The sequence below is a fragment of the Chitinophaga ginsengisoli genome (assembly GCF_003014595.1).
GTDB classification, from domain to species: Bacteria; Bacteroidota; Bacteroidia; order Chitinophagales; family Chitinophagaceae; genus Chitinophaga; species Chitinophaga ginsengisoli.
The window spans coordinates 807400-864723 of the sequence record NZ_PYGK01000001.1 but is presented as its reverse complement, the minus strand read 5'-3'; the positions used below and the strand labels follow the sequence as shown (position 1 = coordinate 864723).

The window sequence follows — 57324 nt, the reverse complement described above, 5'->3', positions numbered from 1 at the left end:
GGAATAATAACAACCCGACACGGGATTTATCCACAACGGAATCATTCGCAGCAATAGGACTCCGCTAGGAGTCCCATTGTTTGTAGCGCGGGGTGCAACCCCGGGGACGGAATAATAACGACCCGACACGGGATTTATCCACAACGGAATCATTCGCGGCAATAGGACTCCGTCAGGAGTCCCATTGTTTGTAGCGCGGGGTGACAACCCCGGGGACGGGATGACAACCCCGGGGGACGGGGCCAATAACGCGAGGAATCATACCGATATTATTTTAACACAATCCCCCGGTCGAACAGTGTTCGAACAAGCGACGAATTAGCGTCGAATTAGCGTCGAAGAAGCACAAGGGTTAATCCGCTATAAAACATACCTAAACAGGAACACCTCTGATGTTATTTTAACCAAAAAGCGTGAGAGAACAAGCAGAGGTTTAGCAGAGAAGACGGAGAGAAGACGCAGAGGTGAAGACCACCAGAAATATACCACCGGTACCAGATTATGGTCAATGCCTTAAAATATCGTACCTTCGCAGCTTACTACCGACTGCCGTAAGGCAGACATTATCTCATTTAAAGGTCAGGAATGAAATCGGGCAAAACAAATATCCGGCACCTCAGCTTGCCGGAATTACAGGAATACTTTGGGTCAATAGAGGAAAAACCCTTCCGCGCCAAACAGGTGTATGAGTGGTTGTGGCTGAAACACGCCGGCAGCTTTGACGCTATGACCAACATTTCCAAAGACTTACGCAACAAATTAGAACAGCACTTTACACTTCCCGCCATTACGGTGGACACTACCCAGCACAGCAATGACGGTACCATCAAGAGCCGCTTCCGCCTGCATGACGGGCACCTTGTGGAAGGCGTGCTGATCCCTACAGATACCAGGCAGACTGCCTGTGTCTCCTCCCAGGTAGGCTGCAGCCTGAGCTGCAAGTTCTGTGCTACGGGCTATATGGACCGTAAACGTAACCTGGATTACGACGAAATATACGACGAAGTGGCCCTGCTGAACCAGCAGGCAATGGAAGCCTATGGCAAGAAACTCAGTAATATCGTGTACATGGGTATGGGTGAACCCCTCCTCAACTACAAGAACGTATTACAGTCCATTGAACGCATCACGGCTCCTGATGGCCTGGGCATGTCCCCAAGGCGTATCACGGTATCTACCGCAGGGGTGGCCAAAATGATCCGCCAGCTGGGAGATGATAAGGTGAAATTCAACCTGGCGCTGTCCCTGCACGCTGCTAACGACGAGAAACGCAGCCAGATCATGCCTATCAACGATACCAACAACCTGAAGGCATTGATTGAAGCCCTCAACTATTTCTATAAAGCTACACAGAACCAGATATCATTTGAATATATCCTCTTTAAGGACTTTAACGACTCCTTCAAGGATGCCGATGAACTGATCCGTATATACCGCCAGGTACCAGCAGATCTGGTCAACGTTATTGAATATAATCCGATCTCCAACGCCCGCTTTATGAAACCGGATGAGGACGTTGCCGAAGCGTTCATGGAATACCTGACTAAACACAGGGTGAATGCACGCCTGAGGCGCAGCCGCGGTAAAGACATTGACGCCGCCTGCGGACAATTGGCCAATAAAGGTTGATCAGCTACCTGCAAACAATTACAAAATTTAACAGATGAGAAAAAATACACCTGCTAAGAAAGGATTTTCCCCTTTCAAGGAAAATAAGAACAGCAGTTCCAATAAATCTACCCCGCGTACGAACGCTTCAGATCGTAAGCGTGGCAATGACGACAATGCCCGCCCTGGTCGCGGCGATGCCAGGAAATCAGAACGTCCTTTCGGGACCGACCGCAAACGTGATAACGACGAAAATGCCCGCCCTGGTCGCGGCGATGCCAGGAAATCAGAACGTCCTTTCGGGACCGACCGCAAACGTGATAACGACGAAAATACCCGCCCTGGCCGCAGTGATGCCAGGAAATCGGAACGCCCTTTCGGGACCGACCGCAAACGTGATAACGACGAAAATACCCGCCCTGGCCGCAGTGATGCCAGGAAATCGGAACGCCCTTTCGGGACCGACCGCAAACGTGATAACGACGAAAATACCCGCCCTGGCCGCAGTGATGCCAGGAAATCGGAACGCCCTTTCGGGACCGACCGCAAACGTGATAACGACGAAAATACCCGCCCTGGCCGCAGTGATGCCAGGAAATCGGAACGCCCTTTCGGGACCGACCGTGGTGACCGTAAACGTAATAATGACGACAGCGGCCGGCCGTCAAAAAGAACGGAAGGCAGACCCGAACGTTCCTTTTCCTCCGACCGTAAGCCAAAAGACGATAGCAGTTTCCATCCCGGTAAAACAACAGAAGGTAAACCTGAACGTACCCGTAGCGCTAATGCATCCGAAATTCCGGGCACCAAACGCTCTGAAAGGGATAAGACATCCCGCAGGCCACGTATAGAGCCCGCTCGCAAGACCGCCAATGGCAGAACGCCTTTCAAACCACGCCCTCAGGGCGATGACAGTGCCTTCCACGGTCCATCAGAACGTAAGGCAGGTAAACGTGGCAGTTCCCGCGAGGAACGTCCTACGCCTAGTGGCTTTAACCGGAAAAAATATTTTGACTCTGCCAATGAGCGGTTCGCCGATAAACAGGACCGTAAATCTGCAGTGAGAAAAGCCCGCCATAGCGATGACAGCGCTCCATTCAGCAAAAGGTCTTCTAAAAAAGAAGAAAGCAGCAATAATAACGGCGAAATGCCGCTGAATAAATATATCGCCCACTCCGGACTTTGCTCCCGCAGAAAGGCGGTGGATTTTGTGAAAGAAGGGAAAGTGACCGTAAATGGTACGCTGGTAACCGAACCAGCCTTTAAAGTCACCGCTAAAGACGATGTGGCGATCAGCAATAAACGTATCTCCATCCAGAAAAACCTGGTATACATCCTGCTCAACAAACCCAAAGGATACATCACCACCACCGATGATCCTGAAGGCCGTAAAACAGTGATGGAACTGATCGAAGACGCCGTGACAGAAGACCAGCGTGTATATCCTGTAGGTCGCCTGGACCGCAATACTTCCGGCTTGCTGCTGCTGACCAACGATGGCGAACTGGCTCAGAAACTGGCGCATCCGAAGCATAATATCAAGAAAATATACCATGTAGGCCTGAACAAGCCCTTAACCAAAGCGGATTTCGAAAAGATCCTGCAGGGTGTGACACTGGAAGATGGAATAGCAAACGTAGATGCCCTCGGTTATGTGGAAGCTGGCGATAAAACCCAGGTTGGTATTGAGATCCATAGCGGTAAGAACCGCATCGTTCGCCGTATTTTCGAACATCTTGAATACGACGTGGAAAAGCTGGACCGCGTTACTTATGCCGGTCTTACCAAGAAGAATATCAATCGTGGTAAATGGCGTTTCCTGACAGAAAAAGAAATCATTTTGCTGAAGCACTTTAAGTAATCTATGCGTATTAACGACATCATCATAAAAGAAACGCCTGATTTTGTTATCCTGAACAAACCGGCGGGCCTGCTCACTATTCCCGACAGGCACGACAACCAGTTGCAATCCCTTCAGGGACTGCTGAGGAAGCATTACGGCGAGATTTTCACCGTACACCGTCTGGATAAAGAGACCAGTGGCATCATCCTGTTCGCAAAGAATGAGGCCGCCCATAAGTACTATTCCCAGTTATTCGAAGGCCGTAATGTGAAGAAATTCTACCAGGGCCTGGTAAACGGACAGCTGATCCCTGCTACCGGCAGCTTAGATGAACCTATCATGGAACATCCCGTTGTAAAAGGGAAGATGGTAACGAATAAGAAGGGGAAAAACGCCCTGACCGACTATGAGGTAGTGGAAAGCTTCGGGCTGTACAGTCTTGTAAAATTGCAGATCCATACCGGCCGTACCCACCAGATCCGTGTACATATGAAGCACCTGGGGCATCCTATTGCCGTAGATGAGCTGTATGGCACGAATGCGCCGATATTCCTGTCTGCCATCAAGAAAAATTACAAGCTGGGTAAAAGGACTGAAGAAGAGCGCCCTCTGCTGAGCAGACTGGCATTACATGCCTGGCAGCTGCATTTTAAGGACCAGCAGGGAGAAGAGCATGTTATTGAAGCGCCTTTGCCGAAAGATATACAGGCAGTGGTGACCCAATTGAGGAAGAATAGTGGTCAGAGTTCAGAGCTGGTATTATAGCATATTACAAATCAATATATTGAAGGGCGATTTCCGGAAGGGGATCGCTTTTTCATTTCATACCATTCCTGTGGTCCTTACCCACCGGGCATAAAAAAAACGGGGAGAAATCCCCGTTTCGTAAAAATCAAAAACCAACCATTAAAAACTCTTATGAATAAAAACCTGACACACAATCGGTGCAGGTTCTAAACGAACATCTTATTTGACTCACTTATAAACAGTGTCCCGCCTTATTTGTTCGGCTGAGGCGTTGTTCTTAAGTAAGGCTTGATGATTTTGTGACCTTTCGGGAAGCGCTTAGGAATATCCTCAGTTGGCACTGCCATTGTCACGATTACATCTTCTCCATCTTTCCAGTCAGCCGGTGTAGCAACGCTGTAGTTTGCTGTCAGCTGCAGGGAATCTATTACACGCAGTACTTCTACGAAGTTCCTGCCTGTAGAAGCTGGATAGGTGATCATCAGTTTTACCTTCTTATCCGGTCCGATGATGAACAGGGACCTTACAGTAGCGGTCTCTGATGCGTTCGGATGGATCATATCGTAAAGATCGGAAACTTTCCTGTCCTGGTCTGCGATAATCGGAAAATCTACGTTAGCGTTCTGCGTTTCGTTTATATCGCTGATCCAGGCAGTGTGTTTATCCAGTGGATCTACACTCAATGCCAATACTTTTACGTTACGTTTTGCAAATTCTTCTTTTAACTGTGCCGTTCTACCTAATTCGGTAGTACAAACCGGCGTAAAGTCTGCCGGATGTGAAAAAAGAACTCCCCAGCCATTGCCCAGGTACTCATAAAAATCGATATCTCCCTGTGATGTCTTTGCCTGGAAGTTCGGTGCGATGTCTCCTAATCTTAAGCTCATAAGGTCGCTTTTTTTTTAGAGTATTCAAAAATAGGATTTTCCTACAAATACTATAGACTTTTCACTTATTTTTTGAAAAAATTAATTCCCCGCCTGTAGATCAGGCGGGGCGGAGCTTAAACAAACAACTGGATGCAAATGGTATAAGGGATAACGCTTACGAAGCGCAACACAACACCGTAGGGGTTACCGGGTCGTTTTCGGGGTCATCAGGGGCAATTCAGGGGTTCATGAGGATAGTATTGGGAATAACATTACAATGTCCGTTCTTTCCATGCGTAATATGCCAGGGTATACTTAAGGTCGTCTGCCAGGTCAGCTTTTTTGCGTGCTGCGTCTTCTTCAAAGTCAAGCTCTATATACCCCAGGTAAAGTTCATAGCTTTTGTGCAGCATGTCCATACAGTGGTCTATTTGCCTGACAAATTGGGGCACTTTTGCTGATGGTAATGGGGTTACCTGTTCTATATAGTAACATTCTCCATCTGTATATTCTACCCAGTTCCCGTCTTCCCTATGTCCGGGGCGAGTCAGGCGAAAATACATGTTATCAAATACGACAGCTTTTCCCAGCTCCAGTTCCAGATCTATCATGTCCGGGATCTGTTCCATGTTTTCCAGCTTCTGCACAATGGTCATCTGCACAGCATCACTTCTGTCCTGTACATAACGTAACATCGTGTTAAGTACTTCGTAGGTAGTGATAAAGTCACAACGTTGCCAGGTATCGTCCTTCCGGATATGTCCCCAGAAGGTCAGATAATTGGTATCATCCAGGATGATCTGGCCAACTGAGATGGCCTGCGAGCTGGTTACTGTAGCGGTATTTGTCTGTTTCATAACCGATTCGTTGTTGATAACAATACAAAGGTAGCCGGCCAAAACGCAGAGAATTTGCGTAGCGAATTTTAACTACTTTTATCCTCTAAATATTTTTCTGCATGCCTAAGAACAAGGATGCTGTTTCGCGTTACCGCTGGATAGACGAGCGTTTACGCAACAAGCGTTTGAGAAAACCCACCCTGGAAGATCTTATTGAGTTTGTATCCGCGAAAATGGGGGCTACCATTTCCGTACGTACTATTCAGAAAGATATCCAGGATATGCGTCATGACCCCGAATTGAATTACCAGGCTCCCATCCTGTACGATCGCAGTACAGGTACCTATCGTTATGAAGATGACACTTATTCCATCAATAGCCTGCCGATAGATGAAGCTGACCTGCAGGGACTTGAGATCGCTATCGGTATATTAGAACAATTCCGCAGCCTGCCTGTCATCGTACAGTTTGAGGATGCTATCCTGAAAATAGCCGCCAGCCTGAAAAAGAACAGGGAAGTGCTGGAACACAAAGGATTGATCAAATTTGCCCGCGCCACGCAATATAAAGGCGCCGCACATATACCTTTCATCGTAGATGCTATTAAGGGCCGGGAGGTGATACGTATTGCATACCAGAGCTTTGACAGGAATGAGCCTAAGGAACACTGGGTGGAACCCTATCACCTGCGTGAATACCAGTACCGCTTTTACCTGATCGGTAAAAGCCAGAAAGCTAAAGGTGGCACCCTGCTTACCTTTGCACTGGACAGGATAGTGGACCTCTGGCCTACCAACAAAACATTTGATGAGAAGAACTTTGATGACGCCAGTTATTACCAACACGCCATTGGTGTAACGGTGCCGCAGGGCGCACCCGAAAAGGTGATACTTGCCTTTACACCCTTACAGGGGAAATATATCAAGTCGCAGCCGATCCATCCTTCCCAGCAGATTGAAAAGGACAACGATAAAGAATGCCGGATCTCGCTCAATGTGGTGATCAATCATGAATTACAGATGTTACTGCTTAGTTATGGGGCCAATGTAAAAATATTACAGCCTGTACACCTGGCAGAAAAGATGGCAGCAGAAGCGAAAGCGATGTTGCAGCATTATTCATCATAAACACGCGCTTACATGACAAACTCATTCCGGATCTCCGGCAATCTGATAGATATCTTACAGCAAAAGATATATCCTGCCACCGTTACCGTTGAAAACGGCGTCATAACCCGTATTACGGAAGATGCGACCACCTATGAGCAATACCTGCTGCCGGGGTTTATTGATGCACACGTGCACGTGGAAAGCTCTATGCTGACGCCTTCACAATTCGCCCGGCTGGCGGTGGTACATGGTACTGTTGCAACCGTATCTGATCCACATGAGATTGCGAATGTGCTGGGTGTGAAAGGCGTGGAATATATGCTGGAAAACGGTAAGAGCGTGCCCTTTAAATTCTGCTTTGGCGCGCCCTCCTGTGTACCTGCAACCATCTTTGAAACTGCCGGTGCAGAGGTCACTGTAGCTGATGTGGAAAATCTCTTGCAAAAGCCTGAAGTACTGTACCTCACCGAGATGATGAACTTTCCCGGTGTACTGCATGAGCAACCGGATGTAATGGCGAAGATTGCTGCCGCAAAACGTATCGGTAAGCCTATAGACGGCCACGCACCGGGCCTCCGGGGAGAAGATGCAAAGAAGTACATCGCTGCCGGTATCAGTACCGATCATGAATGTTTTACAGCTGAAGAAGCGTTGGATAAATTACATTACGGCATGCACATCCTCATCCGTGAAGGAAGTGCGGCACGTAACTTCGATGCATTGATCCATCTGCTCCACGATTATCCGGAGAAGATCATGTTCTGCAGTGATGATAAACATCCTGACAACCTGGTGGAAGGTCATATCAACATATTGGTGAAAAGAGCGCTGGCACTGAAGATCGATCTCTTTAAGGTATTGCGCGCCGCTTGTGTGAATCCTGTACTTCATTACAAGATACCTGCAGGACTATTGCGTGTCGGCGATCCTGCGGATTTTATTGTTGCAGATAATCTTGACAGCTTTAATATCGTCGCTACTTATATCGACGGCAGGGCCGTAGCACAACATGGTGAAACCCGCATACCTTCAGTTATTGCGCCTGTCATCAACAACTTTGATTGTGCGCCAAAATCAAGCAGTGACTTTCATATTACCACCAGTGGTGTTACAGCGAATGTAAAAGTGATTGAAGCATTGGACGGTCAGCTGATCACCAACAGCTTTACGGAAACACTACCTGTTGTGGATGGTCAGTTATTCTCTTCCACAGAAAAAGATATCCTGAAACTGGCTGTTGTAAATAGGTATCATGCTGCTCCTGTTGCCCTGGGCTTCATCAGGAACTTTGGTTTCAAACAGGGCGCTATCGCATCTTCTGTGGCACATGATAGTCACAATATCATCGTGGTAGGTGTGGATGATGAGAGTATTGCACAGGCAGTAAATGCAGTGATCGCGCATAAAGGCGGTGTAAGCGTAGTGGATAACAATGAAGCGTCTGTACTGCCCTTGCCTGTTGCAGGTTTGATGAGTAACCTTGATGGTTATGAAGTAGCTGCGCGATACAGTGAATTAGATAAAGCAGCGAAGGCACTGGGAAGTAAACTGGATGCACCTTTCATGACCTTATCGTTCATGGCTTTGTTGGTGATCCCTCATCTGAAGTTGAGTGATAAAGGATTGTTTGATGGAGACACGTTCAGCTTTACAGCTGCGGTGTTGTAGTATTTCTCCCTCTTAAATTATTTGATTGCAGGAGTGTGACACTCCTGCAATCTTTATTTTATATGCGTTTATACGGCCCAAAGTGCGCCACCCACACTGTCTTTCTCAGCACCCGTTACAGACGACAAAGCGTTCGGTTCCTGTCTCCAGCGTAATGCGCCCAGTAAGGCGATCATTAATGCATTGCGGAAAGGCTCCTGTTGAACGGTCACTGTGATATTCAACGGCTGCAAAGCTTCTTCTATCACTTTTACCAGGTAAGCATTTGCCGTACCTCCACCGGTAAGCAATAAACTGTTTGATCCCCCTTCTCCTTCCTGTGACTGCAAATCTTTTACTACTTTCTCAATCTGTGCAGCAATATGATGGGTATAAGTATTCAGCTTACCCTGTGTTGACAACTGATGTTGCTGGATCATTGGCATTACGGTACCTGTGCCAAACTTCGATGCCAGGGTTCTTGGATACTTTTCACTATAGAATGCCAATCCGTTCAGTGCATCCAGCAATGGCTGATCTGTGATACCACCTGCCGCCAGTTTTCCTTCATCGTCAAAGCCGCGACCCAGTGTTCCTGCCAGGGCATCCAGCACATAGTTACAGGGGCAGATATCAAATGCCAGGAACTGACCATCCTGTTGAACGGCCATCGTGGCACTCTCTCCCAGATTGATGCGGTAGCGGTGATCCGGGAACAACAGCTGTTCTGCTATCGGAAGAAGAGGTGCGCCCTTTCCTCCCAGTGCAATATCCATAGCGCGCAGGTCGCTGATAACAGGCAAGCCGGTTACAGCTCCAATGGCGGCGCCATCTCCCAGCTGGGCGGTCATTTTCTGCGCCGGTACATGAAATACAGTATGACCATGCGCCACGATGAAATGTACCTGGTGATCCAGCTGGTGCTGCGATATGAATTGATTTACAGCATGTCCTATGTAATGACCATACTCACTGTTCAGCAGAAGATAATCCCTGGCCGGCAGGTTGGCTGCGCCTCCCAGTTTTTCCTCCCATTCCGGGGTATATGCCAGGCGTTCCGCCGCCTTTATCTCATACGTCCATTTCCCCCTTACTTCTGTCAACGCAACAAAAACAACATCCAGTCCAGCCAGCGAAGTACCTGACGTTACACCTATTACATTATAAACCATGCACTAAAATTTGTGCAAAAGTAAATAATGTGATGCTTCCATGCTTTTTTTTCAGGTTTTATGGAATTGGGTAGATGTACTGCATCTTATTAGCAGACTAAAAACTTGTGCTATGCGAAAATATCTCGTCTTGCTGCTGACAACATTCATCATCCTCAGTATATCTACTCCCGGATGGGCGCAATCCCAACATAAAATAGAAGGAACTGTTACCTCCTACAATACCAAAAGACCACTGGCAGGCGCCATCGTCCGACTGGTTACCCCGGCTATCAGCCAGGCAAAAGTCACTACCGATAAAAAAGGTCAGTTCACTCTTTCTTTTGATGGAAAACAAGCTATTCTTTATATCTCACTGACAGGTTACAAAACAGATACACTGCTTGTCCCTTTTAACCAAAAAGGCACACTCAATATCCGCTTAAAACCAGTCCCCGCTACTGCTGATGATATTAAGCTTAAAGATCTCGAACATCGGGTAGTCATGGAGAAACCAGCACCAGCGCCAGTAATGAATGAAGTGGTGGTAAAAGGTTATGGAGCGCAAAAACAAGTGAAGAGAATGAGCACCGCCGACGTTACAGCTATTTATGGCTCCAGCGCAATGAATTATACCCCATCTGTGGTTGCCTACGATCATCAGACGGAAGACTACAGCCCTGTCAATGAGAACATCTTCCATGCAGTTACAGATCAACCGCTAAGCACTTTCTCTATTGATGTAGACCGCGCTTCCTATTCCAATATCAGGCGTTTCCTGAACAATGGCGATATGCCTCCTGCTGATGCAGTAAGAGTGGAAGAAATGATCAATTATTTCGATTATAAATACGGCAATCCCACCGGCGATGCACCTGTAGCCATCCATACAGATATGGCTGTTTGTCCCTGGAATACAGCACATCAACTAGTGCGTATTGCCCTGAAAGGTAAGGATGTTGCTAAAGAGAACCTCCCTCCTTCCAACCTCGTTTTCCTGATAGACGTATCCGGCTCTATGTCAGGCCCACAGCGTTTGCCACTGGTAAAGCAGGCCTTCAAAGCATTGACCGCACAGTTAAGACCCGTTGACAAAGTGGCGATAGTGGTATATGCAGGCGCCGCCGGACTGGTACTGCCTTCTACTTCCGGAGAAAACAAAACTGCCATTCTCGATGCCCTCGATAAACTGGAAGCGGGTGGCTCTACTGCCGGCGGAGAAGGTATCCAGCTGGCATACAAAACAGCTGCAGAGAACCTGTTGCAGAACGGTAATAACCGCGTGATCATCGCTACTGATGGCGACTTTAACGTAGGCCCTTCCAGCGATGGAGAACTGCAACGCATTATCGAGAAGGAACGTGAAAAAGGAATTTTCCTGTCTGTACTGGGTTTTGGAATGGGCAACTATAAAGACAATAAACTGGAACTACTGGCGGATAAGGGAAATGGCAACTATGCTTACATTGATAATTTCGAAGAGGCACGTCGTACATTCGTTACCGAATTTGGCGGTACACTGTTCACCATTGCAAAAGACGTGAAGCTGCAGATAGAATTCAATCCCAAATACGTACAGTCGTACAGGCTGGTAGGTTATGAAAACAGGATGCTGCAGAATGAGGATTTTAACAACGATAAAAAAGACGCCGGAGATATGGGCGCCGGGCATACGGTAACAGCCCTGTACGAGATCGTACCCGTAGGTAAAAGCACCGAACAGCCGCTGGCGGTAGATCCACTGAAATATCAGCTGGCCAAACAGCCCAACGGAAACAGTTCAGAAGTACTCACTGTCAAACTGCGTTACAAAGAGCCTAAAGCCAGCACCAGTCAGCTGATCACACAGGTATTACATTGGAAACAACAGGATATAACGGCAGCACCTGAAGATTTCCGTATGGCCACTGCTGTTGCAGACTTCGGACTGTTGCTGCGCAATTCAGAACATAAGGGGAATGCCTCCTGGGAACAGGTGCTGAAACTAGCTGGAAATGCCCGTGGTACGGACGAAGAAGGCTATCGTGCAGAGTTCATTCAATTGGTAAAAAAAGCTCAGCTAATCAGTAACAATCATGGTACAAAATAGTTCTCTGTAACCGGTCTTAATTCATTGTTTGTGTCAGACCGGTCATGGGTTTCAGGCCCATGACCGGTCTTTTCGTTACTTTATTGTTATTTACACTTCCAGGCTCTGAAAATTTTGGTATTTTGCGTACATGATAGTGAATCTAAGTAGCACCAATTCGTTAGTAGGAAACTGGCTAAGCGAGATCAGAAGCATGGAAGTACAGACAGACCGGATGCGCTTCAGGCGTAATATGGAAAGACTCGGAGAAGTAGCCGCTTACGAGATCAGTAAAACATTGGAATACGAAGAGAAGGAAGTACAGACCCCGCTGGGCATTGCCAGTTGCCGGGTGTTGAAAGATCAACCCGTTCTGGCCACCATCCTGAGAGCAGGACTGGCGCTCCACCAGGGTTTGCTTCACTACTTTGATAAAGCTGATCATGCCTTTATTTCAGCTTACCGCAAGCACAAACACGACGGCACCTTCGATATCAGCCTGGAATACGTGTCCAGCCCCTCCATTGATGGCCAGGTAGTCATACTATCAGACCCCATGCTGGCAACAGGCGCGTCCCTGGTGAAAACCATCGAACACCTGCAAAGCCTGGGTAAACCTAAACATATTCACCTCGTAGTTGCTATTGCCTGTACTGTGGGAATAGAGTATGTTCAGAGACATGCCGATAGTAACCTGAGCATTTGGGCAGGTGATATTGACGATGAACTGACAGCCAAAGGATACATTGTCCCAGGGCTAGGAGATGCCGGAGACCTCGCATTTGGAAACAAACTACAGCAGTAAGAGCCAGAATACGATAGATAGGATCGTCTTTAGAGAAAATGAGTAGTCAACCAAAGAAAAACTATTTCGTTTAGTCATTCATTCATAACACTTTAGGGCTTTCTCATCAGCAATGTTATATATTTTTAATTTGAAATATGAGCAGCATTGTGTACCTTCACATGGAACCATGAGAAAACCCTATACTATTAAGTATTGTTTTATGAAAAAAGTGTTGCTGTTTTTCACGATTGCCCTTTATCTGATGAACCCGGCCAGGGCGCAAGACCCGCATTTTTCGCAGTTCTTCGCCTCCCCACTCACACTTAATCCGGCATTTACAGGCCTGTTTTCAGGCGACTTTCGTGTTTCAGGGAACTATCGTTCACAGTGGAGAAGTATCTCGACTCCGTTTACCACCGGTACTGCAGCAGTAGACTTTGGCATTCTGAAGAATGTACTGTCTTACACGGATATCTGGGGTGTAGGGGTTATGGCTATGTACGACAGGACCGGCGGCGGTGCACTGACGTCCACCTATCTCAGCTTTAGTACTGCTTACCATAAAGGTCTGGATCCGGAAGGTAATCACACCCTGGCAGTAGGCTTACAGGCAACATACGTACAAAAAAGACTCGATCAGACCAAACTGGTATTTGAGAACCAGATAGATAATAACGGTTACAACCCTGCCATTCCAAGTGGTGAAACTTTTGTAAATCCAAAAATCACCTATCTCGATCCTAATATCGGTATCCTCTATAACGGTCTGGTGGGTGAATCATCCAATATCTACGCGGGTGTTTCCTATTATCACATCACTCAGCCTACAGAGACATTCATGGCGCAGAACAATAACCGCCTGACTGCCCGTTGGACAGCTCACGGTGGTGGTTCCGTACCGGTAAATGGTAGCAACCGTCTCCACTTCAGCGCCCTCTATATGAAACAAAGTACGGCTTCTGAATTCTCTTTCGGCGGTGCTTACGGTTTCAACCTGAATGGCGATGACGAAAACCCTACTACCTTCTATCTGGGGAGCTGGGTCCGTCTGAAAGATGCGATCAACCCATATGTAGGTCTGGAGATCAATGGTTTCACTATCGGTGCTTCTTACGATACGAACATATCTACGCTGAAACCTGCGTCTAACTACCGTGGTGGTATGGAGCTTTCCATCATCTACATACACAGACGCAATGAAGGTAATAAGTACAGAACCTTGTGTCCAAGATTCTGATCTGATAAATCGTTTCAAAAAGACCTGCCAGTTGCATAAGCTGGCAGGTTTTTTATTGCCGCTCTATATTTTTTACCATTGTTCCACTGATTTTTAGTTATTTACAACCGGATCAATGCTTATAGCGATAACTAATCACTAAAATTCCAGGATTTTGTTTTCATTCAGAGAAGTGCTCGCCGCTATTCAGGCCTACGGGAAAGCACATCAGTTTATTATGCAGCACAAGTTATGGAAGTGGATACTTGTACCCGGCATTCTGTACTGCATATTGTTCATGACAGGAAGTTATTTCGTCTGGGGATATTCCGGAGATTTTGTCGAATACCTGTTTAACCTGTTGCCATTGAAGATATGGATCCAGGATCTGGAAAGCAGCTGGGTCAGCTTCTTCTTTATCCTGCTGGCGTTTTCCATCAGGATCATGATCTTACTACTGTACTTTTCCTATTACAAATACCTTTTCCTCATTCTGGGCTCTCCCCTGTTTGCCTATCTCTCAGAGAAAACAGAGGCTATTCTGGAGCGCCGGGAATTCCCCTTCAGTATGCAGCAGTTCCTCAAAGATATGGTCAGAGGCGTGTCTATTTCGCTGCGTAATATGCTCTATCAGACCATTGCCGTCATATTGCTGATCGTATTGTCATTCATACCGGTAGTCGGCTGGATCACGCCGCTGTTTGCCTTCTTCATTGAATGCTATTTCTATGGTTTTTCCATGGTAGACTACAGCTGTGAGCGCCATCAGATGAGCACCAGGCAGAGTATCCGGTTTATCAAGGAACACAGGGGCATCGCATTAGGCAATGGCATCGTGTTTTATATCCTGATGTTCATCCCGGTTCTCGGATGGGTAATGGCGCCTTCCTATGCGGTAATCGCTGCTACCATTCATTTATCAGATAAAAGATTATTGCATGGCGCAACCTGGTAAAGTATACCTGATCCCTACTGTACTCAGCCCGGATACCCTCCATACTATTCCGGCCTACGTTACACCAGTAGTACAGCAGATCAGTGTATTCTTTGTGGAGAACGAACGTACCGCCAGGCGGTACCTGAAAGCGCTGGATAAAAGTATCAATATAGACGCCCTTCAGTTACTGCTGATGCATGAAAATCATCCGCCCGATACTGCCCTCGCCAAACAGATATTACTCTCAGGAAAGGATATTGGGGTGATCAGTGAAGCGGGCTGTCCGGCTATTGCAGATCCGGGGCACCTGGTAGTACAGGTGGCCCACGCTATTGATGCACAGGTCATTCCGATGGTAGGTCCTAACTCTATGCTGCTGGCCCTGATGGCCTCGGGTATGAACGGCCAGAACTTCCAGTTCGTAGGCTACCTGCCGGTAAAACCACCGGAAAGAATAAAGGCCCTACGTGACCTGGAAATGCAATCGCAGAAGAAACAACAAACGCAGCTTTTTATAGAAACGCCCTACCGGAATAATCAGTTGTTGAAAGATATACTGGATAACTGTAAAGACACTACGCAGGTATGTGTGGCTGCAGACATTACCGGACCAGAAGAATTTATCCGTACGAAGTCTGTAAAGGCGTGGAAACAACAATTGCCGGAGCTACATAAGAAACCGGCTATATTTCTACTGCTGGCGCAATAAAAAATCAGGGATAAGGTACCAGAAATGCATGTGGCAAGATGTTCACATGCATTTCTGGTACCTTATCCCTGATGTATTTTCTATTAATACGCTACGTCCTTCACCGTGATCACACTATCCACAACAAAGTTGCTGACCCCGCGCCAGGGCAGTACGCCCAGGTACTCTTTGTAGTGCAGCTCTACGAATTTTCCACTGCAGGCCATCAAACGATCAGCGATCCGTTTATCTGTCACAGAGAACTGAAACTCATTTGACTGCAGAGCACCCGGCTGTTTAGAACGGTAACCGCTCTGGATAAGGCGGCCCTCAAATGTCTTGAAAACATATCCCTTCTCCACGAAGTAGTTCAGCTCTCCGGCTTTGACCCCGCGACCAAACACAAAATAGAATCGATACATGAAAATAAGGATCAACACCACCAGTACGCCACCCACCACCATAAAAAGGAATCTGCGCATATTTTTTATTTGATACAGGTAAGGATTAAAGTCCGTATTTATCGATCAGGTAGATCAACCCTGCCATACTGAAAGCACCCAATTCCAGCTCTCTCTTGTTCACAGCTTCGAAGGTATCGTTGGCAGCGTGATGCAGATCAAAATAACGCTGGGAGTCTGGCATTAGTTCACCCATTGGGGTACCTATGGCCTCATACAGTTCTCCTACATCCACGCCTCCACCAGCGGCTGTAAAGTCATATACATCATACGGGCGGAATAAAGGGGCCCAGGAGATAATTTTAGCCTGTTTCTCGGCCGGCATGGTGAATGAAAAGCCACGGGGTGTAAAACCGCCCGCATCGCTTTCTAATGCGAATATATGATGCTCTCCTTTTGCCTTTGCTTCTGCCGCATATTTCTGACCACCACGGGTGCCATTCTCTTCATTGGCAAACAGTACGATGCGGATCGTGCGTTTAGGTTTAATGCCCAGCGCCTTGAAGGCCCTCAGTAGCTCTACTGACTGTACACAACCGGTGCCATCATCATGCGCGCCCTGGTTTACATCCCAGGAATCCAGGTGTCCGCCTACAGTAATGATCTGGTCAGGAAATTCCGTACCACGGATCTCACCGATCACGTTGTGTCCCGTGGTATCAGGCAGCATTTTACAATTGGTTTTCAGGTAGAGTTTCAGATCTGACTCTCCTTTCAGCCGGTTACTCAGCAGCGCTGCATCTTCCAGGCCAATGGCCACTGCGGGGATCTTAGGGAAAGAGTCATTATAGTGCATGGCGCCTGTATGCGGTAAATTGTTGGCTCCATGGGTCATAGACCTTACCACAACGGCCAATGCGCCATATTTGGCTGCGCGGCTGGCACCCTGGCCACGGTATCTCACTGCGTCTCCGTAAGACTCGAAAGTACGGATGAACTCAGGCTTGAATGCATAATTGTAAAATACGATCTTTCCTTTAACCTGATCTTTTTTAGCTTCCAGGTCTTCAAAAGAGGATACTTCCAGCACCGGTGCGGTGATCCCTGCGGGATTACTGCCTACTGAGTTACCCAGCGCCAATACATTCAGCGGTGGAATAAAGTCGCGGCGGCGGGAGATAATGCGCACCTCTTCCTTAGCGCCTCTTACCCAATGGGGTACCTGGCAGGCCTGCGTATAAACAGTGTCTGCGCCGGCATCTTTCAGTACCTTTTCGCCCCATTTTTCGGCTTTCACCATTTGCGGAGAACCGGCAAGACGACCTCCTACCTGCTCAGTAAGCACCTTCAGGTTAGAATATGCCTTACTATGTGTCAGGACTTCAGTAGCCAATTGCCTTAAAGCCAGGGAATCGCTCTCCTCGTGCTGTGCATATACCGGAATGGCAAAGGTCAGCAGCGCAGGCAGCAGGTAATTTCTCATAAACACGTCAATTTAGGGACTAAAACTAATTAAATAACGCAGTTATTCAAATGGGCTCATCATACATAAATATTATGTAGCAGGCTTAACATGCCGCTAATACCATTTACAGAGAATGTCATTTCAAAATGTTATAATTTTGTACCCTACATTGACGTAAAAAACTGTGTTCTGCGTGAGGCGTTCTGCATTCTGTGCTAAACGTTCGGCACTAAGCGTTTGGCTATAAAGTTTTAAACAAGAAAACATGCGAATTGGAATAGTATGTTACCCAACTTACGGGGGTAGTGGCGTACTGGCAACAGAACTGGGTAAGGCGCTGGCAGATAAAGGCCATATGGTTCATTTTATAACCTATCAGCAACCCGTGCGACTGAATGCCTTCCATGCCAATATATATTATCATGAGGTACAAGTCCCTACCTACCCTCTTTTTGATTTTCCTCCCTACGAATCTGCGCTGAGCAGCACCATGGTGGATGTTATACTGAACCAGCAGCTGGACCTGCTGCACGTACATTATGCCATTCCGCATGCCTCTACGGCCTACCTGGCAAAACAGATCGTGAGTAAACAAGGCAGGACAGTCCCTTTTATCACTACCCTCCATGGTACAGATATCACCCTGGTAGGTAAGGATAAGACTTATGCTCCGGTGGTGACCTTCTCGATCAATGAGTCGGATGCCATCACCGCAGTATCTAACAATCTCCGGGAAGAAACCTATAAGTCTTTTCAGATCGAGAAAGATATTGAAGTGATCTACAACTTCGTTGATACTGAGCGCTTTAAACGCCGGGATGCGGAATTACTGCATTTCAGGAACGCCATTGCACCCAATGGCGAAAAGATCCTGCTGCATGTGTCCAACTTCCGTAAGGTGAAACGTGTTCCTGACGTAGTGAAGGTGTTCCAGAAGGTAAGAGAACAAGTGCCTGTCAAGCTGCTGCTGGTAGGCGACGGTCCTGACAGACCAGCTATCGAGGCGATGTGCCGGGACATGCACCTTTGTGGTGACATCCGCTTTGTAGGTAAGCAGGAACAGCTGGAAGACGTGATGTCGATTGCAGACCTCTTCCTACTCCCTTCCGAATATGAAAGTTTTGGTCTGGCCGCCCTGGAAGCCATGGCTGCAGAAGTACCGGTAATATCCTCCAATGCAGGTGGTTTGCCGGAGGTGAACATCCATGGGAAGACCGGTTACCTGAGTCCTGTAGGCGACGTGGACAGTATGGCGGAGCATGCCCTCCGGCTATTACAGAACGAGGAGCTACTGGCCAGCATGCGTAAAGGGGCCCTGGAACAGGCACAACGTTTCCATATCGATAATATCATCCCACAATATGAAGCGCTGTATGAAGAAGTCATGAACAGAGCGCTGGAGTCGGTTGATAAGTAACAGCAGCTTATCTGAAGCAATAAAAGAAAAGGGCGTCCATCTAAGATGGACGCCCTTTTCTTTTATTGCTTCAGCAATTATTTCTTCCTGATCCAGAACTCCGGGTTCTGCTTTTGTATACCTCTATAGATCTGCAATTCCACCTCACCCAGGTTCTCCAGCTCGTTTGTACCGGCGGTACCGATCACCTGCCCTGTGCTCACTCTATCTCCTGTTCTTACAGTTACCGTCTGCATACGGGCATAGTTGGTAAAATATTGGCCATGCCTGATGATCACCAGGGAACCACCTCCCGGAATAACCGCCACGGTTCTTACTTCTCCCTGGAAGATCGCTTTTACAGCGGCTCCACGGCTGGTACCGATAATCACGCCATCATTCTCTACTGTGATACGGTCAATTACCGCATGCTGCTGGCGGCCAAAGTGCCCGATAATATGACCGGAGCTTACCGGCCATGGTAGTTTACCACGGTTGTTTTCAAAGCTTTCTGATAACGCCAGGGCTTCCGGAGTAGCTTCCAGAACGTTCTCTGTACGTACCGGTTTCTCTGCCTCAGGTGCCGGCGCCGGTGCTTTTGGAGTCGGCGCTGGTTCTGCCGGCTTGGTTTCTGGTTTATTTTCAGCTACAGCATTGTTGTTATTATTCTTCGCAGCAGCAGCATTGGCAGCGGCAAGAGCAGCTGCTTTCTTTGCAGCCTCATCCCGTTTCCGTTTCTCATCAGCAGCAGCCTTACGTTTCGCAGCAGCTTCTTCTTCCGCCTGCCGGCGGGCCATTTCAATCTCACGACGGATTACCGCCTGGATAGCTGCCTGCACTTTCTGTGCGTCTTTTTTATTCTTATTGATGTCTGCCAGCAGCTCCTTTTCACGTCCCTTCAGACCGGTCAAGACCTTATCTTTCTCTTTCTTATCTACTTCCAGTATGTTGCGCTGTTCCTGTTCCGTCTTCAGCGTACTTGAACGTTTCACTTTCTGATCCTGCAGACTCTCTATTTTCTTACTCAGCAGCTCCCGTGTTTCAAGAATGTTGTCTGCCTGCCTCCGGCGGTAATCCCGGTACTGTTTGAGGTACTGGTACCTTTTGATAGCATCATTGAAAGTCTCCGCAGAAAAAATAAAATTCAGCATGTCGTAGGTACTACGATTTTTATACGCATACACGACCAGCTGAGCATATTGCGACTTCAGGGTATCAAGATCTTTCTCCAGGGTCTTAATGTCCCTGTAGGCAGCATTGATATCACCGTTAATGAAATTGATCTCTTCGTTGATATTGTTGATAAGACGGGTACGCAGCGTGATCTTGTCCCGCAATGCCCGCAGTTGGCTCAAACTTTCCTTTGTCGATTTCTTGGTAGTTTTGAGTGCTTCGTTGGCCTCATCGATCTCACGCTGCAATTCTTTCTTTCTATGCTCCAATTCTTCCCGCGACATTTGGGGAGCCTGTGCATGCAGCAAGGCCGATAGTAAACCTAAGATTATTATTAACGGGAAAAACTTCTTCAGATTCAGCATGATGGTTTTAAAGATAGCTGCAAAATAGCAATTTACAAATTTCAGATACATTCCGGTGCATCCCTACTCTCTCGAATAATTGGATGGAATAGTGAACGGAAAGCTCACTGGCTGATCAAAATCTATTTTGTTAAAATCCATGTTGATCTTCGTGTAACTCTTCTCTTCCACAAAAACCCTGCGGCGGGTAGCAAATTTAATCTTATCCAACGATTTGTATTCACCATATGTCAGTTCAACCGAACGGCCACGTGTACTGTCTTTATCCATCACCTTGCTTTGTTGCAGGATATAGTCATCTGCAAAAACGTTGAACAAGCTGGTAAATATTGTGCTGTCGCAGGTAAAAGAAATGACTGCCGGTGTCTTCACTACCTGGTATACTGAATCTGTCAGGTATACTGGGTTGCCGATGATCAGGTCCTGCAAGGTTTTGAAATCGAAAGGGATATTCAGTACATCCTGTGCATCCCTAAGATCACGGAGGTAAGCTATTTTATGAAATTTGTCAATTGCTTTCAGGCTGTCAGGTGTGATGATGGCCCTGGCCACTTCTCCGATAATAGGCGCTGACACTGAGATCCAGATAAAGCTGTCTTTCTGCATCCGCATGTTTGCGTTGATGCCTGACATTTGTTTGGCCTCCGTTTCAAAGTCGATCTTCAATTTAGCGGAGAAGGTATTGAAGGATATATAATTACTGCGCAGTTTTGAGATCAGTTCTTTGTTATAAGCGTTAGAAGCTGCAACTGATGCGCTGTCTGTTTTTGAAATAATATTATGTTGGGTGGTATCTGTCACAGGAAAAGAGGTACCTGCTATCTGTCGGCTATGCCTGCATGAAAAGAGTCCCGTGCTTACAATACTTAATACTATCAGTGCTAATGTTTGCTTCATCATGATCTTTAATTCAATACATTCCCATTTCCCCCGGGAGGTGTGCTACTCCCTTTCGGTTGCAAGTATATACCGTTTTTCTGCAATTTTACGGGTTAGCCCTGTTGAATTGGCACCCTTTTGTTTGGCTAACTGCCAATATTCCAGCGCCTTATCCACTTCATGGAGGTTAAACAGTATATCTCCATAGTGCTCCAACATGTTAGGGTTCTCGCGTGCTTCTTTTGACTGCAGGGCCTTCTCCATCCATTCCCTAGCCTGCTCATAACGGGCCATACGGAACAGGATCCAGGCGTATGTATCCATGAAATTGGTACTTTCCGGTTCCAGTTCCAGTGAATGTTTGGACATGCTCTCTGCTTTGTTCAGCTGCTCTCCGCGAAGAGAGAGGTAATAACTAAAGTTATTCAGTACCAATGCATCATCCGGCTTCAGTGCCAGTGCCCGGTCATAACTGCTGTCTGACTGCTGATGCTGACCTGTTGCGTGATAAGCATCGCCCAGCAGGGAGTAGACATCTGCCCTCGTATTCTTGTCACCGTTGCCATTCCCCGTCTGTAATGCAATATTTAAAGCATCTATGGATGCAGGATAATTCTGTAGCAAAAAGTTCGCCACCCCCTTGAAGTAATGGCCCATAAATTCCCTTGGGAAGCGTTCTGTTACAATTGAGCTCACTTTCAACAGATTATTGGAATCTTCCTTGCGGGAATAGATCCACATCAACTGGTACCATACTGTAAAACGTGTGGAATCCAGTGTTACTGCTTTGTTGTAATCCACCAATGCACTATCAAGCATACCCGCCTGGGAGAACATGTCTGCCTGCAGTGCGTAAGCCTTGGCTTCTTCGGGGTGCGCTTCGATAACCAGTTGTGACAGCTGCAGGCCTTCCCTCAGCTTACTGCTGTCTACGCCCTGCATTTGCAGGTAAGGATAGACGTACGCTACTTTTTCATCAATACTATAATCGGGATTGGCGAAAGCGCGGGTCAGGTAACTCCAGTACAGGTCATGTTTACCCTGCTTCTTGGCATACCCTGACAGGGCAATCAGCGCCCTTGGATTGGCGGAGTCCCTTTGCAGCACCTCGTTATAGATGGCAGAAGCTTCCTCCACGCGGTCATTAGAGTTATAGATATCCCCCAGGATGATATAATACCTTACTTCGTCAGGGTTCTGGTTAATCAGTTTATGTACTTCTGCGGCGGCGTCTTCCATCCTATTCAGCTTGAGATAAAGCCGCTGTTTCTGGAAGGCCAGTTCTTCTATTACACCTACTTTGGTTTCCAGGGAATCAAACACGGCCAGCGCATCTTCGGATTTATCTGCCTTTGACAGGAACATTCCTTTATTGTACAGATACTCATCATTGGCAGGATACGCAGTAGCCAGGTGGCCATATACAACGGCAGCACTGTCAAACTGGACATTGACCCCGAAGGCATCTGCCAGTGTGATCTGGAACCATTTATTGGAGCCGTCCAGGCTCACTGCCTTACGGGCAAAAGCCAATGCATAACCAGGGTTACGCACCTCGATGAACAGGCGGGCCAGTTCATAATAAGCAGTGGGATTATTCCTTTTCAGGCGAAGGTAGTCTGAAAACTGTGTGATAGCTGTGCGGTAGTCGCCCAGTATCTTGGACCTTTCAGCCGAATAAAAGAGGCTGTCTGCACGCTGTTCCAGCAGGGTAGAATCCTTAATGGAATATACCTGGCGGAAAGACTGACGTGTAGCAACAGGTTTGGGAGATTTACAGGCGGTTTCTGCCAGACAACAAAGGCCTGCCGCTAAAAGAAAAAGAGGTAAGCGACCTACCAGTCGGTTTAAAGCCGGCCGGCCACTTTTTCCAGGCAAGGTCCTATTGTTATTCCGGGTTTTGAACATTGATTAAGATTTACCGGTGTGGCCAAAACCGCCGGCACCACGTTCTGTTTCTGTCAGCAGTTCCACTGCTTCAAGGTGGGCCTGTACGAATGGCGCTATCACCATCTGGGCAATCCTTTCACCGGGCGCAATAGCCTGCGGCTCGTTTGACAGGTTGATCATTATGATCTTGATTTCCCCTCTGTAGTCAGCGTCAATGGTACCAGGAGTATTCAGCAGGGTAAGTCCCTGTTTGATAGCCAGACCACTGCGTGGCCTGATCTGGGCCTCATACCCCGTAGGCAGCTCAATGAACAGACCGGTGGGTACCAGCATCCTTTCGAGAGGTTGCAGGGTGATAGCTGTTTCCAGGTTGGCCCGGAGGTCCATCCCGGCCGCTTCTGCTGTGGCATAGGCCGGTAGCGGATTGGCGGATTTATTGATGATCTTTACTGTAATAGCTGCCATTATTGCAAAGGTATTTTAAATAGTCCATAGTCCGTTAACGCTCTCCTCCCTTTTCCAGCAGGACGGTTGCATAAGCTACCACTCCTTCCTCACGGCCTACAAAACCTAATTTCTCTGTTGTGGTTGCCTTTATAGACACTTCTTCTGTGGAGATATTCAGTATACCGGCGATGGTTTCCTGCATCTGTACCACATATGGCTTGATCTTGGGCGCCTGCAGGCAAAGTGTACTATCAATGTTCACTACCTGGTATCCCTTTTCGGTGATCAGCTCCAGCGTACGCTTCAGCAGTATCTTGCTGTCTATGTTTTTATAGGTATTATCCGTGTCGGGAAAGTGTAGTCCGATATCCCCCAGGCTGGCAGCTCCCAACATAGCATCGCAAATGGCGTGCAACAGCACATCTGCATCACTATGTCCCAGGGCTCCTTTATGGTGTGGTACCAATACTCCCCCTAACCAGAAATCCCGTCCTTCCGTTAACTGATGAAAATCTACCCCAAGGCCAATGCGCAATTTAGTCATGACAGATGTATAAACTTTGAAATATAAGCTTTAGACGCTTAAAATTAGCGCAAATTAAAAATCCTCCGGGTATTTCCGGAGGATTCTTATATTTTAAAAAAACATTAACTATTTCACTACCAGCTATTACCAGTTGTTACCCTCCTCTTCTTCCTTGTGACCGAGGTCAAAGATCAGAGAGAAACGCAGGGTATTGGACAGCGGGTTACGCTGGATACCATTGCCTGAAGGTACCAGGTAAGAGAAGTTCAGTCCGAACATGTTGTATTTGACACCCAGACCCGCTGTTACGTATTTACGGTTACCCTTGTTCTTGTTTTCGTAGAAATAACCGGCACGTACAAAGAACTGGTCATTGTAGCTGTACTCACCGCCCAGGGAAACAGTTACTTCCTGCAGTTCTTCTTTAAAACCACCCGGTGCATCACCAAAGGAGGAGAACATACCGGAAATGGTTGATTTTTCCCGATAAGCCCCGGTACTGTCAGGAGTAGGAACCAGCAGTTTATTCAGGTCGAGCGTGAACATCAATTTGCTGGTTGGGTCCATTCCAAAAGTATAAGCAGTACCCAGTCCTAAGTTGGTAGGCAGGAAGTCTTTGTTGGTAGCAGATTCTGTATAGGAGATCTTGGTACCAATGTTAGTGAGGGCCATACCAACATTCCATGTATTTACAGTGCTATTGTCTTTTTCGAAATCTTTGGTGTAGAACAGGGACAGGTCAGTTGCAAACGCTTTACCTGGCCTTACCACACGACCGTTGATATCACCGCTGGCCAGGTTGGAGTAAATATAACGTCCAGCCAGGGCTACTGAGAAGTGATCTGATAATTTACGGGCATAACCTGCATCAAATGCAAATTCACGTGGATGGTAGTCGTAAGTAGGCATACCAGTAACGTCCGTAAAGTTGATGGTACCTAAAGAGAAGTAACGCAGCGATGCGGAAATTGTCTGGAACTCGTCCATCTGATAATACCCTGAGAGGTTAGCCAGGAACACGTCGTTCACGAGTTCTTTCAACCAGGGGGTATAAGTCACAGAAATGGCGGAGCGGGTCGTTGCAAACGGGATCTTCGCAAGGTTCCAGTAGATGGAATTCGCATCGGCAGAAGTGGCTACGCCGGCGTCTCCCATGGCTCCTGCCCTTGCATCAGGAGAAATACGTAGAAAAGGTACCGCTGTGTTAATGGTATTTGTTCGTCCGTCCAGATTACCGGTTGAAATCTGGGCACTGACAGACAGAGAGAATAGGATGCAACAAATTAAGACAAGGTTTACAGTTGCCTTTCTGATCATGCAATTATACATGCAATAGTGTTTAGAACGAGTTGTAAAAATAGTTCGAAAATCTATATTATCAATAACAGGGGTCTGGTAAGGGACTCGCGAATTAAGTATGTGCTTTCGATGCATAGGTTATAATACAGTTACTTTTCCGCCTAAAACCTTTGTTTTACCATTCGCTGTTACCAAAATACTATATATGTAAATTCCAGGCGACACCCGGGCGCCGGAATCGGTCGTTCCATTCCAGGATGCCCCTACATAACGGCTACCACCATCATTTATTGCATGATGTATAGTTTTTATTTGTTGCCCCGTCAGGGTAAAGATCCTGACAGTCACATCCAGTGGCAGATCCTGCTGATTATGTTCAAAAGTGAACTGCGTCTGGTCATGAAAGGGGTTCGGAAAACAACCTGCCTTCCCTACCGTCATTGCTGATGACCGGACCACCCGGAACTGCAGTGTGGCCGTACCGGAATTGTTATGGGTATCCCAGGCCTTTATTGTCATAGTATGCGTGCCTTCTGACAGGCCATAAAATGGGAACCGGACCGTTCCCTCCTGGTAACTGTCAGTTGTGGCCTCAAAGAAGCTGTTCAGGATATAGTATTGACCTTCCTTGTTGTCGAGGGTAGCCATCAGGTCATGCCCTATGCCATAACCGGAAGTATTGATTCCCTGCTCATCCGTCAATTGCAGCAACAGCACCGGATTCTCTCCCGTGATCCCCCCATTGCGAAAATATTCATTGTCCAGGTATGCTTTTATAACAGGTCCCAGCTCATCTTGTTCAATATTGTCCCCTGTTCCGCCTACCTGTACACCTGAAAACACGCCACCCGCTGCTGTCACACCATTGGACGCATAAAAACTAACTGCCCCGGCGCCTGCCTGATAGTCAATATCTGCAGGCACCACGAACGTACAGGAGAACTGCCCGTTCTCAATAGTCTGCTGACCTCGATACAGCATGTGCTGTTGCTGGTAGAACCCTGCCGGTGTACTACCGGCATCATTCCCGCGGGTATATTCCAGTGCGGGTTTATCATACACAGTCGTGTACAAGGTGCCCTTATAGGTATCCTGGCGGATACCCTGTTCATCTTCCAGGTGACCTTTTACCGTGTATTTTCCCATTGCCTTCAATGTATCTGGTATATCATTTACCGCCTTCCCGTTGATGGAATCCGTTACCACATGATACCGGGGAAAAGCCAGTGTCAGTGCCGGATCGCCCAATAACTGGAATTTACGGTTATTAGGAATATCGATATAAGTAGCGTATGTCAGGTTCTTGGCATCCATAGCGGCCTGTCCGAGCGTAGGCATACGTCCGTCAGCTCCAGGCGTCAACAGCTTTTGCAGATAATTGGTATTCATCACTTTGTTGGATGCAGAGAATACCGCCCTGGTAGTTGTCATTAGTGCAATACCTCCGCCATTCTCCTGTAACAACAGCTTCTCACCCAGCGAGACATAGGCCGGATTGTCAAAAGGCGCAAAGTCGCAGGTGGCTGTGACAAACAGTGGTAGCTTGCCTGCGTTCTTCCAGGTGGCCAGGGAGCTTTCTTCCATGATCACTTCTTCTGCCAACCGGGAGTAACTTCCATGACCGGTATAGTTCCAGATCAGGGTACCATCGAAGATATCTTCCGCGATGGCGGCATTTACCGCCGGATAACGGCTGCCGCCCGCATCTGCTATTTTCGGATAAGCGTCCAGGTAGATCTTGTCAATACGCCCTGCCGGCCACTGCTCGGCTACGATCTCACTCATGCTTTCTGCATCCTGCAGGTGCAGGTTATCATCGCCATCGTCTGCTACAATTGTAACATGTTGCTGCCAACGGCCAAAGTTGGCGGGCACATTGTACCCTATGATCTTATTCACCACTGCTTCTGCCTGGGCAGGCTGTCGTACAGGCAAGCGACCTATCGCTATATCCAACAGGTTTTGCCTGCTATTATCGTTGATATCGTCTGCATCATCCAGGAAACCGAAAAAATCGTCTGAAGGATAGGCATTTACCGGATCTATGGATATCGTGCTTTCCCAGGTAGGCACCATATTCGTGTTTCCTGCCACCCTGTTCTTATAATCGTAAGACGCATCTCCAAACAGCAAAAGGTAGCGCAATCCTCCCTGGTCATAACACATCTTCACAAAATCCCTGACTGCTACGGGATCAGCAGTGCCTGATCCAAACTCGTTATAGATCTCATTCACCATCACCACTTTCACTGTCAGGCCGTCATGGCTACTATGCCAGGCGGCCAGCCTGGAAGCCGCAGCCTTTAAAGCGGGCGTTGTCACTATCAGCATATCTGCTGCGCCTATGCCATGCAGGTCCTGATTGGCCACGGGGCCTGCTGCCACCGGCTGTAAATATCCCTGTCGGGAGAAGGCAACGTATTCACGCAGGGTACCACAGTCTCTTGTAAAACTAAGTGTGGAGCCTGCCAGCTGGGTTTTGACCTTTACCGGTTGTAGTGGCGTTGTTACATCCAGTATGACCGTCTGGGGACCAGCTTGTTCCAACCTGAACTGTGCACTCTGTCCGGGACTTACAGAGCTTATATCTCTGAAAAAGAGCGGTTCCTGGATTGGTAATTGTAACGGACAACGGGCCTGTAAGGTCAGATAATCCAGCCATCCCTGTGCGCCGCTTCCGCCGGGCGTAAAACTAAGTGTGATGGGTACACTTGTGCCCGCAGGCGTTGCAGTATAGTAACTTGTTGCTACTGAAGCGAAAGCCTCAAAAATATTGCCGCTCACAGGCAACAAAGACATTGAGCCCAGCATATTATTTCCCGCCTGTATGGAAAAGCGGCTGGTGCCGATTCCCCGGGCGGCTACCCTTGCTCCTATCTTTAGAGAGGAGGGAGTCAATGGCAGCGAAAAGTTAATATTACGTAATGGTTGTACACTGCTGAATACCGAGCCCCACCATTGCTTGCCACTATTCAGAAAGTTAATGCTGTCGTTCTCATAGAAAGCGTGGTAGTCAAAACTGTTGACTATCGGGCCGGCAGCCGGTGATGCATCATCCTGCGTGATCCTTTTTCCCTGTGTACTGCCGGTGGTCAGGAAGTACCAGGCTGTATCCGAATAGAGATTGGCGGTGTGGACGAAATTACTACCCTGGTATTGCCAGCTATGCGGACCGGGCGCGTAGAACAGGAGGTAATCCCCCTCTTCCATCAACGCCATTTCCGGCAAATCGTCCTGCCTGGCTACAGCATTACTTTCAGGTAACATACGTCCCCCGGTGCCATACAGTCTGACACCTTTCAGGTCAGCACTCATCCCCATGCTGTTCAGCAGGGTCTTATCTATTTTATAAATGCCCTCCCTGGTGATTGCCAGTTTTTGCCAGTTACCGGAAGAAAGCACGGAATGTGCGGTGTAGGGTCCTCCTCTTCCATTACTCCCTGATACCCATTGGCAAAGGAATAAGAGAAACGAGAGAGGAATAAACTTCATAGCGGGTATTTGCGCAAACATAGCAATAATAAAGTATATTTATAGGGCGAAATCGACCATTACGGCTGTTGTCACAAAATGTCTGCACCTGCCACCTGATTGTATTTCAGTTTTTTACAACATGTGAATATACGGCAGCGGGACATTTTATGACATACTATTTCAAACACTATAATAAGTAGCTATTGTCTCGCGTTTTAATGAATGGGGATATGTATTTTTGTCCTGTTGCCGGCAAGGTGCGCTTTATGTTATAGTTAAGAGGAATAAACGACGAAATTAGGAGAGTATATTTACACTTTAACGATAACCATATATCTGTGAGTCATCAACCATGAGCCAGCTACTGCCAACGGGGCCACCAGAAAGATCTTCCGGTCATTACAGTTAAGATTAACTTAATACGTAGTCCGGAGAAGCGTCCAAATCATAAACTACTGATTTTAAATAAGATAAAGGATATAAACCGGTGAATGCTTACAGATTAATTATTTTTACTATAAAATAATTTATACTACATTTGCGTTTACCATAAACATCAAATAAAAAGCTGAATCGCATGCATAGATTAACCTCTGTCTCAATGCTCTTAGGCGCCAGTATAATTATGTCGATGTCTGCCTGTAAAAATGGCGGGGCTTTCGGCAAAAAGAAGGAGAAATCCACAGCTACTGGCTGGAATTACAATGATCCTAAGATGGGTGGTTTCAGTGTGGCCAAAAGTAAAGACCAGCAGACTGGTCCGGGTCTTGTTTTCGTGCAGGGCGGTACCTTCGCCATGGGAGCAACAGAACAGGACGTTATGGCCGACTGGAATAACATTCCAAGACGTATTACTGTTTCCTCATTCTACATCGATGAAACAGAAGTAGCCAACGTTCACTACCGTGAATATCTGTACTGGTTGCGTCGTATGTACGACGAATCCTTCCCGGATGTATACCGCAAGGCTTTACCAGATACCCTGGTATGGCGTAGCGAACTGGCTTATAACGAGCCTCTCGTAGAATACTATTTCCGTCACCCTGCCTACAACGACTATCCGGTAGTAGGTGTGAACTGGAAACAAGCTGTTGACTATTGTAAATGGCGCTCCAACCGTGTGAACGAAAAGATGCTGATCGACAAAGGGTTGCTGTCCAAAAACGATATGAAGAACCAGGCTGATGATAACACCTTCGATACTAAGTCATATACTGCGGGCCTTTATGAAGGTATCCCTGGTAATATGTCCAAGAGTACCAAGGCTCAGTTCAGAAACGCTGATGGTTCTCCTCGTACCGCTCAGTTCGAAGATGGTGTAATGTTACCAAACTATCGCCTCCCGACAGAAGCTGAATGGGAATATGCCGCACTGGGTTACATCGGTCAGAACCCTGGCCCTTCCAAGAAAGAAGGTAAACGTGGTGAGGAGTTGATCATGAACAAACAGGTATATTCCTGGGGAACTAACACAAGTGGTCTGAGGGACATCCGCCGTGGTGCATGGCAGGGTCAGTTCCTGGCGAACTTCAAACGTGGTTCTGGTGATAACATGGGTATGGCCGGTGGTCTGAATGACCGTGCGTCTATCCCTGGTCCTGTAGTAGCTTTCTTCCCGAACACTTTCGGTATCTATAACATGTCAGGTAACGTGAGCGAGTGGGTACTGGACGTTTACCGTCCGCTGAACCCGATCGACGGTGATGACTTCAACTACTTCCGTGGTAACAAGTTCCAGACTACTTATATGAACGGCGAAGGCGAACCTGAAAAGGACAGCCTGGGTCACCTGAAAATGCGTGATGTAACCGACGAAGAAAGTGCTAACCGTCTGAACTACCAGAAAGGTGATGTTATCAACTACCTTGATGGTGACTCTCTCTCTCAGGTAGAATATGGTTACGGCATCACCTCCCTGATCAACGACAAATCTCACGTTGTGAAAGGTGGTAGCTGGAACGACCGCGCTTACTGGCTCTCTCCAGGTGCACGCCGTTACATGCAGGAAGATATGGCGACCAACACTGTAGGTTTCCGTTGTGCAATGGACCGCGTAGGTAGCCCTGAAGGTAACAAATTCAAAACTGGCCAGCTGTTCAAGAAACAACGCCAAAAGAGATAATGCCAATTTATAGAGCATCATAAAAAATCCCTCCTGATAATCAGGAGGGATTTTTTATTTGATAGTATCCTTAGTTATTTAGTTCCAGATCTCCAGGATCTCTTCCGTGTGATTCTTGGTATCCGGTCTCACGATGATCTTGTCTATCACACCTGACTCATTGATCAGGAAAGTAGTACGGTGCGTACCATCGTAGATGCGGCCCATGAACTTCTTCTCTCCCCATACCCCGTACAGTGTATGAATGGTACGGTCCTCATCTGCCAGTAACGGGAAAGGCAGCTCATATTTCTCCGTAAACTTCTTATGCCGCTTTTCACTGTCTGTGCTCACGCCCACTACCTCATATCCTTTTGTCAGCAGTACATGATAATTGTCTCTCAAATTACACGCCTGGTTCGTACAGGCGGGCGTCATATCCTTGGGATAAAAATACAGTATCACTTTCTTTCCCTTCAGATCTGTCAGCGAAATCTCTTTTCCTTCCTGGTCTGTTCCTTTAAAGATGGGCGCTTTATCGCCTTCTTTCAAATGCGTCATAAGTTCCTCTTCTATCTTGTAAATGTGAACGTCTGTTCTTTGGTATTACCGGCAATATCTGTCACCAGCATACGCAGGCTGTGTTTACCTGGCTTACAATGCTCGTCGAAAGTATAAGAAATGACATTACCCCTCCGGGCAAACATCAGCCATTTGCCATCGAGTTCGGCCCGATAGGCTTGAATACCACTGTTATCGCTGATGGCGAAAGATAACTTCACCGCTTTTGACAGGTTGGCCCCGTTCTTCGCCCCCATCAAAGTTATTTTAGGCATGATAGTATCCACTTCCAGGTGGAAATCACCGAACTCGCGGAACTGGCCCACATACCAGCCCTTCTCCAGAGTGGTACCTGCAATCGTCTCTCCGAGCCCTTCACGTACCATCACTATCTTATGCTGTTGTGCAGCCGGTATAGGCCTGTCAGGCTTTATATGCAGGGTAAAATTGCTGTGTAAAGGCACCAATGCCGTATGAAGGCGGAAAATGGAAGACGAAGACTTTGATTTCTCTCCTGCCGGAATCTCTGCATAGTTAAAGCAGATCCTGTCATATAGGGAATTCTCTTCCAGGAAGAATTCTACCTGATTATTTTCGAAGATGTTGCGGGATTCCGCATACATCGTATTGGCACATTTGGTAGGCTCCGGCGCATCGCCACTCTGCTGCAGGGAGAATTTTACTGTGGCAGAATTACCATAGGCATCCTTCACCAGCAGTCTTACCGGATGGGGTGTACCGTCTGACAGATCAATGGTACCGTCTCCCTGTACATCCTTATAGATCTCCAGCTTATTACCCGGTAGGGAAAATAGCAGTTGCAGCCAGGGACCTCCACCCTTTTTTACTTTATAATCCGTATGCGCATTGATATAGCGGGACTCTTCAAACCCGATATTATCGATCTGGAAGCCACTGTTGGGCACATCCTTATCAAACATCACGACTTCATAAATACCATAACTGTTAGGCACATTGTTCATACGGTCCACTGCATTCAGCCCTATTCCAGCCGAGGCGGTTCTCACTTTGATCAATGGCATGGCAGGTATGTACTCATCACCTACCTTCTTTACAGGCAGTATAGTAGGCGTCTGGTCGTAAATGCTCCTGTCCATGTCATATATGGCAATCCTGAACACTTCCGGAGCCCTGGTATCCGGGATATCAAACCCGAACAATAATGGGTTCAACGGATGCTCGGTGTGGGTATCCCTGATCTCAAAATGCACGTGTGGTCCACCGGAAGCGCCGGTATTACCACTCCACGCCACGAATTCGCCTTTCTTTACAGGAAACTTGTCTGCCGGGATCTTCAGATCCGTCGCCCAACTCTCCGCGGCATATTGCTGTTGCTTCACATATTGCTCGAGGGCAGGGAAAAAGCGGTTCAGGTGGCCATAAGCGGTAGTATACCCATTTGGGTGCGTGATGTACAACACGTTCCCATAACCGGTATGAGACACACCAATTCTGCTTACATATCCATCTGCGGCAGCATATACCGGCAGATTCTCCTTCTGTTGGGTTTTAATGTCTATCCCCGCATGAAAGTGGTTGGGACGAAGTTCTCCATAGTTACCTGCCAGTTGAATAGGCACAGCCAGCGGATTGCGGAAATATCCCTGTGGATAGTTCTTTTCCGGTAACTGAGCATGTAACAGCTGAGGTAATAAGATGCATAACCCGAATATCCGTTTTATCATGACGCAAAAATAAGGGGAAATCAATATCCTCTAAATCCTAATTTTGTGCCTTAACAGCCCCGTTATGAAAGGTAGACTTAGTCAGGTGCTCATACATATTGCCGGTTGCGTTACTTTTCTCGCCTTGCCGATCGTATTTTCCCCGGATGCCAGTAACCTGTCTGATCTGTGGAAGTACCCTCCTGCGCTGAAGGATTTCCTCGTCTACCTCGCATTACTGCTGTTCTTTTACTTCAATTATTTCTGGCTGATCCCTAATTACTACTTCAAACGCAAATATGGCGGCTTCTCTTTTATCTCCGTTATTTGTTTTGTGGCAATAGTACTGGTACCTAATCTGCTAATCGGCTTTCAGGGCAGCCCTGCCCGTGCGGGATATGAATGGCCGGCCAACAACCCGATGCCATTGCCCTCAGACCGTCCTCCAAGACAGTTTGACCCCTCGCCTGCTCCACCACCAGCTGACAGTATCCCTTCTTACGGTCAGGAATCTCGGCCACCTGGAGACCGCCTGTTCCCGCCGCCAGGTCATTTCCACGGTCACGGGCCGGGACCGCAACAGCCGGTATCGCGGTCATTACTGCTGGATGTCAGTCACCAGGTGTTCCTTTTCCTGGCGGTATTCTTTTTCTCCCTTATCCTGAAAATAAGCTACCGCTGGCGGCTGACAGAAAAAGAGAAACTGAATGCAGAGCTGTCGTACCTGAAAGCACAGATCAATCCACACTTCCTTTTTAATATCCTGAATACCATCTACTCTCTCGCTATCGAGAAATCAGATCAGACAGGCACCGCAGTCGTCAAGCTGTCGCAGATGATGCGTTATGTGATCAGTGATGCCAGTAATCATATGGTCCCCGTATCCAGGGAGATTGATTATCTCAGCAATTATATTGAGCTGCAAAAGATGCGTTTCGGAGATTCGATCCAGTTGTCATTTACAGTGACTGGTAAGGCCACCGGCCAACTGATCGCACCATTGATCCTAATCTCTTTTGTAGAAAACGCGTTTAAACATGGTGTGAATGCCGCTGAAAATACAGATATTAGAATCACGGTGAACATAGATGAAAAACAGCTGCACCTTACAACATTCAACAATAAGGTAACTGTACTGGATGCACAGGAAACAACAGGCGGACTCGGTATAGAGAATACCCGGCAACGCCTGCAGTTATTATACCCTGGGAGGCATACACTATTGATCCGGGATGAGGAACGTTATTTTGAAGTATCGCTTTCATTGCAATTAACATGACCTTACAAACTATTGCCATAGATGATGAACTACCGGCGTTAAAGCTGATACAAAACTTCTGTGCGAAAGTGGATTTTATACAGCTGCAGAAGACTTTTAATGTACCTGAAGAGGCATTAAGGTATATCACGAAATACCCGGTAGACCTACTTTTCCTCGATATCAACATGCCTTCTGTAAGCGGTATTGATTTGTACCGTTCTATACAACAACAGGCTTTGGTGATCTTCACAACAGCGCATAGTGAATATGCCGTAGAGGGTTTTAACCTCAACGCAGTAGATTACCTGCTGAAGCCTTTCACCTTTGACCGTTTCCTGCAGGCTGTACAGAAAGCACAGCATGTAAAGCGATTCAATCAATCGCATCCCAATACGCCATCTCCGCTTATATTCAGAGTGGATTATGGTCTGACAAGAGTTCAGGCCTCAGATATACTCTTTGTGGAAGGCCTGGATGATTACCTGAAAATACACCTCTATCAGCAGGCCCCACTGATAGTCAGGATGACCATGAAAGGACTGCTGGAAAAACTGCCGCCGCAGTCGTTCATCAGGGTACACCGTTCTTACATTGTAGCCATGGACCGTATAGAGCAGGTACGCAATAAAACCATCCTGATCACGGGCAGCGAAATACCTATAGGCAGCAGTTATGAGGATGCGTTCCTTAGTCAGTTTCGGCGACTCTAGCGGTATTCACCGCAACATATGATGCCTCTGCCGCAATGTAATGGCCATGTCCCGTATTAAAGAAATATTTGTGTTGGTAAAACAGTTATATCAGTGAACAAACCAACTCAATATGGAAAGAAAAGATTTTCTTAGAAACGGGATGGGCATACTGGGCCTGGCTTCCATCGTACCTATGCTGAACGGGTGTGGTAAAGACGACAATACAACCAGTACAGATACTGACACCACCACAGGAACAGACACAGAAACAGGTGGGACCTGTACGGTATCTGATACTGAAACTGATGGTCCGTATCCGCTGTATAGCAGCAGAGGATCTTCCATTCAGCGCGTAGATATTACAGATGGTAAAACCGGACTGCCGCTGAGTATTGTTATCACCGTGCGCAATGTGAAAAACAATTGTGCAGTAATGAGCAATGCACGTGTGGACATCTGGCATTGTGATAAAGACGGTTACTATTCAGGATACAGTAATACCGGCTACCTGGGTACACAGGACAATACAGCCCTGGTCTTCTGCCGCGGCCTGCAATATTCAGACAGCGCCGGACAGGTAAAGTTCACTTCTATTTATCCCGGTTGGTACACCGGCCGTGTAACACATATCCACACACAGATCTATGTGGACAGCTCATTGAAACTGACCACGCAGATCGCTTTTCCTGACGCGATCAACACTGCAGTTTATAAGACATCACGTTATAGTGCACATGGACAGAATTCAATCACCAATGCACAGGATAACATCATTATGGATTCATTGGACAATGAACTGGCAACTGTTACTGCGAATAGCACCACAGGCGGGTATGACCTGACACATACCATTTATATCTCTGCTTAAGTAACTGGTGAGCACTTGTTATAAAAGCAAAAAGGACCGGCAATAAACCGGTCCTTTCTTATAAGTAGTTAGGTATAATCCATATGGGTCTACTTCGCTTCCGCTTCTACCTTATGTCTTTTAGGGTAGTTGAACAGTAAGCTGGTAATGATCGGGATCAGGAAGATAGATACAGTGATAATGGACGTAGCCCAGTCTGCCTCATGGCTTTCCAGGAATTTAGCGGCTGCAGTTTCAGGATAGAAGTGCTCGTAAATAGCCAGCATCAGTTTGATACCCAGCACACCAATCACCAGGAAAGCGGCAGTTTCCAGGAAAGGATATTTCTCCATGAGTCTTACAAAACCCTGCGCTACAAAACGCATGGCCAGGATACCAATAAATACACCAGTCCAGATCAATACGATATTGTCACTGAATGCAACTGCGGCAAATACATTGTCAATAGAGAAGGCAAGGTCCATCAGCTCTACCAGGGCCACAGTAGCCCAGAACTGACCCATCCAGCCGATAGTGGCTTTATATAACCAGTTGCTGCTCTTATCAATCGCCTCAGCTTCCTGCTCTACAATACCGGCTTTCTCTGCTTTAGCTTTTTCAGCTCTGCCTTTGAAATAATCATAGGTCAGGTACAGGAGATAAAGTCCGCCGACAGGTTTTAACCACCATACTTTTATGAGCAGGGATGCGAACAGTAAACAAATACCCCGGAATACATAGGCACCAATAATACCATACTTCAGCGCTTTGTTACGTTGTTCCTTTGGCAGGTCCATTACCATGGTAGCTAATACGGCCGCATTATCCACCGACAACAGGCTTTCAATAATAATCAGGTTTCCGACGATCAGCAACGCAGGTATCGGGTTGGCCAGGATCTGCTGGAACATTTCAGCGATTTGCATAGTTGTTTGTTATTTTCTTGTTTTTGTTGATAGACATTAATTGTTTACGAGTTGCACTACGACAAGCCGTCCCCCTTCTTCCTGGGACAGCAGCAACTGCTTGTTATCTGTCAGCTCCACCATAGAGTTTACCGGAATATCCTTTCCCTCCGTGACATCTTTTAAAGACGTAAGCGTTTGATTGACAAGTTGCCACTTATTATTATGAAATACAAAATATCCTACCGGTTTTTTCTGCTGATCTGTTAGTCTTTCGTTCGGATAAATGTTTCTATTCACATGCCATGGATACAAATACTGGTTGTGATATACCATTAACCGGTGATTTTCGGGCGTAAAACTACCCGGTTTTCTTGACCAATACAAATTGAGTACTGGTAATTGTCCGCGGTAAGGTGTATTACAGAACGGACAGCGGGGACTGGTTGTGTTATCAAACACAAACCATTTTTGATCGCAGTTTTTATTCTGACAAGGCTGCAGCAGATCAACCGTTTTAATCAGTGCCTGCTCCCATTCATCGGCCGTAGGGCGTAGAGAGGGATTATGCAATCCGTCAATAAATGCTTTTTCAAATAATTCCTTCAGGTAGGGCCCGCAAACGGTATAAGGTATCTTATTCACGTCGGCCCAGGGCAGGTGCGTAGGCTTTACCTGGTCCAGCCGTGGCCTGTTGGAAGTATCTGTGGGGTGTTCTATAAACAATGCGTTTGCCCCCATAGACAACTCTTCATCTTTCTGAGCGTCTATGTCATGGATCTTTCCTCCGCGCAACGGATGGCGGTACAGCAGATACATGTAGATCATAACAGCCAGCGCATGCCGGTCTGTAGCAATACTAGGCAGTTTACGCGCAGGATCTTCTTTAGGGAGATGCTTGGTAGCCATTACTTCCGGCGCAATGAAATCTGGCGTCCCGATCACATCAGGCGGGAACTTGCCTGGTACCACCAGTCCGTCAATGTCAATGATCGTAGCACTACCTGTAATAGGATCTATCAGTACATTTTTGTAGGAAAGGTCTGAGTGCGCCAGGCCGGCAGCATGCATACGCCTTACCGCCCGGGCTATCTTGATACAGATGAGACAGAACTTAAACCAATCGCCCAGCTCACCTTCATCCAGATGCAGCTTGAACTGGCGGCTCCTGAACTGCGGAGAGGCAAACCATCTTCCTTCCTTCTCTTTTCCTGCAATGGAAACGATCTGGGCGGCACCAGGGTTATATCCTTTCGTAAAAAAGAACTTCTTTTGATATACAGGTACGATAATACCGGTCTTTCCGTCCTTTTCCACAATATTGTTCGGCCAGCAGAAAAGATCTTTCCAATATTCGCCTCCAGGCTGATTGAAGATCCTTTCCCGGAACGTATTAACAATATTGTTGAGCCGCTCTTTGGAATTGAAGTCCTGTTTATCCCTGTAGAAAGCTATTACATATGACTTGTCAGGTGCGAAATAAACATCCTTCATACCTCCCTGCATTGGGTCGCCATTATCAACATATTGATACGACTTTCCGTCCTGTGCTGTAACTGTAATAATGTTACTCATGTATTTTTTATCAGTATAAAATAGCTATGGTACGATCGTCATGATTACCAGGCGACCAGAAATCCAGCCAGTTGAGCAGGCTTTCTTTCACATCTTCCGGTGTACCTGCAAAGTTTACTTTGGCATTATCGTCGTTGGCACCGCCAAGGTCCTGCCACAACTGGCGCCAGTACTCGTTCTTCTGCAGATTGCCATCTGTCTGGAACTTTGGATCAGTAAGACCGTCCGTCATCAGCAGCAGTGTTGTAAAGTCAGGTACCACTTTGAAGCGGATACGGTTCACATAAGCGCCGTTGGCAAAGATGTCTGACATTGTCAGGAAGCGGGTCTGGCCAGCAAACTCACCACTATCAGGTGTACCCATGACAAAAGCGTCACCCGTGGTCTCCTGGTAGATGCCGATTCCTCCATCTCCTACCCAGAAAGAACTGATCACATAACCAACTGCATATTTCTTTACCAGCGCAAAAATAAGCGTGGTTGAGTAATCTTTTATATCTGCCCCGTTGTCCTGGGCCTCCTGTTTGATCTTCCCCTGGGCGGTGAATGCCAGCTTCCCCAGCTGTTCAATGAACTGAGCGCTCACTTTCTTCTGGCTGTCCTCACTTGGATCATTCAGGTAAGCAGTGATCGCTTCTTCCAGGCCAGCTATCTTATCCCCGGACAGCAGTTCCTGGAAGCTGCCCACAGCTGCTTTACAGGCAATATCAGCCCCTTTACGGCTATATTTCGCAGATCCCGCACCATCAGCTACCGCAATAATGCCCCAGCCCTTTTCAGCGTTAAAATCGCATCCAAAGCTATCATCCCTGAACTTCCCTTCATGTGCGTGGCTGCGTCCTCTTTTGGAAGCAATCACCAGTTTACGGTCGCCAAAAGGCAGGGCTACCGCTGCCTGGTCTGGTTGCCAGTATTTATCCTGCTCATCAGAGGGCAGGTTCTGCCACAATGATTTCGGATCAGGGTTAATAACAAGTAATACCTTCTTTTCAGTGAATGGCTTATCCGCCGGATGGTGTTTCAAACGGAACAGCAGGGTCAGTACAAACTCGCCCGGCTGTAGTGGCGTGCCTGAAAGGGTATTGACATTTTCATCAAATGTAAGCCCCAGTCCTTCCGGAATATTCCATTCAAAATCACCCATCTCCTGTAATCCGGTTCCTACAGGATCAAAGGTGAAGCTATATGCTTTATTCACCTTTGCGTTAGGCAGAATAATCTGTTTCTGAAGAATATCGTCAATCAGTGATCTTTCTTTCCAGGATTCCACTATTTCATTTTGTGTGTTTATAATCATTTGCACTGCCCGCTCAATCTGTCCTTCCGAAACGAATTTTTCAAACAGTGCCTGCTGATTTTCTGATACCGGCATTTGCTTATGCCGTAATAACGCTTCTACAAAGCTTCTTTTCGTCATTATCCCTGCGTTCTGTTTATATCCATGTTACCGCTGCCAAAGCCATATTTGCCTTGTTTGCCACACCAGGAACAGGAACTTACTTCTTCCTGACCTACACAGTGTACTTTACCACAGGAACATACCGCGAAACCGTATTGGTTACCACAGCAGGGACAGGTAGGAAAACCTTCCAGCTCGTCTGTATTCACCTTGCTGTTAATAACGCCCCCTTCAGCAGACAATTCAAAATAAGCATTGTCCACGGGAAATGCACCGTTGAGCCTATATCCCATCGACTGCATATTCATGCCACTGATATTTACCGGACGTAATCCTTTCTTATACTTGATAAGGTAAGGCTTTTGCGTGTTCTGACATTTGGCAGCAAAGATGGCGTAGTTGGTATCTACAAATCCCGGCTGTACAGGAGGTAGTTTATCAATATCCACTTTCTCTATCACACCGTCACTCAATTTCGCCAGTTCCATACCCGAGCCATTATTGCTCACGCTTACACTGCTGGATTTGATCGATGCGGTGATCCACCTGAAGAACTCTTTATATGCCTGTGGCGTTGTATTCTTAAACATCAGCACTGTTGCTGTCAGTTCCTTCAGCACACTCAGGTTATTTTCATCACCAAATGAAACAGCAACGAGGTTCGTCTTATGCTGCCAGTTCTGCTTCCACTCGCGGATAGCAGCACTGCTGTCATCTGTTGGCGTACCGTCTGTGAAGAAGAATACGATCGGCTTCCAGTCACCTTTCTGTGTAGCAGTCGTCTGTACAGTATTCTTACGCAACTCGTACATCAGGTGGCCAAGACCATTGCTCAAAGATGTACCTGCACCTATCGGGAACTTTGGCGGATAAAAACTGATCACTTCCTGCAATGGTACTATTGTCTTTGCCTGGCCGGCAAATACGATGATAGAAACCCAGGCCGTTTCCAGCGCATAAGGATCAGATTTCAACTCTTTAATGATCGTCGCTAATCCTTCCTCCACAAACTGGATCTGTTCTCCCACCATAGATTCAGATACATCTATGAGGAAATAAATAGGTAGTCTTCTCATCAGTAGAAATAGTTAAGTACCAGCAAAATGATCAATAACAATATCTGTGTCATATCAACAGAAAGACCTGTTCCCACCTGGAAGGGTTTTATACCGCTGAACAGACTCAGTACAGGTTTAAAAATACCCTTGAAGAAATTAAAGGTCTGCTTATACTGACCGGTTAAACGATCTTCATAAGGCAGCAACTTGGAATATAAAAAGAGTCCTACAATAAGGATGTTAATAAGAAGATGAATAATGAAAAACATGGGTATAGTTCTTTAGTAAAAGGATATCAACAGATACCCCAATTAAATAATTACATGTACTTCTGCCGGCGGTGGTGGTAATTGTATCTCTTCTGTAGAGCCCACACTTTTGTTGCCTGTACCAATGGATGCAGATACCCATTTGAAGAAAGACATCAGCGTAGAGCTATCAGCAGTATCCAGGTGTACAACAGTATCTGTCAGTTCTTTCAGGAAGCTGTCCTGCGCTTCCGCACCAGCGGCGCAGGCTACTAAAGCGGCCAGGTTTTTACTTTTGATCTTAGGCACTACCTCACGAAAAGCCGCCAGATCGGAAGGCTTACCATCTGTCATCAGGAATAACAGTGGGCGCCAGTCTCCTTTCTGAGTATCATTTCCTTTGATCACTTCATTATCCAGCTTGCTGCAAAGTAGTTCCAGTGCAGCGCCCATGTTGGTGGGACCAGATTCCGGTGTAGTGATCTCAGGTAGTTGCAATGATTCTAAAGCGGTCAATGGCAGGAGTTGTTTCACTTCCCTGTCGAAAGTGATGATGCTGATCCACACAGATTCCAGTGCAAAAGGATCCTGCCTTAATTTCGAAACCAATACCTGCAGTCCGTTTTTCACTGCCTCTATACGTTCGCCCCTCATGGAGCCGGAGGTGTCAAGCAACAGGTAAACCGGAAGTCGTCTCATGATTGTATTGTGTTAAATTCAATTACGCATATTTCGCCAGGAAATCTTCCAGGCCACCTTTCTGACCAAGACCTACCGCTTCAAAACGCCACTGGTTGTCACGTTTATAGATACGGCCAAATTCAACAGCTGTCTCGATGGAAAAATCTTCCCCCAGCTCAAATTTTACCAGCTCCACATTTTTAGCCGCATCATAAATACGGATAAAAGAATTGCGGATCTGACCGAAGTTCTGTCTACGCTGTGCTGCTTCATGGATGGTTACCACTACACAGATCTCTTTTATCGCCGGATTGATAACTGACAGGTCCACGTTGATTGTCTCATCGTCGCCATCGCCTGCACCGGTGCGGTTATCGCCGGAATGTTTCACAGCACCATCCGGAGACTGAAGATTATTATAAAACACGAAATACTCGTCTGCCAGGATCTTTCTGTTCTCTCCCAGGAGGAATACAGAAGCATCCAGGTCGCATTCGCCGCCTGTATGTGATTCATTGATATCCCATCCTAAGCCAATTGTGAATTTTGGTAGTTCAATATTGGCCCGTTCTCCTTTTTGCAAATTGATTGCCATGATGGTATGATTTTTTGAAGATGATCAAATAAAAAAATTGCGTTCTTTCTGTACTCTTCCATCTGGTAGTAATTATTGCTGATGCAGCAGTCTGCCAGTTCCTGGAGGAAGGCTGGCGTCTGTTTCATCAGTAGTTGTTCATACTCCGCAAAAGGTGCGTGGAGTATATACTTTACCACTCTTGTATTGAACCTGAATGAAGGCGAACATATCACCGCTTCAAGGCTTTGAAGGGAATGTACATTATAGTAATTCAGTTTGTTTTCTATGTTGGGATGAATACTGCTATTCTGCAGTTGTGCATAGTAGAGGAAATAAGCTGTATTATCCAGTTCATACCGCTGCAGCAGGTTGCGGATGATCAGTTCATGACTGCCCGTAATACGGATATCGTCTGTAAAGATCAGCGTCTTTCCCAACAGGAAGTCTTTATCCAGATGGTATTTATCGTTGATGATAAGCGCTTTTCTGCTTTCCATATCCAGCGCCCCGTAATCAATACTGTATGTTTTAAAACGATGGATCTTGGTAGTTTCTGCAGGATTATATCCTCTCATGCACAAGTACCTGTTCAGTACTTTTGTAAACATGACAGTCATATGATAGGAAGCAGTAGGAATACTGGTGTAAGGGCTTGGGATCACTACAAGCTGATCATTCTCTGACAACCTGTTTCCGTAAGTAGCAATGAAACCTGCAGCCAGTGCAGCACCGAATGCCTCCGCAGCTGCCCCATCCCCGAATTTGAAACGGCTATAGGCAGCAGGATCAAAAGGGAAATGAACATCATCTACAATGTTATGTAAGGCATAAACATCTTTCATTTAACAACTTATTTAATGGGTTCTTAACAATGTCTGTGAGCGTTGCATATATACCCATGCGTTGTGCCCCCTGTACATCGGCCAGCAGGTTATCGCCAAGGTGCCAGATCTGGGCAGGAGTAATATCCGTATACAGTAAAGCGGCATTTTCCAGTAAGCGGCTGAACATCTGTACATCCGGTTTTGAGTACCCAGTTTCATCTGAATACAGCTGGAATGCGAAATGGGTGTCCCATCCCCATCCGGCCAGTAGTTTACGTAAAGTCCGTCCCTGAATAAATCCCGTATTGCTCAGCAGATTTGTGGTAATACCCTGTGCCTGCAAAGCGGCTAACAACTGTTTTGTGTCCTCGTACAAAGGTTGAGGAGGATATTCAAATAAGAGTGCCTCGGACAAACTGTAGAATTCCTCCAGTTTGTCCGGTGGCACACTTTTAATATCATTACCCAACAGGTGCAGGCATAACAGATACATTTCGAATGTATGCACGTTACGTCCTGTTATTTCGTTCATGTTATTGATGAGTACATCAGTTTCCCTGAATGCAGCTTCCACTTTTTCCGGCGCATAGGATTCCAGTGAAAAGAAGGAACGGAACAGGGCGGCACGCTTCGTTTTAAAAGAAGGATGCGAACGGATTAACGTCATCCACAGATCGAAAGATACGTGTCTGGTCTTTTCCATGTTACACAACGATATTCACTTCCGGCGGAGGTGGCGGCAGTTCATTCAGGCCGGCTACTTCCTTATCGCCGCTCTCCACTTTCTGGCTGCCGGTGCTTACGGAAGCAGACACCCATTTGAAGAAGGCCTTGATTGTAGCGGCATCTGCCGTATCGAGTGATACCACGGTATTGGTGATCTGTTTCAGGAGGTTTACATCGGCGCCGTTACCTGCAGCACAGGCCACTGTAATACCTATCTTGCTATTTTTAAAAGCATTCAATCCACTCTGCCACTGATCAGTTGGAATACCATCCGTCATCAGGAACACCAGCGGTTTCCAGTCACCTTTCACATCGATGGTGGATTTTGCCACTTCCCTGTTGATGCTGTCTGCCACCGTCTGTAAAGCAGCGCCCAGTGAAGTACCTCCTGCTGCCTTCAGTTCCGGCATCTGGAAAGAAGACAGATCTGTCAGCGGTACCAGCTGGCGTGCATCACTATCAAAGGTGATGAGGCTGAGGAATGCTGTTTCCAGTGCATACGGGTCCTGCCTCAGCGTTGAGATCAGTACCTGTACACCATTCTTTACTGCTTCTATGGGCTCACCGCTCATAGAGCCTGAGGTATCCAACACTAAATAAACCGGTAATCTTCTCATGAATGACTCTAATAGAAAGGGTTAATTAATAAACATAGTTCCTGAGGATCTCAACAAAGCTGTCTGCCGGTTGAGGATCGCCCAGTGCTCTGAATTTCCAGGTACCGTCTTTACGGTATACTTCTGCAAATACCAGGGAGCACATATTGTTGTATGATGCGTCTCCGGAGAGATTAAATTTAACGATTTCTTTGCCTTTATTATCTACCGCGCGGATGAATGCGTTCTCAATACCACCGAAATGCTGATTACGCTGGCGACCCTGGTAGATGGATACTACGAACAGGATCTTATCATATTTCGCGTCCAGGCTATCCAGCTTCACGATGATCTGCTCATCATCACCATCACCGGCACCTGTGCGGTTATCACCTGTCAGCCAGATATTACCTGAAGGGTGACGCTGACTGTTGAAGAAGATCACATCTCCCTGATAGAGGCTCAGGTTACGACCGTCGTTGGTTTGTACGGTCTTACCCAGGTCAGCTACCTTACCATTTTTATCTAGCAGGAACGCAATTGCATCCAGGTCAAATTCCTCTTCTTTGCCACCCAGCAGCTTGCCAAAAAAGCCACCGCTTTTTTTACGGACATCCCAGCCCAGACCAATGGTTACTGTTGAAAGATCGTAGGTTTCTCCCTTGTCATTTTTACGGAGGTCAATGGTTTGTCCCTTAACTAAGTTAATTGCCATAATGTGTATTTCAATAGTGTGTGATAGAATAGACTATTTAATGATCTGTCCTTTGTAGTATTTGCCCAGGAAGTAAGCCAGGTCTTCTTTATAACCGATACCGGAAGCCTCGAAACGCCATTTGCTGTCTTTCAGGTACAGACGTCCGAACTCCACGCCGGTTTCTACAGAGAAGTCTTCCCCCAGTTCATATTTGGCTATTTCCTCTCCATTGGCATCGTTAACAATACGGATATATGAATTCCTTACCTGTCCGAAGTTCTGTTTACGTGCTATTGCATCGTGGATGGTCACAACAAACAGTATTTCCTTAATGTCCTGCTGCACTTTGGACAGATCTACCTTAATTGTTTCATCATCGCCATCAGCGCTGTTACCTCCGGTAGGGTCATCACCGGTATGATATAATGCACCATCAGGAGAGTTGGTATTGCCATAGAAAACAAAAAATCCTTCTGTTGGGATTAACCTATTGCCATCTATCATAAATGCCGATGCGTCCAGATCAAAATCATTTCCTGTCCCTTCATTTGGATTCCATCCCAGCCCTACGCTGATCTGAGAGAGTCCGATATCTATTTTTTGTCCCTTCTGTAAATTAATTGCCATGAAATGTTAAATGTTTGCAGGGTTTTAAAATGTATTGTAATTAATGATTAACAACTGTTGCGATCGAGCATTTTGACAATATGCAGGCTTTGTATTATAACCAGATTGTCGGAACCTACTGCCCCACATCAGGTTACAATTTGTGAATATATTTAAAATTAGATATTTCCAGCTAAAATCTACCATAAAAGTTTAGTTAAATAATGCGCGCTCCAAATCAGACTGCCATGGAACCCAGCTCTTTATCTTTATAGACGATTATAAGCGATTTTTATTCTAACCTGATTTTCATACTTTAGCCGCGCCAAAGTGGAAAACCTAATGTCAATCACAGTAACACAGCTAAGTAAGGTATACGGGGAACAAAGGGCGGTCAATGATATTTCCTTTTCGCTCAATAAAGGGGAAATAGTAGGCTTTCTTGGGCCAAACGGCGCAGGGAAAAGTACTACCATGAAGATGATCACCGGCTACCTGCCGCCCAGTGGCGGTACTGCCAGTGTGTGCGGATATGACGTTACCACCCAGCCCATGGAGGTAAGAAAACGTGTCGGTTACCTGCCGGAGGCCAATCCCCTGTATTTTGATATGTACATCCGTGAGTTTCTGGAATTTGTTGCACAGGTACATAAACTGGGCAGCAACACCGGCAAACGCATATCTGAGATTATAGCTATGACCGGTCTGCAACCGGAAAGCAAAAAGAAGATCGGCGCACTGTCCAAGGGGTACAAACAACGTGTAGGACTGGCGCAGGCATTGATCCATGACCCGGAAGTACTGATACTGGACGAGCCTACTTCAGGTCTGGATCCTAATCAGCTGGCCGATATCCGTCAGCTTATTGTGGAGCTGGGACGGAACAAGACCGTTGTGTTGAGCACCCACATCATGCAGGAAGTGGAAGCGATGTGCAGCAGGGTCATAATTATCAACAAAGGCAACATTATTGCAGACGATACCCTGCAACATCTGCAACAAGGAGGTACGGAAAATGGTTATATCCTCGTATCCTTTGGGGAGCCGGTACCATCAGAAACGGATTTGCAGCAAATAGCGGGCGTAGCAAGGATAAAGCAACAGGATGCCACTACCTGGCAATTGTTTGCCGGCAATTTAGAAGAAGTACGTAAAAACCTGCTACAATTTGCTTTGATAAATAACCGGAACATCCTTTCTTTGCAAAGCAATTCACAAAGCCTGGAATCTATCTTCAGGGAATTGACAAAGTAGGGGGTTCCCGGCAATTATAACCGGTCGGTAACTAATTAGCTTACACATTATTATATTAAAACAATTGAACAACAATGAGTACCATTTCATCAATCCATGCAAGGCAGATTCTTGACAGCCGCGGAAATCCTACTGTAGAGGTAGATGTAACCACAGAAGACGGTCACTTCGGCCGTGCAGCAGTTCCATCAGGTGCTTCTACCGGTAAGCATGAAGCAGTTGAGCTGCGTGATAACGACAAAGCCGTATACATGGGTAAAGGTGTTATCCAGGCAGTGAACAATGTGAACGATATTATCGCTGAAGAACTGATTGGCTGGGACGTGAAAGACCAGGCCGGTATCGATAAATTCCTGATAGAACTGGATGGTACTGAAAACAAAGGTAAGCTGGGTGCTAACGCTACCCTGGCGGTGAGCATGGCTGTTGCCAAAGCTGCTGCTGACGAAGCTAATCTGCCGCTGTACCGCTACCTGGGTGGCGTAAATGCTACTACCCTGCCTATTCCGCTGATGAACATCATCAACGGTGGTGTGCACGCTGATAACAAAATTGACTTCCAGGAATTTATGATCGTTCCTGTAGGCGCCACTTCCTTCTCCGAAGGTCTGCGCTGGGGGGTTGAGGTGTTCCATCACCTGAAATCCGTTCTGAAAAAGAAAGGTTACAGCACTAACGTAGGTGATGAAGGTGGTTTCGCTCCTGAAATCCAGAGCAACGAAGAAGCCATCGAAACTGTCATCGCAGCTATCGAAGCAGCAGGCTACAAACCAGGTGAGCAGATCGCAATCGCCCTGGATGCTGCCAGCAGCGAAATGTTCAACGATGCTGACAAAACTTACAAATTCTACAAAAGCTCCGGCAAAGTGATCAGCAGCGATGAAATGGTTGCTTTCTGGGCTGAGTGGTGCAAAAAATATCCTATCGTTTCTATCGAAGACGGTATGGCGGAAGACGACTGGGCTGGCTGGAAAAAACTGACCGAAGCTGTTGGTGCAAACGTACAGCTGGTAGGTGATGACCTGTTCGTTACCAACGTAAAACGTCTGAAAACCGGTATCGACCAGAATACAGCTAACAGCATCCTGATCAAGGTTAACCAGATCGGTACTGTTACTGAAACTATCGACGCGGTGAACATGGCACACAAAGCAGGTTATACCTCTATCATGAGCCACCGTTCCGGCGAAACTGAAGATACTACGATCGCTGACCTGGCAGTTGCACTGAACTGCGGCCAGATCAAGACCGGTTCTGCTTCCCGTACTGACCGTATGGCCAAATACAACCAGTTACTCCGTATCGAGGAAGAATTGGACAACGTGGCTTATTATCCGGGAAAATCCGTTAAATTTGGTAAGAAGTAAGTAACGCTCGATTGAATCTCGTACGTCGAATTTCGGGATCTGATCTTTGATGACGATAATTTAATTAGTGGTCCATCCATATTGCCGGGTTTTGAGTTACTTCAAAACCCGGCTTTTTAACAACCGTTTTGCGGTCATATACCAGTCACATATGCCAGGTTTAAAATCCATCAGAGTGCCAGCTTATATGCGAAACAAATATTTCGTATCTGCCGCCGCATTCCTGGTATGGCTGGCGTTTATTGACAGCAAAAATTTCATCTCACAGTACGAATTACAATCAGAGGTCAACAAACTGGAAGCACAGAAATCCTTCTTCCAGGATGAGATCAGTAAAACCAGGAAAGAACAACAGGAGCTGTTGTCCAGTCCGGAAAAGCTGGAAAAATTCGCCCGGGAAAAATACCTGATGAAAAAAGATGACGAGGACCTGTTCATAATCACAGAGAAAGAATAAACCGCGCTTTTTCGCCTCTCCACGTTAAGCATTCCCTTTCCTGGCTGGATTTCAGATAGACCGGCTATCTTTAGTTTCGAAATATTTCATTTACGGCCGACAATACATTTTGCACAATCTCCGTTATATAGTTAGGAACGAATCATTTGTATTAAAAAAATATTGCATGGGGAATTCTACACACTCTTTTTATGCCTTACATTCTGTAACTCGTAGCGCTAATAAACCTAAAAAGATGACAAACCAGGACCCGGAATTATCTCGTGAAGAAGAAATTTGTCTGAATCAAACAAGAAAAGCGCTGGATACTATCCGTTTTTCTCCAAGACCAGAAACTCTGCAGGCTATCGCTGATTATGCGAGGAAGGTAACACCTTCAAAATAGCATAAACGGCTCAAGGCTATAGCTGTCACGCCCGTAAGCATTTTATGGACGAAAAGAATAGCTATCGGTAGTACATCCGGCATATTTGCAGCATATTATCTTTGCCCTATCTTTACAGATATGACAAAGAAAGAACGCTTTGCCTTTGTTCTCAGCTATTTCGAAGAACATGCTCCCAATGCAGAGACTGAACTGATTTACGACAATCCTTATCAATTATTAGTAGCGGTCATCCTGTCTGCGCAATGCACAGACAAACGCGTTAACATGACCACGCCTGCTATCTTCGCAAAATACCCGGATGCGGAAGCACTGAGCCACGCCACATTCGACGAATTATTTCCGCTGATACGCAGCATCAGCTATCCGAACAATAAGACGAAACATCTCATTGGCATGGCGCAGATGCTGATGGAAGACTTCAACGGGGAGATTCCCTCCACCGTAGAGGAACTCGTCAAACTGCCCGGCGTAGGCCGTAAAACAGCCAATGTCATCACTTCTGTTGTCCACCAGCAACCCAACATGGCCGTGGATACTCACGTTTTCCGCGTTTCTGCCCGTATAGGGCTCACCACCAACGCCACCACTCCCCTTCAGACTGAAAAACAGTTATTGAAATATATTCCTACCGAAAAAGTACATATTGCCCATCACTGGCTAATATTACATGGCCGGTATATTTGTGTGGCCCGGACACCCAAATGCGAGCAATGCGGACTGAGGCCGGCATGCAAATATTATCAGAGCCTGATCCGGGGCTAATAACTATCAGTCATATATAAGTCTACTAACTGCATTTTATGGGAAAGCCTTTTCTGACCGCGGCCTGGCGCAACCTCCTCATGATCAACTTCGAGGCAGATCCGGCCGTATTACAACCGTTGGTACCTTACAATACAGAGCTGGATACCTGGCACAATACCCTCTATGCCAGCCTGGTGGGATTCATGTTTCAGAATACCCGTGTAAAAGGTATTTCCCTTCCTTTTCATCGCCACTTTGAAGAAGTGAACCTCCGTTTCTATGTGCGTTATAAAGACGCAGGTGTATGGAAAAGAGGCGTCGTATTCGTAAAAGAGATTGTCCCTAAAAGAATGATCACCTTTGTGGCCAATACTGTCTACAAAGAGAAATATGCCACCCATCCTATGCTGCATCAATGGCTGCATACGCCTGACAATATGCTGGAAGTCAGCTATGAATGGAAAGTTGACCAACACTGGAATTTTCTGAAAGCCACCGCAGAAAAAGAACCGCTTCCTATCATTGCCGGCAGCGAGGCCGAATTCATTACAGATCATTACTGGGGATATACGCAGATGGATGCTACACGCACCGGTGAATACCAGGTAGCCCATCCGCAATGGAGAACACACCGTATTGTCGAATATGCCTATCATTGCGATGCTGCCACACTTTATGGCCCTGCGTTTGTACCCATGCTACAGCAAGCGCCTGTCTCGGCCTTACTGGCAGAAGGTTCTGACATCAGCGTTATGCCCAAAAAATTACTGTAAATCATTCCCATCCGTACTACTAATTTGGAATTTCGGTTATATTTTACTTATCTTTTGCCGCTAAAGTTTTTTACAGAGCTATAAAGTCTAAAATTCGTTATGAAATCAGGTACTCGCTTACAGTTGTCCGTTATGATGTTCCTTGAGTTCTTTATATGGGGCTCATGGTTCGTTACGTTGGGAACGTTCCTTGCCAAAAACCTTCAGGCATCGGGTCTGGAGACTGCCAGTGTGTTTTCCACACAGTCATATGGCGCCATTATCGCTCCCTTTATCGTAGGGATGATCGCAGACAAATACTTCAATGCCGAAAAGATCCTGGGTATTCTGCACCTGCTTGGCGCGGCACTCATGTTTCAGATGTATCGTGCTGAAAGCGTGAGCGTTTTTTATCCTTATGTATTTGCCTACATGGTACTTTACATGCCAACCCTTGCCCTCGTGAATTCTGTATCCTTCCGCCAGATGAACAATCCTGAAAAGGAGTTCTCCACCATTCGTGTATGGGGCACTATTGGCTGGATCATAGCCGGTCTCACTATCAGCTATGTCTTCCATTGGGATTCTACCGCCGGTACCGAGGCTGGTGCTTTAAAAAATACTTTTGCCATGGGCGCTGTGGCCTCCCTGTTACTGGGTCTGTTCAGCTTCACACTTCCTAAAACGCCGCCTGTAAAAGACAAGACTCAGAAAGACAGCATAGCGGAAATATTAGGACTGGACGCCATTAAACTGCTTAGCAACAGAAACTTCCTTGTATTCTTTATATCATCTATCCTGATCTGTATACCACTGGCATTCTACTATCAGAATGCACACCACTTCCTGGAACAGACAGGCCTGGAAAACCCTACCGGTAAAATGGCCATTGGCCAGGTATCTGAAGCACTGTTCATCTTGCTGATCCCAGTGTTCTTCAGCCGGTTTGGATTCAAAAAGACTATCATGATCGGTATGATCGCCTGGGCGGTTCGTTACCTGCTCTTTGCTTACGGTAATGCGGGTCCACTGGCATTCATGCTTATCACCGGTATAGCGCTGCATGGTATCTGTTATGACTTCTTCTTTGTATCCGGACAGATATATACTGATCAACAGGCAGGAGAAAAATATAAGAGCGCCGCTCAGGGCCTTGTAACACTGGCTACCTATGGTGTTGGAATGCTGATAGGTTTCTGGGTTGCAGGTATCATCTCTGACTATTATACCACACATGCTACCGATAACTTCTGGCAGAAAGTATGGATGATTCCTTCCGTAATTGCTGCTGTAGTTTGGTTGTTGTTCATGGCAACATTCCGTGACAGCAAAAGAGAAGTAGTAGCGTAATCTTCTTTGTATCACATAAACACTCCGCAGTGAACTACCTATATCAACCTGGTGTTTTACTGCGGAGTTTTCATTTAGCCAGGATATCATCACTTAATTCAATCAGATATTTATGCAACGTATTTCCATGTTAGGCTCTGGCTTTATCGGCCGTTTCTATGCCGACTCACTGCAGGGGCAGAGAAGCCGGGATAAGATTGTCAGCATTTATTCCCGCAGGGAAGAAAGCGCAAAGAAATTTGCAGAAGACTACAATGTAGACCACTGGACTACCGATATGGAAGCGTCCATTGCACATCCGGATGTGAATGTGGTTTGTATTTCCCTGCCCAACAACCTGCACGAAGCTGCTGTAGCGCTTTGCTGCAAACACAAAAAAGGTGTGATCTGCACCAAACCCCTTGGCCGTAATGCTGAAGAAGCCAAACGGATGCTGGAAATGGTGGAGGCAGCCGGTATCTTCAATGGTTACCTGGAAGACCTGGTATACACGCCCAAATTCCTAAAAGCGCTGGATAGCGTAAAGAATGGTGCACTGGGCCGCATACTCTGGGCCAAATCAAGGGAAACACATCCTGGACCCCATAGCGAATGGTTCTGGGATAAAGAGCAGGCAGGTGGTGGTTGTATCCTGGACCTGGGTTGCCATTGTGTAGAGATCGCACGCAGCTTCATCGGTAAGGACATTAAACCGGTAGAAGTAATGTGCTGGGCAGATACACAGGTAAAACCTATTGATGCAGAAGACCATGCTATTGGCCTCGTAAAATATGAAAATGGCGCTATTGGTCAGTTTGAAGTAAGCTGGACTTTCCGCGGCGGGCTTGACCTGAGAGATGAAGTAATGGGTACCGAAGGTACCATCTGGCTGAACAGCTTCCTGCGTACAGGTTTTGATATGTTCACCACCGGCAAGGGTGCTGACTACGTAGCAGAAAAAGCGGAAAGCAACAGCGGATGGCTGTTCCCTGTAGGTGATGAGCTGAATGAATTGGGCTACAACCACATGTTCGCTGATATGTTCAATGCCATTGAAAATAACAAACCTGCAAGAGAGACCTTCTACGATGGTTATGTGGTAAATGCTGTACTGGATGCCGCTTATCGCAGCGCTGCCAGCAAACAGTGGGAACCTGTGAAACTGGATATCTGGCGTGGACAGACAGGCTTGAGCAAACCTCAGACCCTGGTAGATTACGACGCAGATCATTATCTCGTGAAAGAAGAAATGACCCACTTCGGTGCCAGAAAACTGATCCTGAAAGAAAAAAAGAGTGGTCAGATCGTCGAACGTGTGATATAAACTTTCTCCGGCACGCCGGTCATCCGGCCGGTGTGCCCGGATTATATTTATACCCTGATGATATAAGCCTTCCCCAATGTCTGGGATATCTCTACCTGTACCAGTGTTCCTTTTTCATACTTATAAACGTTTCTTTTCCCCTCGGGCAGCAAAAGCTCATAAAGCCCATTCCCCAGTGAATTAAGCGTCAGGAAAATGCCCAATGTTTCAGAAAAGATCTTTGTGACCTGCCGGGGTTCCATAAAATACATCTCCCCTACGGAATGCACAATCTCGGTAGTATTCAGTACTGACTTTTTACCATTCTGTACTATAGAATAATTCTTCGCTTCCCGCTGTGTGATAATAGTCTTGTTATCGCCAGCGTCTTTACCCGAGCTTTTTATCACCTTTGACCTGACGAGGATGTCATTGTCAAAATCGCAGGAGATGTCAAGGTTGAATTTCGCCAGCAGTTTCATGTCCACATTACTTTGGATAGAGATATTGCGGGAAGCCCCATTCACTTTGCAATGGGCAGTGACGTTGCCAATAACGTGGTTACTGAAACGTATTTCGTAATTATGCGTTTGGGCGTATAACAATGCACTGTTCAAAGTAAACAGGCAAATAAACAGTGTAGACCAGATGGCGCCTTTCATGATAAAGCTTTTGGCTATGTTGTAGTAATCCGTTCGTATATAGCAAACGTGCCGTGGCCTGTTTTGTTATATAGTATTAAATATAATAAAAATCCTGCCCCGAAAGGCAGGATCCTATATAAAATAATCATGAATCGTTTAGGTAAATCACTGCATCCGCCTGATCCTGCTATAATTAGCTGGTCATAACGTCTTGCAGTTATTACAGCATTTCTTTGATCTTCGTTACCAGTTCTCCCTTAGTGATAGGCACACCCATAATCTTGTTATAACCTACTGCATCGATCAGGAAATGTTCACGGATGATCTTAATGAGCTGACCGTTGTTAATCTCAGGGATCAATACTTTGTCATAACTGTGCAGGATCTCTGCCAGGTTCTTAGGGAATGGACGTAGGTACCTGATGTGTGCATGCGCTACTGCATGCCCTTCAGCCAGCAGTTCCAGTACGGCGCTCTTGATAGCGCCATAGGTAGAACCCCAACCGAGTACCAGTACTTTACCTTTTTCAGGGCCCAGTTCTATCTCCTGAGGCGGAATATGATCGGCGATCTTATCTACCTTTTCCTGGCGGATACGCACCATTAACTGGTGGTTCTCCGGGTCATAGCTCACGTTACCGGTGATGTTCTGTTTTTCCAGACCACCAATACGGTGTTCCAGTCCTGGTGTGCCAGGCACTGCCCATGGACGTACCAGGTTCTCATCGCGGTGATAAGGCAGGAACTGCTCCTCTCCTTCTTCCAGTCCTTTCTTGAACTTCACAGGAATGGCTGGCAGATCTTTGCTCTGTGGGAAACGCCATGGTTCTGCACCATTTGCAATGTAACCATCGCTCAGGAAGATCACCGGCGTCATGTGTGCTACAGAAATACGGAAAGCTTCAAATACAGCATTGAAACAATCTGACGGCGTTGATGCAGATACGATCGGCATCGGACATTCCCCGTTACGGCCATAATAAGCCTGCAGGAGGTCAGACTGCTCCGTTTTGGTAGGCAGACCAGTGGATGGTCCTCCACGCTGAATATTGATGATCAGTAGGGGAATTTCAAGCATTACAGCCAGACCCATTGCCTCTCCTTTTAGTGCCATACCAGGACCAGAGGTAGTAGTGATCCCCATATGTCCACCGTAGGACGCACCGATAGCGGAAGTAATACCAGCTATCTCGTCTTCCGCCTGGAAGGTACGGATGCCAAAATTCTTATAGCGGCTCAGTTCGTGCAGGATATCAGAAGCAGGTGTGATAGGATAAGTACCCAGGAAAATAGGCAGATTCGCCTTCTGGCTGGCTGCTATCAGGCCATAAGACAGGGCAGTATTACCGGTAATACTACGGTAGGTACCAGGTTCCATACGGGCCTTTTCTACATGGAAACGGGTGCTGAAAGCCTCTACTGTGTCGGCGAAGTTGTACCCCGCATGTAATGCCTTCAGGTTGCTGTCCAGGATCTCCTGTTTCTTACCGAATTTCTCGTTCAGGAAGTTCTCTGTGCTTTCCAGGTTACGGTCATATAACCAGTACAGGAAGCCCAGTACGAACATATTCTTTGCACGGTCTTTCTCTTTCATACCCAGGTTCACATCCTTCAGTGCTTCACGTGTCATTTTAGTCACGTCCATGGTATGCAGCTGATAAGGTTGCAGCGAACCGTCTTCCAGTGGATTTACTCCATCAGGGTAATTGGCCAGACGCAGGTTCTTAGCATCGAAACCATCGGTATTGGCAATGATGATACCGCCTTTCTTCAGGCTTTTCAGGTTGGCCTTCAGCGCTGCAGCGTTCATCGCTACCAGCACGTCACAGGCATCCCCCGGAGTGAATATGCGGTTAGAGGAAAAGTGCAGCTGGAAGCCGCTCACGCCTGGCAGGGTTCCCTGCGGAGCGCGTATTTCTGCCGGGAAGTCCGGGAATGTGCTCAAGTCATTGCCAACCAACGCAGTGTTATTGGAGAACTGGGTACCGGTAAGCTGCATCCCGTCTCCACTGTCGCCGGCAAATTTTATCACTACATCTTCTATCTGTTGAACCGAAATATTTGACATTGAATATCTTATTTAACTGTCCTTTGTTTTCAGGCCGTAAATTTAATAATTCATCAGGTAGTAACCGCTGATATATTACAGGTATTATACTAAGGCCAGTAATAACAAAAGTACACAAACCTGATAGACTTTTAAGGCCCGGCAGGTATAGCTATATGTTATGCTTCATAACTTTAAGTAATTGCCCCGCTCCCCGTTCTGTCCAACTATCCCTTACCACCTGCCGATATGACAAAGCTATTTCAACTTTACCATCATTTGTTTATGTAATCGGGAATTTGATTGACAGTGCTGTATGCCACCTGATTTTCAGCCATTTTGCTTCTTACATTATGACTAGCACTAATAAATAGTGATTAATTATGATTGAAATTGTAATTTAGTGTTACTAAATTTTTTTATACCATGGCATTATTTCAATCCAATAACCCTGTATTTAATGAGAAAGTACTTCAGAAAGTTGGGACCTCCCAGACTGAAGGCGCAATGACCATCAAAGGGACAATTAATAAAATGGCTTTCCTGTTAGTGCTGGTAATGGCCGCGGCAATATACGCCTGGGGTGCGCCTGCCAGACAGCAGAACATTATGCCATTCCTATGGGGAGGCGCTCTCGGTGGTTTCGCGCTCGCCATCATCATCACTTTTAAAAAAGAATGGGCACAATACCTGGCACCAGCTTATGCATTGGCAGAAGGTCTGTTCCTGGGCGTAATATCTGTTTTATATAGTAATTTATATGAGGGCATCGTATTGCAGGCAGTGGGTATCACCTTTGCTACTTTCCTGGCTATGCTAATACTGTATAGAACCCGTATCATCCGTGCTACAGAAAAATTCAAGGCAATCGTCTTCACTGCTACCGCTGGTATCGCACTGTTTTACTTACTGGCATTAGTACTGAGCTTCTTCAACATCAATATACCCTTCCTGCACGAAGGTAGCACCATAGGTATTATTTTCTCTCTGGTGGTAGTTGTTGTTGCTGCACTGAATCTCATCATCAACTTCGATCTGATTGAAACTGGTGCTGCTCAGGGCGCTCCTAAATACTTTGAGTGGTATGCCTCTTTCGGTATGCTCGTAACTCTGATCTGGCTGTACCTGGAAATACTCCGTCTCTTGTCCAAACTCAACAGAAGATAATATTCTTTC

The 57324-nt window shown here is 46.6% G+C and carries 52 protein-coding genes; 24 read left to right on the top strand and 28 right to left on the bottom strand.

All coding sequences use genetic code 11. The annotated features are described in order from the left end of the window. Nucleotides 1-585 precede the first annotated feature (585 nt). Genes rlmN through CLV42_RS03695 form a run of 3 tightly spaced genes read left to right on the top strand, consistent with a single transcriptional unit; the run spans nucleotide 586 to nucleotide 4216 of the window. On the top strand, nucleotides 586-1629 hold the full coding sequence (rlmN, locus tag CLV42_RS03705) for a 23S rRNA (adenine(2503)-C(2))-methyltransferase RlmN (protein WP_106600527.1): 1044 nt from the start codon (nucleotides 586-588) through the stop codon (nucleotides 1627-1629). 34 nt (nucleotides 1630-1663) lie between these two features. Then, on the top strand, nucleotides 1664-3469 hold the full coding sequence (locus CLV42_RS34255; protein ID WP_245901445.1) for a pseudouridine synthase: 1806 nt from the start codon (nucleotides 1664-1666) through the stop codon (nucleotides 3467-3469). Between the two features lie 3 nt (nucleotides 3470-3472). After that, nucleotides 3473-4216, top strand: coding sequence for an RluA family pseudouridine synthase (locus CLV42_RS03695; RefSeq protein WP_106600526.1), 744 nt, complete (start codon nucleotides 3473-3475; stop codon nucleotides 4214-4216). Between the two features lie 233 nt (nucleotides 4217-4449). On the opposite strand, the gene CLV42_RS03690 is transcribed toward CLV42_RS03695, so the two are convergent. Both CLV42_RS03690 and CLV42_RS03685 read right to left on the bottom strand, forming a co-directional pair. After that, nucleotides 4450-5085, bottom strand: a complete 636-nt coding sequence (locus CLV42_RS03690) for a peroxiredoxin (protein WP_106600525.1) — start codon at nucleotides 5083-5085, stop codon at nucleotides 4450-4452. Nucleotides 5086-5339: 254 nt separating this feature from the next. Continuing rightward, complete coding sequence (locus CLV42_RS03685) at nucleotides 5340-5924, bottom strand: hypothetical protein (RefSeq protein WP_106600524.1); 585 nt, start codon at nucleotides 5922-5924, stop codon at nucleotides 5340-5342. A gap of 101 nt (nucleotides 5925-6025) precedes the next feature. Here CLV42_RS03685 and CLV42_RS03680 point away from each other — a divergent pair, with 101 nt between their 5' ends. Together CLV42_RS03680 and ade are read left to right on the top strand one after the other, a co-directional pair. Beyond that, complete coding sequence (locus CLV42_RS03680) at nucleotides 6026-7033, top strand: helix-turn-helix transcriptional regulator (protein ID WP_106600523.1); 1008 nt, start codon at nucleotides 6026-6028, stop codon at nucleotides 7031-7033. A 12-nt stretch (nucleotides 7034-7045) separates the two neighbouring features. Beyond that, complete coding sequence (gene ade / locus CLV42_RS03675; protein ID WP_106600522.1) at nucleotides 7046-8683, top strand: adenine deaminase; 1638 nt, start codon at nucleotides 7046-7048, stop codon at nucleotides 8681-8683. A gap of 68 nt (nucleotides 8684-8751) precedes the next feature. On the opposite strand, the gene CLV42_RS03670 is transcribed toward ade, so the two are convergent. Then, on the bottom strand, nucleotides 8752-9834 hold the full coding sequence (locus CLV42_RS03670; RefSeq protein ID WP_106600521.1) for an anhydro-N-acetylmuramic acid kinase: 1083 nt from the start codon (nucleotides 9832-9834) through the stop codon (nucleotides 8752-8754). A 112-nt stretch (nucleotides 9835-9946) separates the two neighbouring features. Between CLV42_RS03670 and CLV42_RS03665 the strand changes: the two genes are divergently transcribed. The 5 genes from CLV42_RS03665 (at nucleotide 9947) to CLV42_RS03645 (ending at nucleotide 15530) form a co-directional block, all read left to right on the top strand. Next, the gene (locus CLV42_RS03665; protein ID WP_106600520.1) at nucleotides 9947-11902 is read left to right on the top strand and encodes a vWA domain-containing protein; all 1956 of its coding nucleotides are present in this window, start codon (nucleotides 9947-9949) and stop codon (nucleotides 11900-11902) included. Between the two features lie 130 nt (nucleotides 11903-12032). Further along, nucleotides 12033-12686, top strand: coding sequence for a uracil phosphoribosyltransferase (upp, locus tag CLV42_RS03660; RefSeq protein WP_106600519.1), 654 nt, complete (start codon nucleotides 12033-12035; stop codon nucleotides 12684-12686). 202 nt (nucleotides 12687-12888) lie between these two features. After that, on the top strand, nucleotides 12889-13905 hold the full coding sequence (locus CLV42_RS03655) for a PorP/SprF family type IX secretion system membrane protein (protein WP_106600720.1): 1017 nt from the start codon (nucleotides 12889-12891) through the stop codon (nucleotides 13903-13905). A gap of 154 nt (nucleotides 13906-14059) precedes the next feature. Continuing rightward, nucleotides 14060-14839: an EI24 domain-containing protein gene (locus CLV42_RS03650; RefSeq protein ID WP_089834392.1), complete on the top strand. Its 780-nt coding sequence runs from the start codon at nucleotides 14060-14062 to the stop codon at nucleotides 14837-14839. Continuing rightward, a complete protein-coding gene (locus CLV42_RS03645; RefSeq protein ID WP_106600518.1) occupies nucleotides 14823-15530 on the top strand; it encodes an SAM-dependent methyltransferase in 708 nt (235 codons plus the stop codon). The genes CLV42_RS03650 and CLV42_RS03645 overlap by 17 nt, the downstream gene beginning before the upstream one ends. Nucleotides 15531-15613: 83 nt before the next feature. Here the strand turns inward: CLV42_RS03645 and CLV42_RS03640 are convergent, their stop codons facing one another. Both CLV42_RS03640 and CLV42_RS03635 read right to left on the bottom strand, forming a co-directional pair. Further along, nucleotides 15614-15991 (bottom strand): hypothetical protein, encoded by a 378-nt coding sequence (locus CLV42_RS03640; RefSeq protein ID WP_106600517.1) that lies wholly within the window; start codon nucleotides 15989-15991, stop codon nucleotides 15614-15616. Between the two features lie 25 nt (nucleotides 15992-16016). Next, the gene (locus CLV42_RS03635; RefSeq protein ID WP_106600516.1) at nucleotides 16017-17393 is read right to left on the bottom strand and encodes a M20/M25/M40 family metallo-hydrolase; all 1377 of its coding nucleotides are present in this window, start codon (nucleotides 17391-17393) and stop codon (nucleotides 16017-16019) included. A gap of 247 nt (nucleotides 17394-17640) precedes the next feature. On the opposite strand from CLV42_RS03635, the gene bshA reads away from it, so the two are divergent. Next, on the top strand, nucleotides 17641-18792 hold the full coding sequence (gene bshA / locus CLV42_RS03630; protein WP_106600515.1) for an N-acetyl-alpha-D-glucosaminyl L-malate synthase BshA: 1152 nt from the start codon (nucleotides 17641-17643) through the stop codon (nucleotides 18790-18792). Between the two features lie 77 nt (nucleotides 18793-18869). Here bshA and CLV42_RS03625 read toward each other — a convergent pair whose 3' ends face one another. The 7 genes from CLV42_RS03625 to porU all read right to left on the bottom strand — a co-directional run bounded on the left by CLV42_RS03625 (nucleotide 18870) and on the right by porU (nucleotide 28842). Continuing rightward, nucleotides 18870-20309 (bottom strand): murein hydrolase activator EnvC family protein, encoded by a 1440-nt coding sequence (locus CLV42_RS03625; protein WP_170117376.1) that lies wholly within the window; start codon nucleotides 20307-20309, stop codon nucleotides 18870-18872. Between the two features lie 63 nt (nucleotides 20310-20372). After that, nucleotides 20373-21209 carry a DUF4292 domain-containing protein gene (locus CLV42_RS03620; protein ID WP_106600513.1) on the bottom strand — a complete coding sequence of 279 codons (837 nt, stop codon included), beginning with the start codon at nucleotides 21207-21209 and terminating at the stop codon, nucleotides 20373-20375. A 42-nt stretch (nucleotides 21210-21251) separates the two neighbouring features. After that, nucleotides 21252-23096: a tetratricopeptide repeat protein gene (locus CLV42_RS03615; RefSeq protein ID WP_106600512.1), complete on the bottom strand. Its 1845-nt coding sequence runs from the start codon at nucleotides 23094-23096 to the stop codon at nucleotides 21252-21254. A 3-nt stretch (nucleotides 23097-23099) separates the two neighbouring features. Next, entirely contained in the window at nucleotides 23100-23543 is a 444-nt protein-coding gene (gene dut / locus CLV42_RS03610; protein ID WP_089834400.1) for a dUTP diphosphatase, read from the bottom strand. Between the two features lie 34 nt (nucleotides 23544-23577). Continuing rightward, entirely contained in the window at nucleotides 23578-24069 is a 492-nt protein-coding gene (gene ispF / locus CLV42_RS03605; RefSeq protein ID WP_106600511.1) for a 2-C-methyl-D-erythritol 2,4-cyclodiphosphate synthase, read from the bottom strand. 126 nt (nucleotides 24070-24195) lie between these two features. Further along, nucleotides 24196-25380: a type IX secretion system outer membrane channel protein PorV gene (gene porV, locus CLV42_RS03600; protein WP_106600510.1), complete on the bottom strand. Its 1185-nt coding sequence runs from the start codon at nucleotides 25378-25380 to the stop codon at nucleotides 24196-24198. A 108-nt stretch (nucleotides 25381-25488) separates the two neighbouring features. Then, the gene (porU, locus tag CLV42_RS03595; protein ID WP_170117375.1) at nucleotides 25489-28842 is read right to left on the bottom strand and encodes a type IX secretion system sortase PorU; all 3354 of its coding nucleotides are present in this window, start codon (nucleotides 28840-28842) and stop codon (nucleotides 25489-25491) included. A gap of 559 nt (nucleotides 28843-29401) precedes the next feature. Here porU and CLV42_RS03590 point away from each other — a divergent pair. After that, the gene (locus CLV42_RS03590; protein ID WP_106600508.1) at nucleotides 29402-30946 is read left to right on the top strand and encodes an SUMF1/EgtB/PvdO family nonheme iron enzyme; all 1545 of its coding nucleotides are present in this window, start codon (nucleotides 29402-29404) and stop codon (nucleotides 30944-30946) included. Nucleotides 30947-31024: 78 nt separating this feature from the next. Here the strand turns inward: CLV42_RS03590 and bcp are convergent, their stop codons facing one another. Beyond that, nucleotides 31025-31486: a thioredoxin-dependent thiol peroxidase gene (bcp, locus tag CLV42_RS03585; protein WP_106600507.1), complete on the bottom strand. Its 462-nt coding sequence runs from the start codon at nucleotides 31484-31486 to the stop codon at nucleotides 31025-31027. Between the two features lie 11 nt (nucleotides 31487-31497). Further along, entirely contained in the window at nucleotides 31498-33192 is a 1695-nt protein-coding gene (locus CLV42_RS03580) for a peptidoglycan DD-metalloendopeptidase family protein (protein ID WP_106600506.1), read from the bottom strand. Nucleotides 33193-33256: 64 nt separating this feature from the next. Between CLV42_RS03580 and CLV42_RS03575 the strand changes: the two genes are divergently transcribed. The 3 genes from CLV42_RS03575 to CLV42_RS03565 all read left to right on the top strand — a co-directional run bounded on the left by CLV42_RS03575 (nucleotide 33257) and on the right by CLV42_RS03565 (nucleotide 35992). Further along, nucleotides 33257-34450: a sensor histidine kinase gene (locus tag CLV42_RS03575; protein ID WP_106600505.1), complete on the top strand. Its 1194-nt coding sequence runs from the start codon at nucleotides 33257-33259 to the stop codon at nucleotides 34448-34450. Then, nucleotides 34447-35142, top strand: a complete 696-nt coding sequence (locus CLV42_RS03570; protein WP_106600504.1) for a LytR/AlgR family response regulator transcription factor — start codon at nucleotides 34447-34449, stop codon at nucleotides 35140-35142. Before CLV42_RS03575 ends, CLV42_RS03570 begins: the two co-directional genes overlap by 4 nt. 112 nt (nucleotides 35143-35254) lie before the next feature. Continuing rightward, the gene (locus CLV42_RS03565) at nucleotides 35255-35992 is read left to right on the top strand and encodes a dioxygenase family protein (RefSeq protein ID WP_106600503.1); all 738 of its coding nucleotides are present in this window, start codon (nucleotides 35255-35257) and stop codon (nucleotides 35990-35992) included. Nucleotides 35993-36081: 89 nt separating this feature from the next. Here CLV42_RS03565 and CLV42_RS03560 read toward each other — a convergent pair whose 3' ends face one another. The 12 genes from CLV42_RS03560 to CLV42_RS03505 are packed head-to-tail and all read right to left on the bottom strand — an operon-like array spanning nucleotide 36082 to nucleotide 45884. After that, complete coding sequence (locus CLV42_RS03560) at nucleotides 36082-36897, bottom strand: DUF475 domain-containing protein (RefSeq protein WP_106600502.1); 816 nt, start codon at nucleotides 36895-36897, stop codon at nucleotides 36082-36084. Between the two features lie 36 nt (nucleotides 36898-36933). Then, the gene (locus CLV42_RS03555) at nucleotides 36934-38451 is read right to left on the bottom strand and encodes a helix-hairpin-helix domain-containing protein (protein WP_106600501.1); all 1518 of its coding nucleotides are present in this window, start codon (nucleotides 38449-38451) and stop codon (nucleotides 36934-36936) included. A 10-nt stretch (nucleotides 38452-38461) separates the two neighbouring features. Continuing rightward, nucleotides 38462-39868 (bottom strand): protein phosphatase 2C domain-containing protein, encoded by a 1407-nt coding sequence (locus CLV42_RS03550; RefSeq protein WP_106600500.1) that lies wholly within the window; start codon nucleotides 39866-39868, stop codon nucleotides 38462-38464. Further along, complete coding sequence (locus CLV42_RS03545; protein ID WP_106600499.1) at nucleotides 39868-40926, bottom strand: TerY-C metal binding domain-containing protein; 1059 nt, start codon at nucleotides 40924-40926, stop codon at nucleotides 39868-39870. The genes CLV42_RS03550 and CLV42_RS03545 overlap by 1 nt, the downstream gene beginning before the upstream one ends. Next, the gene (locus tag CLV42_RS03540) at nucleotides 40926-41177 is read right to left on the bottom strand and encodes a hypothetical protein (RefSeq protein ID WP_106600498.1); all 252 of its coding nucleotides are present in this window, start codon (nucleotides 41175-41177) and stop codon (nucleotides 40926-40928) included. The genes CLV42_RS03545 and CLV42_RS03540 overlap by 1 nt, the downstream gene beginning before the upstream one ends. A 42-nt stretch (nucleotides 41178-41219) precedes the next feature. Further along, nucleotides 41220-41855: a vWA domain-containing protein gene (locus CLV42_RS03535; protein WP_106600497.1), complete on the bottom strand. Its 636-nt coding sequence runs from the start codon at nucleotides 41853-41855 to the stop codon at nucleotides 41220-41222. 22 nt (nucleotides 41856-41877) lie between these two features. After that, complete coding sequence (locus tag CLV42_RS03530; RefSeq protein ID WP_106600496.1) at nucleotides 41878-42432, bottom strand: TerD family protein; 555 nt, start codon at nucleotides 42430-42432, stop codon at nucleotides 41878-41880. After that, the gene (locus CLV42_RS03525) at nucleotides 42366-43256 is read right to left on the bottom strand and encodes a phosphoribosyltransferase family protein (RefSeq protein WP_106600495.1); all 891 of its coding nucleotides are present in this window, start codon (nucleotides 43254-43256) and stop codon (nucleotides 42366-42368) included. The genes CLV42_RS03530 and CLV42_RS03525 overlap by 67 nt, the downstream gene beginning before the upstream one ends. Beyond that, nucleotides 43231-43941, bottom strand: a complete 711-nt coding sequence (locus tag CLV42_RS03520) for an HAD family hydrolase (RefSeq protein WP_106600494.1) — start codon at nucleotides 43939-43941, stop codon at nucleotides 43231-43233. The genes CLV42_RS03525 and CLV42_RS03520 overlap by 26 nt, the downstream gene beginning before the upstream one ends. 1 nt (nucleotide 43942) lies before the next feature. Continuing rightward, entirely contained in the window at nucleotides 43943-44581 is a 639-nt protein-coding gene (locus tag CLV42_RS03515; protein WP_106600493.1) for a vWA domain-containing protein, read from the bottom strand. A gap of 25 nt (nucleotides 44582-44606) precedes the next feature. Further along, nucleotides 44607-45275 (bottom strand): TerD family protein, encoded by a 669-nt coding sequence (locus CLV42_RS03510; RefSeq protein ID WP_106600492.1) that lies wholly within the window; start codon nucleotides 45273-45275, stop codon nucleotides 44607-44609. Between the two features lie 33 nt (nucleotides 45276-45308). Then, complete coding sequence (locus CLV42_RS03505; RefSeq protein WP_106600491.1) at nucleotides 45309-45884, bottom strand: TerD family protein; 576 nt, start codon at nucleotides 45882-45884, stop codon at nucleotides 45309-45311. 321 nt (nucleotides 45885-46205) lie between these two features. Here CLV42_RS03505 and gldA point away from each other — a divergent pair, with 321 nt between their 5' ends. From gldA to CLV42_RS03465, 8 genes are all read left to right on the top strand, one after another. Beyond that, entirely contained in the window at nucleotides 46206-47117 is a 912-nt protein-coding gene (gene gldA, locus CLV42_RS03500) for a gliding motility-associated ABC transporter ATP-binding subunit GldA (protein WP_106600490.1), read from the top strand. Between the two features lie 74 nt (nucleotides 47118-47191). Further along, entirely contained in the window at nucleotides 47192-48484 is a 1293-nt protein-coding gene (gene eno, locus CLV42_RS03495; RefSeq protein ID WP_106600489.1) for a phosphopyruvate hydratase, read from the top strand. Nucleotides 48485-48635: 151 nt separating this feature from the next. Further along, nucleotides 48636-48941: an FtsB family cell division protein gene (locus CLV42_RS03490; RefSeq protein ID WP_106600488.1), complete on the top strand. Its 306-nt coding sequence runs from the start codon at nucleotides 48636-48638 to the stop codon at nucleotides 48939-48941. Nucleotides 48942-49176: 235 nt separating this feature from the next. Then, the gene (locus CLV42_RS33805; protein WP_170117374.1) at nucleotides 49177-49326 is read left to right on the top strand and encodes a hypothetical protein; all 150 of its coding nucleotides are present in this window, start codon (nucleotides 49177-49179) and stop codon (nucleotides 49324-49326) included. Nucleotides 49327-49446: 120 nt separating this feature from the next. After that, nucleotides 49447-50091 carry an endonuclease III gene (gene nth / locus CLV42_RS03480; RefSeq protein ID WP_106600486.1) on the top strand — a complete coding sequence of 215 codons (645 nt, stop codon included), beginning with the start codon at nucleotides 49447-49449 and terminating at the stop codon, nucleotides 50089-50091. Between the two features lie 38 nt (nucleotides 50092-50129). Further along, on the top strand, nucleotides 50130-50846 hold the full coding sequence (locus CLV42_RS03475) for a YqjF family protein (RefSeq protein ID WP_106600485.1): 717 nt from the start codon (nucleotides 50130-50132) through the stop codon (nucleotides 50844-50846). Between the two features lie 99 nt (nucleotides 50847-50945). Next, nucleotides 50946-52175 (top strand): nucleoside permease, encoded by a 1230-nt coding sequence (locus CLV42_RS03470; RefSeq protein WP_106600484.1) that lies wholly within the window; start codon nucleotides 50946-50948, stop codon nucleotides 52173-52175. Nucleotides 52176-52287: 112 nt separating this feature from the next. Next, the gene (locus CLV42_RS03465; RefSeq protein WP_106600483.1) at nucleotides 52288-53478 is read left to right on the top strand and encodes a Gfo/Idh/MocA family protein; all 1191 of its coding nucleotides are present in this window, start codon (nucleotides 52288-52290) and stop codon (nucleotides 53476-53478) included. A gap of 47 nt (nucleotides 53479-53525) precedes the next feature. Here the strand turns inward: CLV42_RS03465 and CLV42_RS03460 are convergent, their stop codons facing one another. Both CLV42_RS03460 and CLV42_RS03455 read right to left on the bottom strand, forming a co-directional pair. Then, on the bottom strand, nucleotides 53526-54119 hold the full coding sequence (locus CLV42_RS03460) for a DUF6134 family protein (RefSeq protein ID WP_106600482.1): 594 nt from the start codon (nucleotides 54117-54119) through the stop codon (nucleotides 53526-53528). 202 nt (nucleotides 54120-54321) lie between these two features. Beyond that, complete coding sequence (locus CLV42_RS03455; protein ID WP_106600481.1) at nucleotides 54322-56169, bottom strand: 2-oxoacid:acceptor oxidoreductase subunit alpha; 1848 nt, start codon at nucleotides 56167-56169, stop codon at nucleotides 54322-54324. 405 nt (nucleotides 56170-56574) lie between these two features. Between CLV42_RS03455 and CLV42_RS03450 the strand changes: the two genes are divergently transcribed. Beyond that, a complete protein-coding gene (locus tag CLV42_RS03450; protein WP_106600480.1) occupies nucleotides 56575-57315 on the top strand; it encodes a Bax inhibitor-1/YccA family protein in 741 nt (246 codons plus the stop codon). The last annotated feature ends 9 nt before the right edge of the window (nucleotides 57316-57324 follow it).

What these genes read in the sequence shown, in the direction of transcription:
- CLV42_RS03625 (WP_170117376.1), bottom strand. Translation starts at nt 20,309, where the DNA reads ATGCTGAATCTGAAGAAGTTTTTCCCGTTAATAATAATCTTAGGTTTA.
- porU (WP_170117375.1), bottom strand. Translation starts at nt 28,842, where the DNA reads ATGAAGTTTATTCCTCTCTCGTTTCTCTTATTCCTTTGCCAATGGGTA.
- CLV42_RS03550 (WP_106600500.1), bottom strand. Translation starts at nt 39,868, where the DNA reads ATGACGAAAAGAAGCTTTGTAGAAGCGTTATTACGGCATAAGCAAATG.
- CLV42_RS03515 (WP_106600493.1), bottom strand. Translation starts at nt 44,581, where the DNA reads ATGAGAAGATTACCGGTTTATTTAGTGTTGGATACCTCAGGCTCTATG.
- CLV42_RS03460 (WP_106600482.1), bottom strand. Translation starts at nt 54,119, where the DNA reads ATGAAAGGCGCCATCTGGTCTACACTGTTTATTTGCCTGTTTACTTTG.
- CLV42_RS03455 (WP_106600481.1), bottom strand. Translation starts at nt 56,169, where the DNA reads ATGTCAAATATTTCGGTTCAACAGATAGAAGATGTAGTGATAAAATTT.
- CLV42_RS03665 (WP_106600520.1), top strand. Translation starts at nt 9,947, where the DNA reads ATGCGAAAATATCTCGTCTTGCTGCTGACAACATTCATCATCCTCAGT.
- CLV42_RS03690 (WP_106600525.1), bottom strand. Translation starts at nt 5,085, where the DNA reads ATGAGCTTAAGATTAGGAGACATCGCACCGAACTTCCAGGCAAAGACA.
- CLV42_RS03670 (WP_106600521.1), bottom strand. Translation starts at nt 9,834, where the DNA reads ATGGTTTATAATGTAATAGGTGTAACGTCAGGTACTTCGCTGGCTGGA.
- CLV42_RS03575 (WP_106600505.1), top strand. Translation starts at nt 33,257, where the DNA reads ATGAAAGGTAGACTTAGTCAGGTGCTCATACATATTGCCGGTTGCGTT.
- CLV42_RS03525 (WP_106600495.1), bottom strand. Translation starts at nt 43,256, where the DNA reads ATGAAAGATGTTTATGCCTTACATAACATTGTAGATGATGTTCATTTC.
- eno (WP_106600489.1), top strand. Translation starts at nt 47,192, where the DNA reads ATGAGTACCATTTCATCAATCCATGCAAGGCAGATTCTTGACAGCCGC.
- CLV42_RS03510 (WP_106600492.1), bottom strand. Translation starts at nt 45,275, where the DNA reads ATGGCAATTAACTTAGTTAAGGGACAAACCATTGACCTCCGTAAAAAT.
- upp (WP_106600519.1), top strand. Translation starts at nt 12,033, where the DNA reads ATGATAGTGAATCTAAGTAGCACCAATTCGTTAGTAGGAAACTGGCTA.
- CLV42_RS03655 (WP_106600720.1), top strand. Translation starts at nt 12,889, where the DNA reads ATGAAAAAAGTGTTGCTGTTTTTCACGATTGCCCTTTATCTGATGAAC.
- CLV42_RS03465 (WP_106600483.1), top strand. Translation starts at nt 52,288, where the DNA reads ATGCAACGTATTTCCATGTTAGGCTCTGGCTTTATCGGCCGTTTCTAT.
- CLV42_RS03530 (WP_106600496.1), bottom strand. Translation starts at nt 42,432, where the DNA reads ATGGCAATCAATTTGCAAAAAGGAGAACGGGCCAATATTGAACTACCA.
- CLV42_RS03685 (WP_106600524.1), bottom strand. Translation starts at nt 5,924, where the DNA reads ATGAAACAGACAAATACCGCTACAGTAACCAGCTCGCAGGCCATCTCA.
- CLV42_RS03680 (WP_106600523.1), top strand. Translation starts at nt 6,026, where the DNA reads ATGCCTAAGAACAAGGATGCTGTTTCGCGTTACCGCTGGATAGACGAG.
- CLV42_RS03565 (WP_106600503.1), top strand. Translation starts at nt 35,255, where the DNA reads ATGGAAAGAAAAGATTTTCTTAGAAACGGGATGGGCATACTGGGCCTG.
- ispF (WP_106600511.1), bottom strand. Translation starts at nt 24,069, where the DNA reads ATGACTAAATTGCGCATTGGCCTTGGGGTAGATTTTCATCAGTTAACG.
- CLV42_RS03560 (WP_106600502.1), bottom strand. Translation starts at nt 36,897, where the DNA reads ATGCAAATCGCTGAAATGTTCCAGCAGATCCTGGCCAACCCGATACCT.
- CLV42_RS03635 (WP_106600516.1), bottom strand. Translation starts at nt 17,393, where the DNA reads ATGAGAAATTACCTGCTGCCTGCGCTGCTGACCTTTGCCATTCCGGTA.
- CLV42_RS03545 (WP_106600499.1), bottom strand. Translation starts at nt 40,926, where the DNA reads ATGAGAAGACTACCTATTTATTTCCTCATAGATGTATCTGAATCTATG.
- bcp (WP_106600507.1), bottom strand. Translation starts at nt 31,486, where the DNA reads ATGACGCATTTGAAAGAAGGCGATAAAGCGCCCATCTTTAAAGGAACA.
- CLV42_RS03555 (WP_106600501.1), bottom strand. Translation starts at nt 38,451, where the DNA reads ATGAGTAACATTATTACAGTTACAGCACAGGACGGAAAGTCGTATCAA.
- gldA (WP_106600490.1), top strand. Translation starts at nt 46,206, where the DNA reads ATGTCAATCACAGTAACACAGCTAAGTAAGGTATACGGGGAACAAAGG.
- CLV42_RS03540 (WP_106600498.1), bottom strand. Translation starts at nt 41,177, where the DNA reads ATGTTTTTCATTATTCATCTTCTTATTAACATCCTTATTGTAGGACTC.
- CLV42_RS03535 (WP_106600497.1), bottom strand. Translation starts at nt 41,855, where the DNA reads ATGAGACGACTTCCGGTTTACCTGTTGCTTGACACCTCCGGCTCCATG.
- dut (WP_089834400.1), bottom strand. Translation starts at nt 23,543, where the DNA reads ATGGCAGCTATTACAGTAAAGATCATCAATAAATCCGCCAATCCGCTA.
- CLV42_RS03590 (WP_106600508.1), top strand. Translation starts at nt 29,402, where the DNA reads ATGCATAGATTAACCTCTGTCTCAATGCTCTTAGGCGCCAGTATAATT.
- porV (WP_106600510.1), bottom strand. Translation starts at nt 25,380, where the DNA reads ATGTATAATTGCATGATCAGAAAGGCAACTGTAAACCTTGTCTTAATT.
- CLV42_RS03520 (WP_106600494.1), bottom strand. Translation starts at nt 43,941, where the DNA reads ATGGAAAAGACCAGACACGTATCTTTCGATCTGTGGATGACGTTAATC.
- CLV42_RS03580 (WP_106600506.1), bottom strand. Translation starts at nt 33,192, where the DNA reads ATGATAAAACGGATATTCGGGTTATGCATCTTATTACCTCAGCTGTTA.
- CLV42_RS33805 (WP_170117374.1), top strand. Translation starts at nt 49,177, where the DNA reads ATGACAAACCAGGACCCGGAATTATCTCGTGAAGAAGAAATTTGTCTG.
- CLV42_RS03475 (WP_106600485.1), top strand. Translation starts at nt 50,130, where the DNA reads ATGGGAAAGCCTTTTCTGACCGCGGCCTGGCGCAACCTCCTCATGATC.
- CLV42_RS03695 (WP_106600526.1), top strand. Translation starts at nt 3,473, where the DNA reads ATGCGTATTAACGACATCATCATAAAAGAAACGCCTGATTTTGTTATC.
- CLV42_RS03450 (WP_106600480.1), top strand. Translation starts at nt 56,575, where the DNA reads ATGGCATTATTTCAATCCAATAACCCTGTATTTAATGAGAAAGTACTT.
- rlmN (WP_106600527.1), top strand. Translation starts at nt 586, where the DNA reads ATGAAATCGGGCAAAACAAATATCCGGCACCTCAGCTTGCCGGAATTA.
- CLV42_RS03570 (WP_106600504.1), top strand. Translation starts at nt 34,447, where the DNA reads ATGACCTTACAAACTATTGCCATAGATGATGAACTACCGGCGTTAAAG.
- CLV42_RS34255 (WP_245901445.1), top strand. Translation starts at nt 1,664, where the DNA reads ATGAGAAAAAATACACCTGCTAAGAAAGGATTTTCCCCTTTCAAGGAA.
- CLV42_RS03505 (WP_106600491.1), bottom strand. Translation starts at nt 45,884, where the DNA reads ATGGCAATTAATTTACAGAAGGGACAAAAAATAGATATCGGACTCTCT.
- CLV42_RS03470 (WP_106600484.1), top strand. Translation starts at nt 50,946, where the DNA reads ATGAAATCAGGTACTCGCTTACAGTTGTCCGTTATGATGTTCCTTGAG.
- CLV42_RS03620 (WP_106600513.1), bottom strand. Translation starts at nt 21,209, where the DNA reads ATGATGAAGCAAACATTAGCACTGATAGTATTAAGTATTGTAAGCACG.
- CLV42_RS03490 (WP_106600488.1), top strand. Translation starts at nt 48,636, where the DNA reads ATGCCAGGTTTAAAATCCATCAGAGTGCCAGCTTATATGCGAAACAAA.
- nth (WP_106600486.1), top strand. Translation starts at nt 49,447, where the DNA reads ATGACAAAGAAAGAACGCTTTGCCTTTGTTCTCAGCTATTTCGAAGAA.
- CLV42_RS03645 (WP_106600518.1), top strand. Translation starts at nt 14,823, where the DNA reads ATGGCGCAACCTGGTAAAGTATACCTGATCCCTACTGTACTCAGCCCG.
- CLV42_RS03615 (WP_106600512.1), bottom strand. Translation starts at nt 23,096, where the DNA reads ATGTTCAAAACCCGGAATAACAATAGGACCTTGCCTGGAAAAAGTGGC.
- bshA (WP_106600515.1), top strand. Translation starts at nt 17,641, where the DNA reads ATGCGAATTGGAATAGTATGTTACCCAACTTACGGGGGTAGTGGCGTA.
- CLV42_RS03640 (WP_106600517.1), bottom strand. Translation starts at nt 15,991, where the DNA reads ATGCGCAGATTCCTTTTTATGGTGGTGGGTGGCGTACTGGTGGTGTTG.
- ade (WP_106600522.1), top strand. Translation starts at nt 7,046, where the DNA reads ATGACAAACTCATTCCGGATCTCCGGCAATCTGATAGATATCTTACAG.